Consider the following 56867-nt stretch of genomic DNA (forward strand, 5'->3'; position numbering starts at 1 on the left):
CTCTTCGCCCACTGGGCATGGACACCGCGCTTCTGGTGATCAGGATGACAAGAGCCGTGTAACGGGAGACTGTTACGCACGGTTCCGTGGGAGCCCGGGGGTGAAATCCCCCCGGGCGACCCGACCTAGTGCTGGGTCGGACCATGGCGGCGCGGGTGCTGGAATGCCCGAGGTGGCCAGTGGCATGACCTCATGACCATGGATCTGTTCGCCGGCATCTCCGTCCGCGACTACACCGCGGCGGCGGCGTGGTACGAGCGACTCCTCGGCGCCCCGCCTTCGTTCCTGCCCAACGACACCGAGGCGGTGTGGGAGCTTGCCGACCACCGTTACGTGTTCATCGAGGTGCGGCCCGAGCATGCCGGGCACGCCATGCACACCGTCTTCGTCGGCGACTTCGACGCCCGCATCTCCCAGATCGCCGAGCGCGGCCTGGAGCCGGCCGAGCGCGAGACCTACGCCAACGGCGTCCGCCAGGCCACCTTCCGCGACCCGGACGGCAACGAGATCGGAGTCGGCGCGGCGCCGGCCTGATCGAGACGGACGGCAGCCTCCGACCCGGACCGGGTTTGGGATCTCATGCCGATTGCAGCCCAACAGATTCAACAAGAACCGAGGCGTTCGTCGGAAGCGACGGCGCCTTTCGTCATTTCCGGCAGGGCCGGACCCGCATGGCTGAGGTGTGCCCCGCCTGCCTGCGGGTAGTCGCCGCAGTCGGTGCGGCGAAGGCGGGGAGGTCTGGTGGATTCGTACCCTGCCGTGGAGGGCCACGGCTTGATCGGCGACCTGCAGACCGCCGCGCTCGTGAGCAGAGACGGGACGTTGGACTGGTTCTGCGCCCCCCGCTTCGACTCGCCGAGCATCTTCGGTGGCCTGCTCGATCGGCACGAGGGTGGGTACTTCCAAGTTTCGCCCGTTGGGGTCGACTACCGGAGCAAACAGCTGTACGTGCCTGGAACGCCGATCCTGATCACCCGCTTTCTCAGCGCGGACGGCGTGGCTGAACTCGTGGATTTCATGCCTGTCGCGGGAGATCGCGCCACCGACCGGCACCGCCTGGTCCGCGTGATCCGGATCGTTCGCGGCACGATGCGGTTCCGCGTCGAGTGCCAACCCCGGTTCAACTACGGGCGCGATCCGCACGAACTCGACGAGTATCCGGACGGCGTCGTCTACCGCACTCCCAGCCTCACCCTCACCCTGAACCCCATCCGCGATGTCGAGATCGGGGTCGACCCGCACTTCCGGAGCACCAGCGAGGGCGTGTCCATGATCGGCACGTTCCGAGAGGGCGAAATCGGTGGCGTCGTGCTGGAAACAGCGTCGCCTGACCCGCCACGCGTGCTCAGTTCGGGTGAGGTGTGCGAGATGCTCGAGCAGACCCGCGACTTCTGGCGGCGCTGGCTCGACCGCTCCCACTATCGAGGTCGGTGGCGGGAAATGGTCGCGCGGTCCGCGATCACGCTCAAGCTGATGACGTACGCCCCGACCGGCGCGCTGATCGCCGCCCCCACCGCCGGGCTGCCCGAGCAGATCGGCGGCGAGCGCAACTGGGACTACCGCTACACCTGGGTCCGGGACGCGTCCATCTCCGTGCACGCGCTGCTCGGACTGGGCTTCACCGACGAGGCCGGCCGCTATCTGGGTTGGCTCAACGACCGCATCCGCGACTCGGCGGCTGCCGGGATGCCGCTCCAGATCATGTACCGGGTCGACGGCTCACCCGATCTCACCGAGGAGGTGCTCGACCACCTCGAGGGATACCGCGGATCGAGCCCGGTGCGCGTGGGCAACGGCGCGGCCGACCAACTGCAACTCGACGTCTACGGTGAGGTGATGACCGCGCTGCACCTCGCCGACTGCCACGGGTTTCGGGGCTCATACCAGGGGTGGCTGAACGTGCGGCGACAGGCTGACTGGGTCTGCGACCACTGGGACCAACCCGAGGACGGGATCTGGGAGACCCGCGCCGGCCGGCAGGACTTCACCTATGGGCGACTGATGTGCTGGGTGGCACTCGACCGCGTCATCCGACTCGCCCACCGCCGTGGCCTGCCGGCCGACACCACCCGCTGGGCGAGCGCCCGCAACGACATCTACGAACAGATCATGGCGCGCGGCTTCCACTCCGGACGCGGTGCCTTCGTGCAGCACTACGCGACCGACGTCCTGGACGCGGCGCTGCTCACCATGCCCGGCGTCGGATTCGTGTCGCCGACCGACCCGATGTGGCAGTCGACCCTGCGGGCCATGGACGCCGAGCTCGTCTCCGACAGCCTCGTCTACCGGTACGAGCCGGCCGCCTCACCCGACGGCCTGCGCGGCAGCGAGGGCACCTTCAGCATGTGCACGTTCTGGTACGTCCAGGCGCTCGCGCAGTCCGGTCGGCTCGACGAAGCCCGACTGATCTTCGAGAAGATGCTCACGTACAGCAGCGACCTCGGCCTCTACTCGGAGGAGATCGCACCCACCGGCGAGCAGGTCGGCAACTTCCCGCAGGCGTTCAGCCACCTCTCGCTGATCAGCACCGCCGTCAACCTCGACCAACTCCTCGACGGCCGCCCCTGACGAGGAACGCGCTGGATCGGGAGCTGATCGCGGTCCAGGGCGTTCCTCGTACCCGCCCGACGGGCGTCAGCGCGGACGGCGGCTCTTGGGCAGGTCGAACTGGTCGGCCGCCCGGCAGTCCTTCGGCCCGCCGACGGCGTCCTTTCCGATCCGGTCGAGGGCCTGACGGGCCCGGTACCGGCCCAGGTTCCAGGCGTACCAGGGGTCGGGCTCGGCCAGGTCGTCGTCGATCCAGCTCAGCGTGCACCGACGTACCGGGTCCGGCAGCCGGGTCAGGGCCGGCGTGGCGTCGGCGGAGAGCGCTCGCAGATACCAGGCGTCGATCTTGCCGGTCTGCTTGTACCGGGCGATGTTGCGCCCGGCGGCGTAGTCCTCCGGGTTGAGCACGGCCAGGCTGAGCAGCATCACCACGGCCAGTCCCACGGTCGCGCCGGGGATCCACCGGCCCTGCCACCGGATCCCGGCGGCCAGGATCATCAGGAAGACCGCCCCGAGCAGCAGCTCGAACGCCATCACGAAGATCCGCTCGCCGGTGAAGCTGTAGACCTTCTGGTACGTGTACATGCGCGACAGCGCCGAGACCACGATCACCACGCTGAGCGCGCTGAGCAGGCCGAGCAGGACGCGCAGCGCGGTGCGCTCGACGTGGCGTTCCCGGCTGGCCCAGCGGCTCACCGCACCGAGCACCGCCAGGGTCAGCAGGGTGACGAAGAGCAGCTGCCAGAAGCCGCTGCGGGCGTACTCGGAGTAGCTGAGGCCGGCGACCTTCTGGACGTGCTGCTGGCCGCCGAAGAGCACGGTGAACTGCACGACGACGAAGCCGCCGAAGAGCAGCGTCAGCGCGCCGATGGCCGGGGCCCACTCCAGCAGGCCGAGGTTGCGGCTGCTCGGCTTGTCCACGGTGGAGAGGTCCGGCGGGGCGGCCAGCGTGTAGACGGCGGCGACGGCGATCAGCGCGCCCACCACGGCCAGGAAGATCCAGCGGAACACCGTGCCAAGGTCGGTCTTGGGGACGATCGCGCCGAGAACCTCGGAGAACGCCGCGTCGGCCGAGGAGAGCAGGGAGCCGAAGACCAGCAGCACCACCACGGTCGCGACGACCGAACCGGTGACCCGGCGGACCATGCCCGTGTCGGGGGAGGCCGTGATGTGCCGGCGTACCCAGGGCAGGCCGCGGAGCGCCGCGAACGGCGCGGCGACCAGGCTGAACAGGATCGAGCGGACCAGCCGGCCGCCCACGATGGCCAGCGTCGCGCAGCCGAGCGCGCCGAGGACGCAGAACGTCACCAGCCACCAGGCGTTGCGGAAGGCGAGGACGGACAGCAGCGCCAGGGCCGCCACCGCCCAGCCGCCGCGGACCAGGCGCTCGGTGCGGGGCAGTTCGGCCGTGCCCCGCCGGACCGCGACGACCACACCGGCGGTCAGCACGAGCCAGCCGAGGAACCAGCCGATGCCGGTCCGGCTCAGCGGGACGAAGAACGCGATCCCGAGCGCGCCGGCGAGCACGGCCAGCGGGGTGGCCCGGCCGGTGGCCTGCCGCGGCCCCGGCCATCTGGCGCCGAGGAACGAGGTCCGGGGCACCGGGGGGCGGGGCGTCCAGCCCGTGCCCGGCTGCGGCGGGAAGGTCGCCCAGGGCGGGGCCGGCTGCGCGGCGTACGGCGGCATCGCGACCCCGGGGGCGGCGGTCGGCTGCGGCGCGGTCCCGCCCGGGACGGGACGCTGCTGCGGCACGGTCGGCGCCGCCGCGGGTTGCGCCGCCCCGGCGGGCGCGGTCGCGGGCGAGGCCGGGGTGGCGGAGGTCTCCTCGGCGGTCGGTGGGGCGTCGCCCGATCCTGTCGTCGACGTGGCGGCGCTCGGCTGCGCGAACATAGCGGCGGTGGGCGTGGAGCCCTCGGCGACGCGCGGGGCCGGGGCGGCCGGTCCCTCGCCCGCGGGGGCCGGGACCAGCGGCACGAAGAAGGCGTACCCGCGGGTGCCGGCCGGGACGGTGACCGGGATGGCCCAGGCGGGCTGGCCCTCCTGACCGGGCCACACCAGCCCGGGCGGTGACCCGTCGGCGGTGGGCATGACGAGCAGGTACGGCGTGGCGTCGGCGGGTGCGTCGCCACCCGTCGGTCCGGCCGCGGCGGCGGTCCGGGGGGAATCTGGCGCCGGGGACGGCTCGGACACGGGACGCTCCTTGATCACGGGGTGTCGTCACTGTAGGGCCAGACCGGTGCCGCGCGCCGCCCCGCGATCGGAGCGTCGGATCACCCGTTCGGTCGACCCGGCCCGCGCGGTGTGGGAAGGAGGGCCCGGTGGGCGCTGTGGCGCCCGGCACGTCCGGGCAACCGTCGAACCATTGCCGCTCCCCGCCCGTACCTCTGCCCGGGAGGTCGATCAGATGGCCGTACGCCGAATGCTCGCCGCCGTCGCGGTCGCCGCCGCGACTCTGCTGCTCACCGCCGCGCCCGCCGCCGCGCACGGCGCACCGACCAACCCGCTCAGCCGGGCGGCGGCCTGCGGCCCGGAGGGTGGGCAGGCGGCGAAGCCGGCCTGCCGCGCGGCGATCGCGGCCGGCGCCGCGGTGCGGGAGTGGGACAACATCCGGGTCGCCCGGATCGACGGCCGGGACCGGGAGCGGATCCCCGACGGTGAGCTGTGCAGCGGCGGGCTGTCCGCGTACCGGGGGCTGGACCTGCCGCGCACCGACTGGCCGGCGACGACGCTGACCTCCGGTGGTCGGTACACCTTCCGGTACCGGACCACGATCCCGCACAAGGGCACGTTCCGGCTCTACGCCACCACCGCCTCCTACGACCCGAGCCGGCGGCTGACCTGGGCCGACCTCGACCGGCGGCCGTTCCTGACGGTCACCGACCCGCCGCTGCGGGACGGCGCGTACCAGATGCCAGGGCGGCTGCCGTCCGGCCGCAGCGGCCGGCACCTGATCTACATCATCTGGCAGAACTCCAACACCCAGGACACCTACTACTCCTGCTCCGACGTGCTGTTCCGGTCGCCCCCCGGCGCCGCGTCCGGTGCCCGTGGCGGCCCGTCGGCCAGCCCGGCCGCCGCCGGCCGGTCAGCTCCGCGTACCGCCTCACCGGCCCCACCGGCCGCCGCGCCGGGCGACCCGGCGCGCGTTCCCGCGGCGCAGGCCGGGGTGCCAGTGGCCTCGGTGACCGCGCTCGGCGGCCTCCGCTGGCCGCTGGTGGCCGGCGCCGCCGCAGTGGTCACCGTGCTGCTGGCCACCACCGTCGCGATGCGGCTGCGCCGGGCCGGCAGCGTGCCGGTGGGCCGGGCCTGCGAGGTACGCAACCACCGCGCCGGCCGCCGCCGGATCTGGTGAGCCGGCGCGGTCCGGGAGCAGCCAGAAGTCCCGCCCGGTCCGACCACGTGGGTCAGCCCAGGTGGTGGTCGATCTCGGCCAACTCCTCGGCGGTGAAGTCGAGGTTGTCCAGCGCGGCCACGTTCCCCTCCAACTGGGCCACGCTGCTCGCGCCGATGATCAGGCTGGTCATCCGCGGGTCGCGCAGCGCCCAGGCCAGCGCCAGCTGGGCCAGCGACTGGCCGCGCCGCTCGGCGATCGCGCCGAGCGCCCGGATGGTGGCCATCTTCTCCGCGCTGAGGTCGCTCTCGTTGAGGAAGACGCTGGTGCGTACCCGGGAGTCCTCGGGAATGCCGCCCAGGTAGCGGTCGGTGAGCAGGCCCTGGGCGAGCGGGCTGTACGCGATGCAGCCCGCGCCCACCTTCTCCAACGTGTCGAGCAGGCCGTCGTCCTCAATCCACCGGTTGAGCATCGAGTACGACGGCTGGTTGATCACCAGCGGCGTACCCAGGTCGCGCAGGATCGCTGCGGCCCGGGCGGTCTGCTCGGAGTTGTAGTTGGAAACGCCGACATAGAGGGCCTTGCCGGCGCGGACGACGGCGTCGAGCGCGCCCATCGTCTCCTCCAGCGGGGTGTCCGGATCGAAGCGGTGGGAGTAGAAGACGTCGACGTAGTCCAGCCCCATGCGGCGCAGCGACTGGTCGAGCGAGGAGATCAGGTACTTGCGGGAGCCCCACTCGCCGTACGGGCCGGGCCACATCAGATGGCCGGCCTTGCTGGAGACGACCAGCTCGTCCCGGTACGGCTTCAGGTCGGTGGCGAGCAGCCGGCCGAAGTTCTCCTCCGCCGAGCCGGGCGGCGGGCCATAGTTGTTGGCCAGGTCGAAGTGGGTGATTCCCAGGTCGAAGGCGCGCCGGACGATGTCCCGCTGCCGCGCGAACGGCCGGTCCGGCCCGAAGTTGTGCCACAGCCCGAGCGAGATGGCGGGCAGCCGGAGCCCGCTGCGTCCGCTGCGCCGGTAGGTCATGGTGTCGTAGCGCTCATCGGCGGCAAGGTAGGTCACGTCCAAGACCCTAGTGCCGCCCGACCGGCTCCACGCTCGAAGGCCCTGGCGCGGCGGGGCGGGCCGGGCGCCGGAACCGGCATGCCGACCCGCCCTGCGGGGTAGCTTCGAGGCCATGCGCTTCGTCCAGCTCGACACCCCCAAGCCCATCTCCAAGATTGGCCTCGGCACCTGGCAGTTCGGGTCGAAGGAGTGGGGCTACGGCCCCGACTACGAGCGCCGGGCGGCGGACATCGTCCGGCGGGCGCTCGACCTCGGGGTCACCCTCTTCGACACCGCCGAGCTGTACGGCTTCGGCCGCAGCGAGCGGATCCTCGGCGCGGCGCTCGGCGACGACGCGGCCAAGGTCGTGGTGGCCAGCAAGATCTTCCCGGTGCTGCCGATCGCCCCGGTGGTGCAGCAGCGCGCGGTCGCCTCCGCCGCCCGCCTCGGAGTCAGCAGCATCGACCTCTACCAGGTGCACCAGCCCAACCCGGTGGTCGCCGACACCACCACCATGCGTGGCATGCGCGCCCTCCAGGACGTCGGCCTGGTCGGCGAGGTCGGGGTCAGCAACTACAACCTGCGCCGCTGGCGGTTCGCCGAGGCCGCGCTGGGCCGCCGGGTGCTGACCAACCAGGTCCGCTACAGCATGGTCGACCGCGGCCCCGAGGAGGACCTGATCCCGTACGCGGAGCAGGCCGGCCGGATCGTCATCGCGTACAGCCCCCTCGCGCAGGGCTTCCTCTCCGGCCGGTACGACGCGCAGAACCCGCCCAGCGGGGCGGTGCGCCGGGCCAACCCGTACTTCCTGCCGGAGAACCTGGACCGCGGCACCGCGCTGATCGCCACCCTGCGCGAGGTGGCCGACGCCCACGACGCCACCCCCACCCAGATCGCCCTGGCCTACCTGCTGCGCCACCCGAACGTGGTGGCCATCCCCGGCGCGTCCAGCGTGGAGCAGATGGAACGCAACGCGGCCGCCGCCGAGATCGACCTGACCGACGGCGAGTACGCCGCCCTGGCCACCGAGGCCCGACAGTTCCGCCCGATCACCGGCCTGGCCGCGCTGCCGAAGCTGGTCCGCGCCCGTACCGGAAGGTGACCACCATGGACGACATCACCGCCCTCATCCTCGACGACCACGCCGCCTTCCGGCGCGGCTTCGCCCGGCTCGACGACGCCCGGGACGACGCCGAGCTGCTGGCCATCTGGGACGCGCTCGCTTTGCACCTGGACATCCACGCCGAGGCGGAGGAGGCGATCCTCTACCCGCACCTGGTGAAGCACGGCGACGACGGCGAGGACGAGACCGAGGACGCCGTCGGCGACCACAACAAGATCCGGGACGCGATCGCCGAGTCGAAGCTGCACCCGGTCGGCTCGGACGAGTGGTGGGCCGCCGTGTGGCAGGCCCGCCGGGAGAACAGCGAGCACCTGGCCGAGGAGGAGGACGAGGCGCTGCCCGACTTCCGCCGGCACGCCGGCGCCGAGCTGCGGGCGGAGCTGGGGTCGCGCTGGCTGAAGTTCTACGGCGAGCACAAGAACGGCCGCGACCTGCGGTTTCAGGACAAGGACCCGCAGAAGTACGTCGACGAGCACCGCTGACGGCTCCTACCCGCGCGCACTGCCGGCGGCCGGTCCCGGGCCGAGGGTGAGGGCGGTGGGGTCCCCCGGTGCGGCGGAAACCGGGGGATCCCCGCCGGACCGCGCTAGCGTTGCTCGGGTGACTGCGCCCAACCAGGTTTCCCCGTTCCCGCCCGCCGACCTGCCCGGCACGCTCGGCGAGCTGCGGGCGGCCGGCCACCACTACCGCACGGTCAAGCAGGAGATCCGCGACAACCTCCTCGCCCGGATGCGCTCCGGAGAGGACCGCTTCCCCGGCATCGTCGGGTACGAGGACACGGTGCTGCCGGAGGTCGAGCGGGCCCTGCTTGCCGGCCACGACATGGTGCTGCTCGGCGAGCGCGGCCAGGGCAAGACCCGGCTGATCCGCTCGCTCGGCGCCCTGCTCGACGAGTGGACCCCCGTCATCCCCGGCTCGGTGCTCAACGAGCACCCGCTGCACCCGCTCACTCCGGCCTCCCGCGCGCTGGTCGCCGAGGCCGGCGACGAGCTGCCGATCGGCTGGCTGCACCGGGCGATGCGGTACGGCGAGAAGCTGGCCACCCCGGACACCAGCGTCGGCGACCTGATCGGCGACGTCGATCCGATCCGGATCGCCCAGGGGCGTACCCTCGGCGACCCGGAGACCATCCACTTCGGCCTGGTGCCCCGCACCAACCGGGGCATCTTCGCCGTCAACGAGCTGCCCGACCTGGCCGAACGCATCCAGGTGGCGCTGCTCAACGTGCTGGAGGAGCGGGACATCCAGGTCCGCGGCTACCAGCTGCGGCTGCCGCTGGACCTGCTCCTGGTGGCCAGCGCCAACCCGGAGGACTACACCAACCGGGGCCGGATCATCAGCCCGCTCAAGGACCGCTTCGGCGCGGAGATCCGGACCCACTACCCGGTCGACCTCGACCTGGAGCTGGCACTGATCCGGCAGGAGGCCGACCTGGTCGCCGACGTGCCGGAACACGTGTTGGAGGTGCTGGCCCGCTTCGCCCGCGCGGTGCGTGAGTCGCCGTCGGTGGATCCGCGTTCCGGCGTCTCCGCCCGGTTCGCGATCGCCGCCGCCGAGACGGTCGCCGCCGCCGCGCTGCGCCGTGCCGGCCTGCTCGCCGGTGTCGCCGCGTCGGCGGCCGCCGGCTCCGCGTCCGGTGCCGGCGACCCGGCGGTACGCCCCGAGACCCCGGTGGCCCGGGTCGGTGACGCGGTGTCGGTGACCTCCACCCTGCGCGGCAAGGTCGAGTTCGAGAGCGGTGAGGAGGGGCGGGAGATCGAGGTCCTCGCTCACCTGCTGCGGACGGCGACCGCCGAGACGTTCCGGGACCGGCTGGCCGGGCTGGACCTCTCCGGGTTCACGGGGCTGGTCGCCGAGGGCGCGGTGATCGAGACCGGGGAGCTGGTCTCCTCTGCCGCGCTGCTGCGCCAGGTCGGGCCGGTGCCCGGGCTGGCCAAGGTCCTCGACCGGCTCGGGCTGGGTGACGCGCCCACCCCGGAGGAGGCCGCCGCCGGGATCGAGTTCGTTCTGGAGGGGCTGCACCTGACGCGCCGGCTCGGCAAGGACGTCACCGAGTCGGGGCGCACCGTCTACGGCGGTCGGGGCTGACCATGGCCGGCAACCGGTTCCGGTACGGCCAGTGGCGGGGCGGGCCCGACCCGCTCGCCCCGCCGTACGACGTGCGTGCCGCGGTGGACGCGGTCGGCGCGGAGGTGCTCAACGGCGGCAGTCTCCGGGAGGCGCTGCGTGATCTGCTGCGCCACGGCCCGCAGGGGCGGGGCGGCCTGGAGGACGTGGCCGCCCGGGCCCGGCGGCTGCGCCGGGAGGCGCTGCGCCGGGGTGACCTGGACGGGGCGGTCACCCGTGCCCGGGCGCTGCTCGACCAGGCCCTGGCCGCCGAGCGGGACGAGCTGCGCGGCCGGGACGGCGACGACGCCCGCTTCGCCGAGGCGGTGCTGGACAACCTGCCCCGCTCGACCGCCCGCGCGGTCGAGGAGCTCGCCGGGTACGAGTGGGCCAGCGACGAGGCCCGGCAGACGTACCAGCGGATCCTCGACGGGCTCCGCGGCGAGGTGCTGGAACAGCGCTTCGCCGGGCTGCGGGCCGCGGCGCGGGCCGCCGCCGACCCGGCCGCCCAGCGGCAGCTCGCCGAGATGATGCGGGACCTCAACGACCTGCTGGCCCGGCACGCCCGCGCCGAGGACACCACCGACGCGTTCGCCGAGTTCATGCGCCGGCACGGCGGGTTCTTCCCGGAGCAGCCGAAGGACGTCGACGAGCTGGTCGACGTGCTGGCCCGCCGGTCGGCGGCCGGCGAGCGGCTGATGCGGTCGCTGTCCGACCGGCAGCGGGAGGAGCTGGCCGGGCTGATGCGCCAGTCGCTCGGCGAGCAGTTGGCCGTCGAGCTGTCCCAGCTCGACGACCACCTGCGGGCGCTGCGCCCGGACCTGAACTGGCGGCGCGGGGAGCGGGTCCGCGGCGACCAGCCGCTCGGCTACGGCGAGGCGACCGGGGCGCTCGGCGAGATCGCCGAGCTGGACGAGCTGCTGGACCAGCTCGACCAGGAGCAGGCGGGCGCCACCCTGGACGACGTGGACGTCGACGCGGTGGCCCGGACGCTGGGGCGGGACGCCGCCGACGACGTACGCCGGCTGCGGGAGCTGGAGCGGGAGCTGCGCCGGCAGGGCTGGGTGAGCCGGGACGCGGACGGGCTGACGCTGAGCCCGAAGGCGCTGCGCCGGCTCGCCGGCACGGCGCTGCGCCGGGTCTTCGCCGACCTGACCGCCGGGCCGCGCGGTCAGCACGACCTGCGCTCGGCGGGTGCCGCGGGCGAGGTCAGCGGGGCGTCCCGGCAGTGGGAGTACGGCGACGAGCAGCCCCTCGACGTGGTGCGCACCCTCACCCGCGCGGTACGCCGGACCGGGCCCACGGTCCCGGTGCAGCTCGACGTGTCCGACTTCGAGGTGGTGGAGACCGAGCGGCGGGCGTCAGCGGCGGTGGCGCTCTGCGTCGACCTGTCGTACTCGATGATCTCGCAGGGGCGCTGGGGGCCGATGAAGCAGACGGCGCTCGCGCTGTCGCACCTGGTGGCGACCCGGTTCCCGCAGGACGCCCTGCAGATCGTCGGTTTCGGCCGGGAGGCGTTGCCGCTGACCCAGCAGGAGTTGGCGGCGGTGGAACCGGACATGGAGCAGGGCACCAACCTGCAGCACGCCCTCCGGCTGGCCGGCCGGCACCTGCGCCGGCACCCGGGCGCGGAGCCGGTGGTCCTGGTGGTCACCGACGGCGAGCCGACCGCCCACCTCGACCCGGACGACGGGGAGGCGCTGTTCCACTGGCCGCCGCTGCCGGAGACCATCGAGGCGACCATCCGCGAGGTGGACAAGCTCACCCGCTACGGCGCCACGCTCAACCTGTTCATGCTCGGCGACGACCCCGGCCTGCGCCGCTTCGTCGACGCCGTGGCCCGCCGCTCCAAGGGCCGCATGTTCACCCCCGACCTCGACGACCTAGGCGAGTACGTGGTCAGCGACTACCTCCGCGCCCGCCACGGCCGCCGCTGACCCCACTCTCCCCACTCTCCCCACTCTCCCGCCCCGTCGATCATGGAGTTGTGGTCGTGGACGAATCCCCTCATCCGGGTGAAACGGGCGCCATAACGCCATGATCGACGGGCGGCGGCGGGGTTGACTGCGGGGGTGGAGAGCGGGGGATTGCGGCGGGTCTATGACGAGCTGCTCGCGGAGGTGGACGCGGGCGGGTTCGGGGCGCCGCCGGAGGGGGAGCTGAGCGCGGAGCAGATCCTTGCGCACCTTGCCGCCAACGACGAGCTGATGAGCGAGGCGACCGAGGCGGTGCTGGCCGGGTCGCCGTTCGCCTACTACGACCTGGAGACCATCCACCGGCCGCAGCTGGACGCGCTGGTCTCCGCGTGCGGCGGGCTGGACGGGCTGGCCACCCTGCTCCGAGCCACCAGCCAGAAGCTCTGCGTGCTCGCCGACCGCCTCAACCCGGCGGCCGCTGCCACCCCGGTCGACACCCACTTGCGCGAGGGCTTCGACCTGACCGTCAGCGAGCCGATGCCCTGGGGCCGCACCCTCGACCTGCACAGTCGCGTCCACCTCCCGATGCACCTCGCCCAACTCCGCGTGCTGCGGGACGGCGCGACCCGCGCACCCGCGGCCGGGTCGTGAGCCGCCCGGCCTGGTGAAGCCCGCCCGCTGGCCCCACCGGTCGGCGTTCGACACCGCCGGACCGGGCCTGCTGCGGCACCGGCTCCGGGTGGCCGCGCCGCTGATCGCCCAGTGCGCGCTGATGGCCGGCCTCGCGTGGTGGATCTCCCAGTCGCTCTTCGGCCACGCGACCCCGATCTTCGCCGCCACCGTCGCGCTGATCTGCCTGACCGCCGGCATGGGCGGCCGGGGGCGGCAGGCCGTCGACCTGTTCGTCGGGGTGTTGGCCGGGGTCCTGGTCGGGGAGGGCGTGAGAGCGCTGCGCACCGGCAACACGTTCTGGCTCATCGTGCCGGCGATCGCGCTGGCCATGGCGATGGCCGCGCTCATCGACCCCCGGCCGTTGACATACATCCAGGCCGGCACAGCCGTGCTGATCGTGGTGACGGTGGGGGCGTCGAGCTCCCCGGTGGACTACCTGGTGGACGCCGCCGTCGGCGGTCTGGTCGGGCTCCTCGGCAGCCAGGTGCTGTTCACCCCGGACCCGCTGAAGCTGGTCGAGACACCCGTCCGGGAAATCCTGAGCGACACGGCGGACGCGCTGCGTACCGGGGCCGAGGCGCTGCGCCGGGGCTCGGTGGCGCAGGCGCGCGACGCCTGCGAACACGCCCGGGACGCGCACGCCCGGCTCGGGGAGCTGTCCGGGGCCCGCGCCGCGGCCCGGCGGGTCACCGGTCGCACCGTACGAGGCCGGCGGCGGGTGGCCCGGCTGCGGCGGGCCGACCGTCCGCTCGACGACGTCGACGTGCTGGTCGCCGCCGTCCTGCTGCTCTGCGACGACGTGCAGACCCGACTCGTCCGGGCTGGGTCGCCAGCGTCCGACCCCCTGCCGGCCCGGCTGACCGGGCTGGCCGACGGGGTGGCCGAACTGGCCGCCCGGCCGCTACCGGCCATGGCGCCTGCGATGACCGCCCCTCCCGACCGCCTCCGCCGATCCGCCGACCTCACGCCGCCCACCCAGGATGTCCCGGCCACCGACGTCCACCTCCACGACGCCCGCACCGCTCTCCACCGCCTCCAATCGCCCCCTGACCACTAACCCCCTTCCCCGCACCCGCACCCACACCGCGTCGATCTTGCAGTTGGCGCCCGATAAAAGCCGCGAACAGGGCATCGGAGGGGCCCCAACTGCAAGATCGCGGGAGCGGGGAGCGGGTCAGGGAGTGTGGCGGAAGGTGCGGCGGTACGCCGACGGGGCGACGCCGACGCGGTGGTGGAAGTGCTGGCGCAGGGCGGAGGTGGTGCCGAAGCCGGCGTGGCGGGCGACCTGGTCGACGGTCAGGTCGGTGGTCTCCAGCAGCAGCCGGGCGTGTTCGGTGCGCTGCCGCAGCAGCCACTGCGCCGGGCTGAGCCCGGTCTCGGAGCGGAAGTGCCGGGTGAAGGTGCGTACGCTCATCCGGGCGTGCTCCGCCAGGTCGCGCAGCGCGACCGGCTCGTGCAGCCGTTGCCGGGCCCACTCCCGGGTTGCCGCGGTGCCGGTCTCCGCCGTCCGGGGGACCGGGCGCTCGATGTACTGGGCCTGGCCGCCGTCCCGCCACGGCGGCACCACGCAGCGCCGGGCCGACCGGTTGGCGACCTCGCTGCCGTGGTCGGTGCGGATGACGTGCAGGCAGAGGTCGATGCCGGCGGCCACCCCGGCGGAGGTGAGCACCCCGTCGTCGATGAAGAGCACCTCCGGGTCCAGGTCGACGTCGGGGTGCAGCTGGCGGAACAGGTTGGCGTACGCCCAGTGGGTGGTGGCCCGGCGGCCGTCGAGGAGCCCGGCGGCGGCCAGCACGAACGCCCCGGTGCAGATTGACATGATCCGGGCGCCCCGCTGGTGGGCCGCCCGGAGCGCCGCCGCGACGGCCGGGTCGAGCGTGCCGTCGGTCATTGGGGGGCCGCCGTGGATGCCGGGGACGATCACCGTGTCGGCGGTCTCGACCAGTTCCAGCCCGTGGTCGGGGAGCACCTGGAAGCCGGCGGTGCTGCGCACCGGACGTCTGCCCTGGGTGCAGGTGTCGACGGTGTAGAGCTGCGCCAGGTCGTCGGTGCGGGCGGTGCCGAAGACCTGGGACGGGGTGCCGAGGTCGAGGCCGACGACTTGGTCGATGGCGAGCACCGCGACCCGGTGCGGGGCGAAGGTCATGGCCCGATTATTGCGCATGATGGCTTTCCGGCCACTCGTCGTGCCGGCCGCCGTCGCCGAGACTCGTACCGTGACCCGATACCGCCGTCTCCACCCGGCCTGGTCCGTCGCCGCCGTCGCCTTCGTGGCGCTGGTCGGCGCAGCCGGCTTCCGCGCCACGCCCGGGGTGCTGCTGCACCCGCTGCACGCCGAGTTCCGCTGGCCGCTGGCGACCATCTCCGCCGCCGTCTCGGTCAACCTCATGCTGTACGGGCTGACCGCGCCCTTCGCCGCCGCGTTGATGGACCGCTTCGGCATCCGCCGGGTGGTGGCCGGCGCGCTGGTGCTGGTGGCCCTCGGCAGCGGGCTGACCGTCTTCATGACCGCGAGCTGGCAGCTGATCCTCTGTTGGGGCGTGCTCGTCGGGCTGGGCACCGGGTCGATGGCGCTGGCGTTCGTGGCGACCGTCACCGGGCGCTGGTTCGTCCACCGGCGGGGTCTGGTGACCGGGGTGCTGACCGCGGGCGGGGCCGCCGGCCAGCTGGTCTTCCTGCCGCTGGTCGCCGTGCTGGTCCGCGACCACGGCTGGCGGGTGGCGGCCCTCGTCGTCGCCGGGGCCGCGCTGGCGGTCGTACCGCTGGTGGTCTGGTTGCTGCGGGAGCACCCGGCGGACCTCGGCCTGCCCGCCTACGGCGCGACCGAGGTGGTGCCCCCGACGCCGCCGGTCGGCGGCGCGGCGTCCCGGGCGGTCGGCGCGCTGGCCCAGGCGGCGCGGACCCGGCCGTTCTGGCTGCTCGCCGGCGGCTTCGCGATCTGCGGCGCGACCACCAACGGCCTGGTCGGCACCCACTTCGTGCCGGCCGCGCACGACCACGGCATGCCGGAGACCACCGCGGCCGGGCTGCTCGCCCTGGTCGGGCTCTTCGACATCGTCGGCACGGTGGCCTCCGGCTGGCTCACCGACCGGATGGACAGCCGGCTGCTGCTCGGCGTCTACTACGCGCTGCGCGGTGGGTCGCTGCTGGTGCTGCCCGCCCTCTTCGCCGGTACGGCCGAGCCGAGCATGCTGGTCTTCATCGTCTTCTACGGCCTGGACTGGGTGGCCACCGTGCCGCCGACGGTGGCGCTGTGCCGGGAGTACTTCGGCGCCTCCGGCGCGGTGGTCTTCGGCTGGGTCTTCGCCGCCCACCAGGTCGGCGCGGCGATCGCCGCCACCGGCGCCGGGCTGGTTCGCGACCGGCTCGGCGACTACGCCCTGGCCTGGTACGTCGCCGGGGCGCTGTCGATCGGCGCGGCGGGCCTGTCCCTGCTGCTGCGCCGTCGCCGGGAACCGGTGCCGGTCGCGCTGCCCGTGCCGGCGGGCGGCCGCGCGTGGAGCTTCCGGGGCTGAGGCCACCTCGCCGACCCGGCGGTATCCGTGGCCGCCGGATACCGCCAGGTCGGGACGTCGCGGAAGGCGGCTCAGCCCACCGCCCACTGCTGCTCGGGCGCGCCCGAGCAGGGGGCCTGTTCGAGCTGGTCACCGGCCTCGGTGCCGGCGTCGACGACCTGGGCGCACTTGCCGCTGTGCACGGCGACCAGCAGCACCGGGCCGGCGCCGGTCGGGGTCAGCCGCCACTGCTGGTTGGGTTGGCCGTTGCAGGACCACTGCTGCACGTCCACGCCGTCGTCGGTGCGCTGCCCGTCGACGTCCAGGCACTTGCCGCTGGCCGTGTTGGTCAGGGTGAACACGTCGGCGGCGACGGCGGTGGCCACCCACTGCTGCTCGGGTCCGCCGGTGCAGTCGGCGAGTTGCGCGTCCGCGCCCTCGGGGTCCTCGCCGGTCACCCCGACGCAGAGCCCGGAGGCGGCGGCCCGGAACACCTTCGGCCCGGCCGCCGGTGCCGGCGGAGTGGTCGGCGCGGCGGTGGGCGACGGCGCGGCCGGGGTGGTCGGCGCGGCGTTGGTGGTGGGCGCCGCCACGCTCGGCCCGTCGGCCGGCGGGGTGGGCGCGGCCGCCGCGGGCAGCACCGGCTCGTCGTCGCCGCCACCGAGCACCCCGGTGGCGAAGAACACCCCGAGCAGTACGCCCACCAGCGCCACGCCCAGCGCGAGCCGCATCAGCGGGTCCCGCGGCAGGCCGGGGCGGGCCGTGCGAGGGGCGCCGTACACGGTGCCCGGCGGATCGGTGTGTGGGTCGGACATGGAGGCATCCTGACCCACCGCGACAGCCGATGGCCAGTCGCCCCGGCGTCGGGGTGGCTCAGTCGACGACCCGGACGTCCTTCCAGAAGGCCACCCGGTCGCGGACCATCGCCGCCTCCGGCTTGGGCTCCGGGTAGTACCAGACGGCGTCGGCGCTGGTCTTCCCGTCGTTTTCCAGGCTGTAGTACGACGCGGTGCCCTTCCACGGGCAGACGGTGTGCGTGGCGGAGTCACGGATCAGGTCGTCGCGCAGCGCCGCGCGGGGAAAGTAGTGGTTGCCCTCGACCACCACGGTGTCGTCACTCTCGGCGACGATCAGGTCGTTCCAGACGGCTTTCGGCATGCCCCCACGCTATGCCGCCCACCCGGCGGCGGCCCGGGCGGCCTCGGCGTCCGGCATGGACAACGCGAAATGGCCACCGTGGACATCCCACGGATCTGGTGGGTGAGGCGTAATGTGATCGCATGCGCGCGGAGCGTGTGGATCATCCGATTGACCATGATCATGCGGTGGACACGCTGCGGCGGTCGTACGCCGCGGTGCCACCCGGCGAGCCCGTACGGCTGGCCAAGCGCACCTCGAACCTGTTCCGGCCCCGATCCGCGCCCCGGACCCCGGGGCTGGACGTCAGCGGCCTGAACGGTGTGCTCGCCGTCGACCCGGCCGCCCGTACGGCCGACGTGCAGGGCATGTGCACCTACGAGGACCTGGTCGACGCGACCCTGCCGCACGGGCTGATGCCGCTGGTCGTGCCGCAGTTGCGCACGATCACCCTGGGCGGCGCGGTGACCGGGCTGGGCATCGAGTCCACCTCCTTCCGGAACGGGCTGCCGCACGAGTCGGTGCGGGAGATGGACCTCCTCACCGGGGCGGGCGAAATCCTCACCGTCCGGCCCGACGGCGAGCACGCCGACCTGTTCCGGGCCTTCCCGAACTCCCTGGGCAGCCTCGGCTACGCCACCCGGCTGCGCATCGAGCTGCAACCGGTACGGCGGTACGTGGCGCTGCGCAACATCCGGTTCAACCGGCTGGAGGAGCTGACCGACGCGATCGGCGACGTGGTCGCCAAGGGCGAGTGGGCGGGCGAGCCGGTCGACGCGATGGACGGGGTGATGTTCAGCCCCGGCGAGGCGTACCTGGTGCTCGGGACGTTCACCGACGACGTGGAGCGGCCCAGCGACTACACCGGCCAGGACATCTACTACCGCTCGCTGCGCCGGCGCACCCGGGACGCCCTCACCACGTACGACTATCTCTGGCGCTGGGACACCGACTGGTTCTGGTGCTCGGCGGCGTTCGGGGTGCAGCACCCGGTGGTCCGCCGGTTCTGGCCGGCCCGGTACCGGCGCAGCGACTTCTACCACCGGCTGGTCCGGCTGGAGCACCGGCACCAGGTGGCGGCCCGGATCGACCGGTGGCGCGGCCAGCCGGCCCGGGAGCGGGTGGTGCAGGACGTGGAGATCCCGCTCGACGGCACCGCCGACTTTCTGCGCTGGTTCGCCAGCGAGGTGCGGATGACGCCGGTCTGGCTCTGCCCGCTGCGGTTGCGGGAGCCGGCCGGTCCGGGATCCGCCCGGGCCTGGCCGCTGTATCCCCTCCAACCGGGCGAAACCTATGTGAACATCGGCTTCTGGGGAAGCGTGCCGATCGCTCAGGGCGCCGCCGACGGCGACGTCAACCGGGCGATCGAGCGTGCGGTGTCGGAGGCGGGCGGGCACAAGTCGCTCTACTCCGACGCGTACTACGACCGCGCGGCGTTCGACCGGCTCTACGGCGGCGAGAGCTGGCGCGCGGTGAAGGACCGTTACGACCCGGACCACCGGCTCACCGGACTCTACGAGAAGGCGGTAGCACGGCAATGAGCCTGATCGACCATGAACAGGGGGCGGCGAGCGCCCCGTCCGGGCCGCCGGCGGGAGGCCGACGCACGGGCCCGACCGTGGCGGACGTGGTCCGCGCGGTCACCACCGGCGCGCTGCCGGTCCGCGTCACCGGGTACGACGGCAGCGCCGTCGGCCCCGCCGACGCCGGGATGACCCTGTCGATCCGTTCCGAGCGGGGCCTGTCGTATCTGTTGACCGCGCCCGGCGACCTGGGGATGGCCCGGGCGTACGTCAGCGGCGACCTGGGGCTGGACGGCGTCCACCCGGGCGACCCGTACGAGGCGCTGCGGGTGCTCAAGGACGAGATGCCGCTGCGGTTGCCGCCGGTGGCGGAGGCGCTGTCCCTGGTCCGGGGGCTCGGCTGGGAGCGGCTGATGCCGCCGCCGCCCCCGCCGCAGGAGGCGTTGCCGCGCTGGAAGCGGGTGGTGAACGGGTTGCGGCACTCCCGCACCCGGGACAGCACCGCGATCTCGCACCACTACGACGTCTCGAACGCCTTCTACGAGAAGGTGCTCGGCCCGTCGATGGCGTACACCTGTGCGGTCTTCCGCAGTCCGGACGACACGCTGGAGCAGGCGCAGAGGGCGAAGTACGACCTGGTCGCCGGCAAGCTGGCGCTGAAGCCGGGGATGCGGCTGCTCGACGTCGGCTGCGGCTGGGGCGGCATGGTCCGGCACGCGGCCCGGGAGTACGGCGTGAAGGCGCTCGGGGTGACCCTGTCGAGGGCGCAGGCGCAGTGGGCGCAGGCGGCGATCGAGCGGGAGGGGCTGGGTGAGCTGGCCCAGGTGCGGCACCTGGACTACCGGGACGCGCCGCGGGAGCAGTTCGACGCGATCTCCTCGATCGGGCTGACCGAGCACATCGGAGTGCGCAACTATCCGGCCTATTTCGGCGCGCTGCGAAACCGGCTGCGGCCGGGGGGTCGGCTGCTCAACCACTGCATCACCCGGGCGGACAACCGGGCCCCGCACCGCTCCGGCGCGTTCATCGACCGGTACGTCTTCCCGGACGGTGAGCTGGCCGGGCCGGGCCGGCTGGTCAGCGAGATCCACGACGCCGGGCTGGAGGTGCACCACGAGGAGAACCTGCGCCAGCACTACGCGCTGACCCTGGCGGGCTGGTGCCGCAACCTGGTGGAGCACTGGGATTTCTGCGTCGACGAGGTGGGGCCGGGCACGGCCCGGGTGTGGGGCCTGTACATGGCGGGCTCGCGGATGGGCTTCGAGCGCAACGGCATCCAGCTGCACCAGGTTCTCGCGACCCGCAACGGCCCGGACGGGGTGAACGGCTACCCGCTGCGTCCGGACTGGACGCCGTGACGACCTGATCGAGAAGGACGGCCGCGCGGCCGTCCTTCTCGTCTTTCCTATTGACAAAGAAGTTTTGTACGTACAAACTGATTTTGCCATGAGAGACGTCCTGTACCTGGAAGAGCGCGAGCAGGCCGAGATCCTGCTCAAGCCGCAGCGCATCGAGGTGCTGCGGCAGCTCGCCGAGCCGCGCACCTGCACCGAGGTCGCCGCCCTGCTCGACCAGACCCCGCAACGGGTCTACTACCACGTCAAGCAGCTCGCGGCGGCCGGCCTGGTCGAGCAGGTCTCGACCCGCAAGGTGCGCGGCATCACCGAGGGCATCTACCAGGCCGCCGCCCGGTCGTACTGGCTCTCGCCGCGGCTGGTCGGCCGGATCGGCGGCCTGCGCCGCGCCCGGGACGAGCTGAGCCTGGGCTACCTGCTCGACCTGATGGAGGAGGTCCAGGCCGACGTCGCGGCGCTCGACCGCACCGCGCCCGAGCTGCCGTCGATCGGCGTCTCCGGCGAGATCCGGGTGCCGGCCGAGCGGCGCCAGGAGTTCCTGCACGACCTGCAGTCGACGCTGCGGGACCTGTTCACGCGCTACGGGGGCGCCGAGGGAGACGCCTTCAAGCTCGCCGTGGCCTGCTACCCGAAAGGCGACAACAATGAGTGACCTGCTGACCGTCCGGGCCCGCCTCGCCGCGCCGGCCGAAGCCGTCCGCCACGCCCTGACCGACCCGGCCGAGCTGCGCGTCTGGCTGGCCGAGCACGCCGAGGTCGAGCTGCCCCGGCGGTACGCGTTCTGGGGCCGCTTCACCCCGGAGGGCGAGAAGCCGCAGCAGCGGCTGCTCCACGCCGACGAGCAGATACTGCGCTTCGCCTGGCCGCTCGACGGCGTGGAGACCACCACCGAGCTCGAGCTGACGCCGGAGGGGAAGGCCACCGTCCTCACCCTGCGGCAGAGCCACTTCGACTTCGCCGAGGCGATGAGCGGCAGCAGCATCCGCGGCGTCCTCCAGACCTACTGGGCCCTGGCGATCGCCAACCTGGCCGCCCACCTGGAGGGCCGGCCGCTGCTGCCCCGGACCGACTTCACCTCCGCCGACCTGCGCGGCGAGCTGACCATCGCCGCGTCTATGGACCGGGTGTGGCAGTCGCTGACCGACTCCGAGCAGGCCAGCGCCTGGTTCGGGTACCCGATCGGCATCGAGCCCTGGGTCGGCGGCCGGTACGCCATGGGCGGCTTCGAGTCCGGGCACGCCGCCAAGGTGGTCGACCTGGAGCCGGGCCGGAAGCTGTCCGTCGACTGGGGACCGGTCGGCGTCACCACCTGGGAGCTGGCCGAGTCCGACGGGAAGACCAAGCTGACCTTCGTGCAGAGCGGCTTCGACGAGGGCAACCCGCCGTACGCGGCGTGGAGCGGGTCGGTCGCCGGGCTGGCCGAGCTGCGCCGCTACCACGAAATGGCGGACTGGCAGCCGATCTGGCTCTCCGTGGAGATGCCGACGGCCGACGCGACCAGCTGACTACGGATCAGAAGGTCAGGGCTCCGAATCCCTTCGGGCACACAAGATCAAGAGGCGTTTGACTTGCCAAAATGGGGGTCAGACGCCTCTTGTTGTTCGCCTCCATGGCCACCGTGGTGCTCGAGTGGCGCTCCTACGACGAGCGTGCCCCACGTCCTGGCTCTTCCGCCTCGGTCCGTGCGAGTACGGCCTCATTCGATCAACGGCGCGTCGTCTTGGTCGACGGCTGTCCTACCGCGAGCCTCGTCCTACGTGGAGCATCGACACGCCGCCACCGCCCATGCCGCCTCACCTGCGACGACAGGATGAAAAGGGCTCACTGTGGGGCGAGTGGCGGCGATAGCTGAGGCGCGATATGGCGGATCGTCGGCCCGCTCGGGTCGTGATAGTCAAGGACAATGTCCGGCTGATCGTCGGCATCCGGGTACCCGTCGCTCGCCTGTTGGTACGAGATGTCCGTTGCGGGCCCGGTTGGGGCATCCGTGGTCACGCGAATATTGATGCGGCAAACCTCGTCGTCGCTCACCGCGCACGCCCCACCTGTGATCACCACGACCGTCAAGTCACTCCGCTCGGGGTCAGCTGACGGCAGGCGGGCGAGCCTCGGGAGGGTCGGTCTGGAGACCAGGCAGCGGCAGGTCCGGCCACGCGCATGCAGCGCGCGGGCCAGGTGCCCAACGAAGGTGACCTGCGAGTCGGGGCAGACTACGGCCACCGACAAGGCTTTGCCGTCCGCCGCCGCCACGATCACGTCAGCAACGGTCGCGAGCACCACACGCTCGCGTGCCATCGCGGACAGCTCAAGCACCATAACGCCCCTTCGGCCCGGGCTGACCAGCACCAGCTCCGATAACGCAGTCACCAGCCCTGGGACTGCCTGATCCAGGCGTTGCCGCCCGACATCCGACCACCGCCCTGGCCGACCTCCATCCCCGCTACCAACGCAGGCGGAACGACCGCGGCTGCCGTTACATCGATCTGCGCCCATGTCGTCAACCGGTGGGTCACGTGCAAGCTCTACGCAGGCTTGAGGCTCGATAGCCGGCAGCCGCGCACCTGCTGCTCAATCCCTCGGCGGTCACGGCCGGCAACTACTGGTAGTAGCGGTGCCCGGCCCAGCCGACCCCCGTCCCAGCGCGCCACCGATCGACGCCGAGACGTCAACAGCATTGCTGCCGGCGACCAGGGCGGGATTATCCCGGACAAGACCTCTGCGAACCTCGGAACAGGGTCAGGCAGGCGTAGCCGGTTGGCACATCAACTCACCCGTGGCCGGATCCTGGCACAGGTAGCGATCACCCTCGTGCATCCATCCCCACAACCCCTCGCGGAACAGAGGCTGCCCACAGTGCCGGCACGTCGCAGCGCTTCGCTGCTCGGGCACCGGCGGTGGCACCTGGTCCACCCCACCGGACGCGGTGTTCGTCATGGTCTCCCCCTGCTGTGCGTTCACCCGGCTCATGTCGCCTCGGGACCCTGACCTGCCGGCCGCGAGCCCGCTTGTCGACGCCATACCCGGACACGAAACGATCCATACGACAAGGCGAGAATCCTTGCCGACCTGTTACTCCTCGCCTTGACAGCCTGTAAGGGCGTCCGTCCCGGGCATGCCCCGCCTGGGCAGTCCTCGCTCCGGCGCCGGCCCCGCGCTCGGAACCGCCGACCCACACCTACGTGCCGTCGGGGAGATAGAGGCGGAATCCCCAGAAGACGCGGTAGCGCGTGTCGCTTTTCGGCAGTGGATTGCCTCTGATCGATCGGGGGTACGTGCGTCCAAGCCACACGACGGGGGTGGCAGGAGAGAGGTCGACCAATGAGGACCGGGACGATCAGACGAGGGGCGATCGCGTTGGCGGCGGCCGCGCTCCTGACCGGCTGTGGGGGAAGTGGCAACGGTGGAGGCGAGCCGGAGTCGACAGGTCCCACCCACAACGGCGTTTCTGGGCTCGCCCCGAACGAGATTCTGCAGCGGTCGACGACGGCGTTGAAGAACGCGAAGTCGTACCGCATCAAGGGCAATATCAACACCGACGATGGCACGAAGATGGGGCTCGACTTGCGTCTGGTCGGCTCCGACCTGGGCGGCCTGTTGTCGGTCGACGGCACGAGCGTGGAGATGCTGTCGGTCGGGGGCCAGCAGTACATCAGGCCGGACGCGAAGTTCTGGCAGCAAAACGCCGACAGCCCAGATGCCGCGGAGAACATCGTCAAGCTGATGGGCGACAAATGGGCCAAGGTGCCGTCCGGGAACAAGGACTTCGCCGACATGTTCGGCGTGGCCAGCGTCGACAAACTGCTCAAGCCCGACGGCTCCCTGACGAAGGGTGAGACCCAGGACATTGACGGCGTCAAGACCATCGGCCTCGTCGACGGCTCCGCGAAGGGCGGGACGATCTACATCGCGACCACCGGTGAGCCGTACCCGATCAGGTTGCAGAGCAAGGACGCCACCGAGGGTCAAATCACCTTCAGCGACTTCGGTGCCACCTTCGATGACGTGCAGGCGCCGCCGGAGGCGCAGGTTGTGGACTTGGAGAAGCTGAAGCGCAAGTGACGGCACCACCGGCGGTGGGCGGCGCGATCGGTGACGGTGCCAAGGGCCCCTGAAACCTCCTCGTCTAATGGAGCCACAGGATGCGTGCACACCACGATCGGGCCCGTGGGTTTCGCGGCGCCTCGGCGTTGCCGGCGCCCACGGGCTGGGCCGGGCGGCAGATGTCCGTACGGTTCACCATGGCGATGGTCGGCCTGACCCTGCTGGTGCTGGGGACCCTCGCCCTGGCGGTCTCCGCGGCCGGGTCGGCTGAGCCGACGACGGCGGTGCTGCTCGCGGCGGGTGCCTTCTACATGGCGCACGTGGTGGCATCCTCCGTCTACTCCCGGCGGCTTCGCCGCGGCGCCGGGCGAGCGCCGACCCTCGTCGATCTCCCGGCCGGCGGCCGGGGCGTACGGTTCGCATACTCGGCCTGGCCGTATTACCTGCTCCTCTCGGTGCTGGTGATGAGCGGGCTGGTGACCGGGCTGGTCGCGGTGGCCGCGGCGACGGCGGGCGTGGTGGGAGTGCTGCTGGCCGTGGCCTTCGCTGCCCTGGCCGCGACGGTCGGGTGGTTCGTAGTGACGATGCTGCGCCTGGCGCCAGGTGAGCTCGTTCTGTCACCGGCCGGGATCCACCAGCGCGGCCTGACCTTCACCCAGTTCGTGCCGTGGCGGGACGTCTACCAGGTCTCGGCGGAGTCGATCCACACTCCGATCCTCATCGTCAAGGCGAACATGTCGGACGACACCCGGGTACGCCGCTACACGGGCCGGTTCGGCACCCTGGAGTCGCGACTCGTGCCCTTCGTGGCGGTCCGCCCCTACTGGCTCGCCACCAACCCGGCCACCGTCTACCACGCGGTGGCGTTCTACCACTCCCACCTGGACCTCCGGCCCGAACTGGGCACCCCGGCGGCCGTCGAACGGATCACCGACGGTCGGGCCGTGGTCCCAGAGTAACGGGGGCGCGGGGCCTTCTCTCATGCCCAACGGCGCACTAGCCCGCCGCCCCGCGTGGCGGAGTGGGGGTGCTGGGATTACGGCGCCAACCGGCGACGTCGCCGGCGGCAACCCCGAGGAGGATCGCCACCATCGTTGCGGCGACCGCCAGCGGCGGTACGGCGATCATCGCGGGGGTGATGGCCACCAGCACGGCGAGCCCGATCCGTCGCGAGTACGAGACCCGGCTGAACACGGTGTACTCCAAGCGGGCCCGGCCAAGCAGGAACAGCACCGGCCCGGCCATGATCGCCGCGGTCCATGACGCGTGCGGGCGCGCCAGCGGCTGGGCGATGACGAGCCGGTCAGCGACGCTGACGGCGATGGCGGCTGCCGCGATGAGGAGATGGGTGTACGCGGTGGAACGGCCCAGGTGTGCGGGACTCGCCGACCGGGCGAGCGCCTCAGACATCAGCTCACCCGCCCGGTAGATGTAGATCCGCCAGAGCAGACCGGTGACGGCGAAGGAGATCACCAGCGCGGCCACACTGTGGGGGCCGAAGTCGCTCGCCCCGAATGTGGTTCCGGCGACGATGATGGTTCCGCCGAGAGCCACGATGACGATCTGTCGAAACCGCTCGGACATGTGCGCCGCAGCGAGCCCCCACTCCGATATCGGGGATCGGCCGGCCCCAGGTGTGGGAAAGTCGAGCCGGGCCGCGACGTAGTCGATGGTGATGGCGAGCGCCCACAGCGCCAGCCGCAGCGGCGCGTTGCTGGCGGCGCCGAGCAGCCACGGGACGGCCGACACGGCGAACCAGAACAGCGTACGCAGGCTCCGTCGGCGCAACTCGTGGCGGCGCAGGACGACCACCAGGTACAGAGTGCGCCCCAGCTGAACGCTGACGTACGTGCCGGCGAAGAACCAGCCGCGGCGGCCGAAGGCGTCCGGCACCGCGGATGCCAGGATGAGGCTGCCCACCATGATCCCGATGACGGTCAGCTGGGTCGAGGCCCGTTCCGGGTCGAGCCGGTCGGTCATCCAGACTGTCATCATCCAGATCCACCAGACGGCTGGCAGCAGCACCATCGTCTCCAGGAGATCGGACCAGTCCAGCTTGTCGATCAGACCTTGGGCGACGCGGTCGAGCGCGAACACGAAGACCAGGTCGAAGAACAGCTCGAGAAATGTCACGTGCTGCGGGCTGGTGGGATCGCGCAACACGCCAGCGTTGCTCGCCGGCATCGGCATGCCCTTCCGAAAGTCGGTCGCTGTTCCGCGCCCGGCTGTCGTACCACGTTGATGGACGCCGGCGAGCAGAAACGGCCGGCCGGCGTCCGTCACTGGCCTCCAGCGGTCAGGTCGTCGGCGCGCTTGACCAGTGCCCTGCGTTCGGCGGTGGAGTTCACCATGGCGGCGGCGGCACGGAACAGCGTCGCCGCCTGGTTCCGGCCGCCGTGGCGGGCGGTCAGGTCGGCCTCGGCCGCCAACGCCGGCGGATAGCCGTCGAGCGCCCCGCCGCTACGCGCTTCGGCGAGTAGGGCCAATCCCTTGGCCGGTCCGTACGCGTAGCCGTGCGCCACCGCCCGGTTCAGCTTGACCACGGGGGTGGGCTGGAGCCGCGTGAGCTGGTCGTACCACCGGGCGATGGCCGGCCAGTCGGTGTCGGCGGCGGTCGGCGCGGTGGCGTGGCAGGCGGCGATCCGGGCCTGGAGGGCGTACGGGCCGTCACCGGCCCGGTCCAGCAGCGACCGGCCCTCCGCGACGGCGGCGTGGTCCCAGCGGGAGCGGTCCTGCTCGTCGAGGGTGAGCAGGTTGCCCTCGGCGTCGCGGCGGGTCGCCCGGCGGGAGTCGTGCAGCAGGAAGAGTGCGAGCAGTCCGGCCACCTCGGGCTGTGCCGGCATCAGCTGGTCGAGCAACCGGGCCAGCCGGATCGCCTCCGCGGCGAAGGCGGGCTCGCCGTCGGCGTCGTACCCCCGGGTGAAAAGCAGGTAGAGCACGGCCAGGACGCCCGGCAGCCGCTCGACCAGCGCGGACCCGGCCGGCACCCGGTACGGGATGCCGGCCGTGGTGATCTTCGTCTTGGCCCGGGTGATCCGCCGGGTCATTGTCGACTCGGTGACCAGGAAGGCGCGGGCGATGTCGGCGGTCGGCACCCCGGCCACGGTGCGCAGCGTCAGCGCGAGCCGCGCCTCCAGCGCCAGCGCCGGGTGGCAGCAGGTGAAGATGAGTCGCAACCGGTCGTCCACCACGTCCCCATCCGCCTCGGGCGGCGCCGGCTCGGGGTCGGTGAGCAGCGCCAGCTCCCGCAGCTTGCGGCGTTCCACGGTGGCCCGGCGCAGCACGTCCACGGCCCGGTTCCGGGCGGCCGTCATCAGCCAGCCGCCCGGATTCGCCGGTACGCCGTCGCGGGGCCAGCGCTCCAGCGCCGCGGCCAGCGCCTCCTGGACGCAGTCCTCGGCGAGGGTCCAGTCACCGGTGACGCGGATCAGGGTCGCCACGATCCGCGGGTACGCCTCGGCACCCGCGACGGCGACCGCATCGGCCGCGTCGGTCACCAGGTCAGTCCAGGTCCACGAGGGGCCGCAGCTCGATCCGGCCGCCGTAGGCCATCGGGTGGGCGCGGGCCACCTCGATCGCCTCGTCCAGGTCGGCGCACTCGAGCAGGTCAAAGCCGACGATCACCTCCTTGGTCTCGGCGAACGGCCCATCGGACAGGAGCAGTTCGCTGTCGCGTACCCGGACGGTGGTGGCCGCCGACGGCGGGGCGAGCGCGCTGCCCATCACCCGCTGGCCCTTGCCGTCCCGCTCGGCCACCCACTCCTCGATGTCGGGGGCGGCGGTCGGGTCGGCGTCCGGCTCGGTGTCGGTGCAGACGAACATCAGGTACTTCATCGGTTCGCTCCTCGCTGTCGTGGTTGCAGCATCCTGACGAACGGTGCGCGCGGATCCGGACACCTGCCTACCAGAAATTTTCGGTGGTGATTTTCCGGGCCCGGCTGGGTACTGCCGGGCGATGTTCTTCATCTTCGGGTTCCGTACCAAGGTCGACCGGTTCGGCGTCGTCACCCGGGTCTGCCGCAACTGCGGCAACCAGGCCGCGCAGGTGATCACCCGCCGGGCCACGAAATTCACCCTCTTCTTCATCCCGCTGATCCCGGTCCGGACCCGCTACACCCAGCAGTGCACCGTCTGCGGAGCCGAGTACGGCATCGCCCGGGCCGAGGCGCAGCGCCTCCCGGTCGGCTGATCATGGCCCGTTTCCTCTGCTGGCTGATCGGCCGGCAGCCGGTCCTCCCGGCACCGGCTCCGGTATACACCGTCTCCCGGCCGCCGTGCACGCCCGGCCGCCGGCGCCGCCGCCGCAGCCGGCCCTCGGCCGGCGCCCGGTCACCCCGCTCGCCCTGGAACCGTTCCGCCGGCCGCTGACCGGCGTGTGATCTTCGACCCGGTACGGACGCCTTCCCGACCTGCGCGAACTACGCTGGGCCCGCCGTCCGAACGGGGAGAATCGTGCGCAATCACCCGGCCGTCGTGCTGGTGGCCGTCCTGCTGTCCACCGTCGCGCTCCCGGTCTCGCTGACCGGCGCGTCCGTCGCGCTGCCCGACATCGGCCGGGACCTGCACGCCAGCCTGGCCGGCGTCCAGTGGGTGGTGAACGGCTACAACGCCACCTTCGCCAGCTTCATGCTCGCCACCGGCGCCCTGGCCGACCTGTTCGGCCGTCGCCGCGTCTTCGCCCTCGGCGTCGCGGTCTTCGCCGCCGGTGGCCTGCTCTGCACGGTCGCCGACGGGATCGTGCTGCTCGACGTGGCCCGGGCCCTCGCCGGCGTCGGCGCGGCCGCCGCCGCGACCAGCGCCTCCGCCCTGCTCGCCGGGGCGTTCCAGGGCCGTGCCCGGGCCCGCGCGTTCGGCCTCTTCGGCACGGCGATCGGCGTCGGCCTCGCCTTCGGCCCGTCCATCGCGGGACTGCTCATCGAGGCCTTCGGCTGGCGGGCGGTCTTCGCCGCCCCGGCGCTGGCCGGCTGCGCGGTCCTCGCCCTGGTGCCGCTGCTGCCGGAGTCCCGCCAGCCGCACCCGGGACGGGTCGACTGGGCGGGCACCTTCTCGTTCACCGCCGCGCTGCTGCTGCTCATCTTCGGTTTCGTGCAGGGCCCCGCGTACGGCTGGGCGGCCCCGGTCATCGTCGGCGCGTTCGCCGCCGCGGCGGCGCTGCTGGTGGTCTTCGTCCGGGTGGAACGCCGCCGCGCCGATCCGATGTTCGACCTGGCCCTGCTGTCGAGCCCCCGCTTCCTCGGCATCTGCCTGGCGGCGGCCACCATCGTCGCGGTGCTGGTGCCGCTGCTGGTCTACCTGCCGTCGTACCTGACCACGGTGGTCGGGCTCAGCCCCGGCGCGGCGGGCGCGACGCTGATCCTGCTGACCGCCCCCACCCTGGTGCTGCCGCTGCTCGGCGGGGTGTTGACCCGGCTGGTCCCGGCCACCACGGTCACCGTCGTCTCGGTGGTGGTGGTCGCCGCCGGCGCGGCCTGGGCCACCGTGCTGGGGCCGGACGCGGACACCGCGACGCTGGCCGGGCCGCTGCTGACCAGCGGGGGCGGGGTGGGGCTCTCCATCGGACTGCTCGACGCGATCGCGATCGGCAGCGTCGCGCCGGAACGCGCGGCGACCGGCGCCGGGATGATCAACACGGCGCGGCTGACCAGCGAGACCATCGCCATCGCGGTGGTGGGGGCGGTGCTGGCCAGCACCACCGCCGGCCGGCTCGCCGACCCGGGCTTCACCGGCGGTCTGCGTAGCGTGCTCTGGTCGCTGGCGGGGCTGGCCCTGGCGGCCGCGGTGGCCACCGCCGTGCTGGTGCGCCGCGGCGCGCTCCGGGCCGTACCGGCGGAGAGCGCCTATCCTGGCGGATCATGACGAGCAGCGCGCGGCGACTGGCCGACATCCGCGGCGGGGTGCCGCCCCGCCGGCACAACGCCCGGACCATCGCCGCGCTGACCGGCAACCCGGGCTGCACCCGCCGGGCGGTGCTGGACAGTGCGGGGGTGGACAAGCCGAAGCTGGCCGAGCTGATCGGCTTCCCGGCCCGGTTCGGCCAGTCCCGCTTCGCCATCACCCGGGGCAACACGTTCGAGGCGCAGGTCAAGGCCGACGGCGGGGTGGAGCTGCTGCGGCTGGTCGCCGAGCGGCTGGGCGTACCGGTGCCGGCTGGGGCGAGCTGGACGGACCTGGGCGGCGCCGACGACCTGCCGGACCGGCACGAGCGGTCCCGGGCGGCGCTGACCGGCACGGGTGACGCCCCGGCGCTCTTCGACCATCCGCTGCTCGGCCTGGATGTCGCCGGCCAGCGGGTGCACCTGGAACCGGACCTGGTCGCCGCCCGGCTCGCCGGCCGGTTCCACGTCGTGGAGATCAAATCGTTCCCCGTGATCGACGGGCAGGCCGACCCGGCGAAGGTCTCCGCCGCCGCCGTCCAGTCCGCCGTCTACGTGCTGGCGCTGCGCGAGCTGCTCGCCGCCGAGGGGCACGACCCGGAACTGGTGTCGCACGACGTGGTGCTGGTCTGCCCGCGCGACTTCGCCAACCAGCCGGTGGCCAGCCTGCTCGACGTCCGCAGGCAACTGCTGGTGCTGCGCCGCCAGCTCGACCGGATGGCCCGGATCGACAGGCTGCTCGCCGACGTGCCGGCGGACTTCACCGCCGACCTGACCGCCGACCCGGCGACGCTGGTCGCGGCCCTGTCCCGGGTAGAGGCACGCTACGCGCCGGAGTGCCTGGCCGCCTGCGAGCTGGCGTACTTCTGCCGGCACGAGGCGCGCGGGCACACCACGGCGCTGGGCCGCCCGGTGCGGGAGGCGCTGGGCGGGATCGCCGAGGTGTCGGAGGTGCTGGCGTTGGCCGCCGGCGAGCGCACCCCGGACCCGGAGCAGGGCGAGGCCGCCGCGCTGCTGCGCGCCGCCGCCCGCCTGCGCGCCGACGCCCTCACCGGAAACCCCGCATGAGTACGCTGCGCGCGCTGGCGAAGGCGCAGGCCGCCGCCGCCGGGGTGGCCCAGCCGGTGGCCACCGTCCGGCACCTGCACCTGGCGGAACGCCCGCTGGTGCTGGTGCCGCTGGCGATGGCGGGCGAGGCGAACGCCCCCCTCGCCGCCCTGGTCGGCGCCGCACCGGACGAGGCGCGGTTGCTGATCGTGCCGCAGCCCCGCAACCGCCAGCAGCGGTTCGCGTTCGCCGCCGAGCTGGCCGGCATCGTGCTGCCGTACCTGGACTCCGTCCGGGGTGTCTCCGAGGCGGTACCCACCGACCGGGGCCGGGACGTCCGGCACCGGTACGTCGACGCGCCGCAGCTGCTGGTGCCGAACCCGGCCGGGGTCACCTTCCTGCGGCTGCTCGGCCGCTCCACCCGGTTCCGGCGCCCCGACGGTGACTATCCGGTGCACCCGTCGGTGCCGCTGCTCGGGCGCTGGCTGACCTTCTTCGCCGAGCGGGCCGAGCATCCGGGCTCGGCGGCGCTGCTGGCGATGACCGAGGCGTTGACCCTGCACTGGGCGACCGGGCAGAGCGCGGTGGAGGACCTGCACCTGCCGGCGCTGCTCGGCTGGATCGACCCGCCGGCGGGGCTGACCGGCGCGGCGGCGGCCGCCCGGGCCGAGGATCCGACGGTCTGTCCGCCGGCCGGCCCGGCCACCGACCCCGACTTCGACAACCGTCTGCTGGCCCCGGCCGTCGCCGCGTACGCCGAGGAGGACCCGGTCGCCCGCGCGGCGGCGTACGCGGAGTTGGAGCGGCTGCTGCGCGACCAGCTCGCGCCCACCTGGGAGCTGATGTGGCGCGGCGTGGGGCTGCTGCGCGCCCTGCCGCCCGGCGCGCGGGTGGCCGGCCGCTGGGACGGCGACAAGGACGCCTTCACCGGGTACGCCGAGCACGTCGACGCCGGTGGTGGGCCGCAGCGGCGCCGCGACGGCGCGGTGGCCGCGGCCGTGCGGCTGCACCGGCTGGAACGGGCCCTCACCTCGTACGCGGTGCAGCGCGCCTACGACGACCCGCTCGTGATGGCCGAGTACCGGCTGACCGGGGAGGCGTTCGTCGGCGGCGTCACCCTGGCTGACCCGAAGCGGGTGGACGATACTGGGAAGCGGCCGGTGCTGCGTCCCCGGATCCAGGTGGTCACCACCGAGCCGGTGCTGGTGCCGGTCGGGGCGGCGCTGTACTCGCCGGCCCGACCGGCGCAGAAGGCCCGGGTGGTCTTCGTGACCCCGGGCGCGGACGGCAAGACCGAGGTGGTGCTGGAGCTCTCCGGCGGGATGGGCCGGGGGTTGACCGCGCCGCCGGGCACCGTGCCGGAGGTGGGGGAGCGGCTCTGCCTCACCACCCTGTCCGACGCCTTCCTGCCGGCGGGGAACTTCCCCGCGCCGGAGGAGACGCCCTGGACGCATGGTGGGCCGCCCGCCGCCGCGCCGCCGACGGACGGGCCGGCGGCCCACGTCGAGGGCGGTTCCGCGGTCCCCGCCAGCGGAGGCGACGACGGCGACCCGGCGGAGGAGTGGGCCTGAGGTCGGGGCAGGCATCCGGGCCATCCACCGTGGACCGTGTCGTATTGGCCCGATGAGCGGTGGTCACGACCGGGTGCGGCGCAGCCACGACACGGTGGCCGGTAGCCTGCCGGTCAGGAGAGGGCGGCCAGCGCCGCGCGCGCCTCGTCCGCCGTCGGCCGCTCCGGGTCGCTGTCCAGCAGGGTCTCCAGGGCCTTCCGGTACGCCAGGTCGCGCGCCTCGCCGGCCGCGACCTCGACGTCCGGCGTCACCCCGCAGCCCTCCCAGTTGGTGCCGGTCACCGGGTTCACCGGCCGGGCCACCGGCACGGTCAGCTCCAGGTGCGGGTGCGCCGGGAAGCCATCGCACGGGTGCGCGCCGCCGCGGGTGCGCTCACCCACCACCGTGGCCCGGCCGAGCTGCTGGAGGTCGTACGCCAGTTCCTCGCCGCCGGAGAAGGTCTCCGCGCTGGTCAGCACGTACACCGGCTGGTCGGCGTCGTAGCGTGGCCCGGCCACGTACGCCGCACTCCAGAACTGGCGGGTGTTGCCGCTCCGGTCGTGCATGGTGTGCAGGTGTGCCGGCTCGGCGAAGAACCAACCGCAGACCAGGGCCACCATGTCGGGGCTGCCGCCCCGGTTGCGCCGCAGGTCGAGCAGGAGCGCGTCGGTGCCGACGAGCAGCCGCAGCGCCGCGGTCACCGCGTCGCCGGCGAGCTGCGGTGGGAAGAGGTACGGGTGGATCTCCAGCAGCCCGACGTTGCCGGCGAGGCGTTCCACCCGGGCCACCCCACCCATGGTGGTCCTGACCAGCGGGGCCAGCCTCGCCTCGATCGGGTCGTCACCCTCGACCAACGGCGTCGCGTGGTGCCGCAGCCGTAGGTGCAGGTCGCCGTTGACCGACTGGAGATCCTCGGTGACCAGCCCGGCGAGGGCCGCCGGGTCGGGGGCGTCGACGTACCGGCCGTCACGGAGCCGGTCGCCGAGGTGCGTGGCGATCCGTTCGGCGACGTCGGAAAGGACGTAACGCTCGGCGACCAGCTTCGCGGCCCGCTCGACGACCTCGGTGATCTCGTCCTGTCGCATCGGATGCCCCCGTCCGGAGTTCCACTGTGGGGTTGCAGTAGAGCAGCCGATTGACAAAGCGTCAAGAGAGGTGGACGCTTTCTGGGTGACCGACCAGATCCCCGGTGAGCCCCTCCGGGTCAGCACCCCGCCCCACTTCAAGGCGCTCGCTCACCCGTTCCGCCACCGGCTGCTCTTCGCCCTCGGCTCCGGACCGGCCACCATCAGCCAGCTCGCCGCCGGCCTCGGCGCGGCCAAGGGGACCGTGGCCCACCACCTCAAGGTGCTGACCGAGGCCGGCATGGTCCGGGTCGGGCACTCCCGGCAGGTCCGCGGCGGCACCGAGCAGTACCACGAGCGCACCTTCCGGCGGATGGTCGGCGAGTCCGGGGACCGGGACGCCACCACCGCCCTGCTCACGGCGGTCGCCGAGCAGGTCGCCGCCGATCCCGACCCGCTGCTGCACCTGCGGCACCTGCGCCTCACCTTCGCGCAGGCCGCCCGGCTGCGGGCCACCCTGGACGACCTGATCGCCAGTGCCGACGAGGCCGGCCCGGACGAGTCGCGGTACGGCGTGCTGGTGGCCCTCTACCGGCAGGGCGACAGCGCGTCACCGTCCTGATCGGGCGGGTGACGGGCACCGATCGGCTCTGGCGGCGGCATCGGGCGGGTGACTACGCTTGCGCCGTTCGCCGTCCGTGACCGGTCCTCATCTTCGAGGGTGCACTGAGAGAGAGCCGGAGCGAATCGTTGTGCTGCCGCAGGACGTGAGCCGCGCCGTCGTGGCCCGTCCCACGCTGTCCGGCCGCGTCGGTCTCGTCGCGGCCGCGGTCGTCGTACTCGGGGAAGCCGGCTGGCTGGTGGCCGGGCTGCCCGGCGCGGCCCTGGTCAGCGACCTGGGCGCGGTGGCGGTGGCGGCCTGGGCGGCGGTCGCCTGCGTCGGCGTGGCCCGCCGGCACCCGACGGCGCTGCGCCGGTTCTGGACGCTGCTCGCGGTCACCATGGCGCTCGCCGCGTTCGGCCGGGTGCTGTGGACGGTGGAACGCCTCGGCGGGCAGCAGTTGCCACACAACGCGCTGGTCGGTGGCATCTTCACCGCCGGCATCGTCACCGGCACCGCCGCGCTGCTCTGCTCGCTGGCTGCCCCGCGCAGCCTGGTCGGGCAGGCCCGGACCCTGCTCGACGGGGTGATCGTCGGGCTGGCCCTGATCCCGATCGGCTGGGTGGTGGTGTTCCGCGACGTCGCCGCCGCCGACCTCGCCGACCCGCTGCGCACCTTCGGCCTGGTCTACCCGATGTTCGACCTGATGCAGCTGACCATCCTGGTCGCGGTCGCCGGGCCGTCCCGGCCGATGTGGCGACCGTTGACCGTGATCGGGGCCAGCCTGGCCATCCGGGCCGCCGCCGACACGGCCTACGTCTCGCTCGTCGCGCACGGCAGCTACGTCCCCGGCCACCCGATCGACGTCTGCTGGCCGCTGAGCTACCTGCTGATCGGCGTGGCCACGGCGTACCCGCCGCCGGCGGGCGGCGACGGCGCCGACGAGACGGCCGAGTCGCCGTTGCCGCCGTGGTGGCGGGTCGCCCTGCCGTACCTGCCGGTCGGCGGGGCGATCGTCGCGGTGGTGCTCGCCCGCCGGCCCACCGGGCAGACCCCGCGCCTGATCTTCCTCGGCGTGATGGCGCTGCTCGGCGTGCTGGCGCTGCGCCAGGGGCTGGCCGCCAACGAGAACCTGCGGCTGGTGGCCCGGCTGCGCCGGCTCGCCTACTCCGACCAGCTCACCGGCCTGCCCAATCGGCTGACCTTCAACCGGCGGCTGCGCCGCGCCCTGCGCGACGAGGCGCCGGTCGCCGTGCTGCTGCTCGACCTCGACGGGTTCAAGCAGGTCAACGACCGCTTCGGGCACGTCACCGGGGACCGGCTGCTGACCAGCATCGCCGAGCGGATGCGGGACGCCACCGGCGCCGACGGGATGATCGCCCGGCTGGGCGGCGACGAGTTCGCGGTGCTGGTCGACGGCGATCGGCCGGTGCCGCCGGAGCGGCTCGCCGAGCGGCTGCTCACCGCCCTGGAGCCGCTGCCCGGCGAGGAGGACCTCGGCCTCAACCCGTCGGCGAGCATCGGTATCGCCGAGTACGGGCCGCAGCACACCTCCCACACCGACCTGCTCCGCGACGCCGACATCGCCATGTACGCGGCCAAGGCGGCCGGCAAGTCCGCGTACCTGTTGTGCACGCCGGCGCTGCGCGAGTCGGCGGTGAGCCGCGCGGAGCTGATCGCCGACCTGCGCCGCGCCGTCGACGAGGGGCAGCTCTTCCTGGAGTACCAGCCCATCGTGGACCTGGCCACCGGCGCGGTACACAGCGTCGAGGCGCTGGTCCGCTGGCGGCACCCCCGGCTCGGGGTGCTGGCCCCGGCCAGCTTCCTGCCGCTGGCCGAGGAGACCGGGCTGATCCTGCCGGTCGACCGCTGGGTGCTCCACGAGGCGTGCCGGGCCGCCGCCGCCTGGCGGGAACGCGCGCCCCAGGTGACCGTCGCGGTGAACATCGCCGCCGCGCACCTGCGCCGGCCCGACCTGATCGCCATGGTCGCCGCCGCCGCCGCCACCGCCGGCGCCGGCCTGCCGCCGCGCGCGCTCACCCTGGAACTCACCGAGTCGGCGCTGATCGAGGGGAGCGACGCGGTGCTGGACCGGCTGCGCCAGCTCCGCGAGCTGGGCATCCGGATCGCCATCGACGACTTCGGCACCGGCTACTCCTCGCTGAGCTACCTGCACCGGATCCCGGCCACCGAGCTGAAGGTCGACCAGTCCTTCGTGGCTCGGCTGGGCGCCGAGGACCCCCGGGCGTACGCCACGGTGGACATGGTCAACCGGCTCGCCGCCGCGTTCGACCTGGCCGTGGTGGCCGAGGGGGTGGAGACCGACGCGCAGCACGCGGCGGTCACCGCGATCGGCTGCGTCCACGGTCAGGGCTTTCGGTACGGCCGCCCCGCCGCCCTGCCGGAGCTGCTGGCCACGCTGACCCCGGTCGACGCCGCCCGCTGACCGGTCACCCGGCCCCTCGTGAGGAGGCCGAAGGTCCCGACCAGGACAGGGGCTTCGGCCCTGCTCACGGCGCGTGCCAACGGTGACGATGGGACCGTCACCGAACAACGCGACCATCCCCACAGGAGCCGGACATGAAGCGACGGACGTTGGATCTGCTGTTCAGCATCGGCGGGCTGGGCCTGGCGGTCCTGCTGCTCGTCGTGGGCATCGTCCTGACGACGAACGCCAACTTCGCCAACACCTACGTGCACGACCAGCTCAGCGCCCAGCACATCAGCTTCAAGCCGGCCGACACCCTCACCGACGAGGAGAAGAAGTCCGACTGCCTGCGCGAGTACGCCGGCCAGCGGCTGAACACCGGCAAGCAGGCCGAGTGCTATGCGAACGAGTTCATCGGCCTGCACCTCACGACGATCGGCGGCGGGAAGACGTACGCCGACCTGGGCGGGCCGGAGGCCGCGCTGAAGAAGCAGGTGGCCGAGGCCGAGCAGACCAAGGCCGCAAACCTCGCCGACCTGCAGAAGCAGCTCGCCGACGTCACCGCGCAGCGGGAGACCGTCTTCAAGGGCGAGACGCTGCGCGGTCTGCTGCTCACCTCGTACGGCTTCAGCGAGTTCGGCCGCAAGGCCGGGCAGGGCGCCCTGGCCATGTACCTCGGCGCGGCGCTGCTCCTGCTGCTGTCGCTCGCCGGCCTGTTGCACGCCTTCCGGACCCCGGTCAGCGAGACGTTCGCCGCCCCGGAGAAGGTCAGGGAGCCGGTCACCAGCTGACCCGACCAGCACCGACCCGACCGCCCCCGGTCTCCCGCACCCCCCTCGGGAGACCGGGGGCGCTCGTGTTCCGGCGTTGCGAAATACTTCCCCGGCAGCGCCGACCCGAGGAGTCGCCCGATGCCCCGACCCGAGTACTTCGACTTCGGGCTGACCGGCTTCGCCCGCCGGTTCCATCAGGACTGGCGCTACGACGGCTCCCCCTGGAAACAGCTCGACCGGATGCTCGGTCCCGAGCACGAGCCTGTTGGTGTGGAGGAGCTGCGGCGGGACGCCGCGCAGAGCCTGGCCGGGCTGACGAACGGCGAGATCGAAGCGCTGTGGGTCGCCGGTACCGACGGCAACTTCCCGTTTGGTCCGGACGGCGCCTGGTCGACCGGGAGCGACTGGATGCGGACGATCGTCCAGCGGTGCGACCAGTGGTACCGCGAGACCGGCCGGACGCCCCTTTCGCGCCCGGCGCCCGGCGCCGGACTCGCCGATGCCGTGACCCGGGAGGTCACCCTGCTCTCCGCGTCCGTACTGGAGCGGCTGGATCCCGACGGCAGGGTGACCGCCGCCCTGCTGCGCTGCGTCCGGGCCTGCTCGCCGGACCTCGCGTTCCGGTGGTCCCTCCGCATCGCGAGACGGAGCCATCTCGCACTGGAAGCGAGCCAGTACGCGCGCCTCGTCCGGCTCGGCGAGCAGTTCAAGTACGGCGAGTACATCGTCTCCGACCTCGATGATCTGGTGGAGTAGAAGTTCCGGATTTTCCTTGACCCTCACGCAACGGCAGGCGGGAGTCTTGGTCGCGGAAGGGAGGGAACCATGGCGTACACGGTGGGTCAGGTGGCGAAGCTGGCCGGGGTGACGGTGCGGACGCTGCACCACTACGACGAGATCGGCCTGCTCTCGCCGAGCGGGCGCAGCCCGGCCGGCTACCGCCGCTATGACGACGCGGACCTGGAGCGCTTGCAGGTCGTCCGCTACTACCGGGAGCTGGGGTTCCCGCTGGAAGAGATCGCCGCGATCCTCGACGACCCCGAGGTGGATCCGGCGGCGCACCTGCGCCGGCAGCACGAGCTGCTGACCGTACGGATCAAGCGCCTGCAGGAGATGGTCACGGCGATCGAGTTCGCGATGGAGGCGAGCAAGGTGAACATCCGACTGACGCCGGAGGAGCGATTCGAGGTCTTCGGCGACTTCGACCCGGACACGCACGCCGAGGAGGCGGAGCAGCGATGGGGTGACAGCGAGGCGTACCGGGAGTCGACCCGGCGCACCGCCCGCTACTCGAAGGAGGACTGGCTGCGCAACAAGGCGGAGAACGAGGAATGGGGGCGGCGCCTCGTCGCGGTGATGGAATCGGGTGCGCCGGCCGACAGCCCGGCGGCGATGGAACTGGCCGAGGAGCACCGGCAGCTGATCAGCCGCTGGTTCTACGAGTGCTCGTACGAGATCCACACCGGGCTGGCCGACATGTACGTGGCGGACCCGCGGTTCACCGCGTACTTCGAGAAGATCCGGCCGGGGATGGCCACGTACCTGAGCGAGGCCATCCACGCCAATGCGATCAGCCGGGCCTGACGTGCCACGATGGCTTGACGGGTAGGGCTCACCACAGGAGGTCCGCAGTGCTCATCGTCGCCGGCAGTCTCTACGTCGACCCGGACGGCCGGGACGCGTACCTGGCCTCCTGTGTGGAAGCGGTGCGACAGGCCCGCTCCGCGCCGGGTTGCATCGACTTCGCGGTCAGCGCCGACCTGATCGAGCCGGGCCGGATCAACGTCTACGAGCGGTGGGAGTCCGACGAGCAGCTGCTCGACTTCCGCGGGTCTGGCCCCTCGGAGGAGCAGGCGGTGGCGATCCTCGGCGCCGAGGTGCACAGGTACCGCATCTCCGGCGTCGAGGCTCCCTGACTCGCGACCAGCCCGCGCGGTGACCCGCATGCCGAGGTCGACGACCCGGCCGGTGTCGCCGTCGTGCCGGCACGAGCACCGGCACAGCGATGGCCTCGTCGGATCCGGTGGGCGGATCCGACGAGGCCGCAGCCCGGCGGCTCAGGGCGTCACAAAATCAGGTTGAGCAGCAGGACGCCGAGGAACCCGACCACCGAGATGATCGTCTCCATCACCGACCAGCTCTTGATGGTCTGCCCGACGGTCAGCCCGAAGTACTCCTTGACCAGCCAGAATCCGGCGTCGTTGACGTGCGAGAAGAACAGCGAGCCGCAGCCGACCGCGAGGGCCAACAGCGCCACCTCCGGGCCGTGGAGGGTGGCGGCCAGCGGTGCGACGATGCCGGCGGCGGTGATGGTGGCGACGGTGGCCGAGCCGGTCGCCACCCGGATGCCGACGGCGACCAGCCAGCCCAGCAGCAGGGGCGAGAGGTTCGCGCCCTTGGCGGCGTCCGCGATCAGGTTTCCCACACCGGCGTCGACCAGCACCTGCTTGAAGCCGCCGCCGGCCGCGACGATCAGGATGATGCCGGCGATCGGCGGCAGCGACCCGCCGAGGAAGCCGGAGACCTGGGCGCGGCTGAAGCCGGTCCGGTAGCCGAGGAAGATCATCGCGAAGATCACGCCGGCCAGCAGGGCGACGATCGGCGTGCCGGCGATGTCCAGCGCCTTGCGTCCCCCGGTGTCCTTGGCGAGGGTCAGTTCGCCGATCGCGCGCAGCAGCATCAGCGCCACCGGCAGCAGGACGGTGACGACGGCGGCCCACAGGGCGGGTGCCCGGCGGGCACGTACCTTCTCGGTGGCGGCCTCGTCGATAGGCTCGCCGGGGCGGCCGGTGCCCGGGTTGATCAGGTCGTCCTCGGCGACGAGGTCGCCGTCGGCGTCGACCGGCCCGCGACCGGTGGCCGCGGGCCCCCGCCCGCCGGCGACGACCAGCGGTCGCCGGGTGGGCAGCAGCGCCTCCGGCGCGGTGGCGTGCACGTAGCGGGCGATGAAGTTGCCGAAGACCGGACCCGCGATGATCACGGTCGGGATGGCCACCAGGAGTCCCAGCGCGAGGGTCTGGCCGAGGTTGGCGCCGAGGGCGTCGATCGCGACCAGCGGGCCGGGGTGGGGCGGCACCAGGCCGTGCAGCACCGACAGGCCGGCCAGCGCCGGGATGCCGATCTTCATCAGCGGTACGTCGGTGCGCCGGGACACCAGCAGCACGATCGGCACCAGCAGCACCACGCCGACCTCGAAGAAGAGCGGCAGGCCGATCAGCGCGGCGACCCCGGCCATCGCCCAGGGCAGCGCGGTGCCGGAGACCCGGTTGACCACCCGATCGACGATGCTGTCCGCGCCGCCGGACTCGGCGAGCAGGCCGCCGATCATCGCGCCGAGGGCGATCAGCAGGCCGACCCCGCCGACGGTGGAGCCGACCCCGGCGCTGAACGAGGTGACGATCTTGTCCGGTGTCACCCCGGCGACCACGCCGAGGACGGCCGCGCCGAGGATCAGGGCGAGGAACGGGTGCACCTTGCCCCAGGCGATGAGCAGCACCACCGCGGCGATGCCCAGCAGGGCCGCGATGATCAGTTGAGTGTTCCCGGCGTTGGTGAGTGGGGCCGCCGGTGCGGCGAGAACTGTGACCACGGTTATCACGACCTTCGGTAGTCGTCCGTGCCGAGCGGGGACGGGCGATCACATGGGACGGGCGGTGTGTGGTGGCTCCGGCGGCAGGCTCGGGGCCAGCCGTCGCAGCGACGCGAACGTCGGAACGAGCGCGTCGTACAGCTCGGAGAAGAGCGGCAGCAGGGCCGCGTACGTGGCGGCCGAGGCCGGGTCGGGGCGTACCGTCTCGTCGATCTCCACCAGGTCGGCGGCGACATCGATGGACGGGATCAGGCCGAGGGCCTGCATGCCGAGCAGCGCGGCGCCGAAGCTGGACCCCTCGTGCCCGGCGGGGAAGCGCACCGGCATGCCGAGCGCGTCGGCGAGGATCTGCCGCCACAGCGGGCTGCGGGCGAAGCCGCCGCTGGCGCGGACCTCCCGGACCTCGTTGCCGGCCGCGCGCACCGAGGCCAGCACCAGGGCGAGCTGCTGGCAGACCCCCTCCAGCGCCGCCCGGACCAGGTGCTCGCGCCGGTGGCCGTGGGTCAGCCCGACGTACGCGCCGCGGGGCAGCGCGCTCCAGTGCGGCGCCCGCTCGCTGAGCAGGTACGGCAGCATGATCAACCCGCCGGACCCGACCGGCGCCTGGGCGGCCAGGTCGAGCAGCTCCTCCTCGGCGTGCTCGCCCAGTTCGGGGGCGAGTGCGTCGCCGGCCCACTGCAGCACGATGCCGCCGTTGTTGATCGCGCCGCCGACCACCCAGCGGTCGGCGGTCAGCGCGTAGCAGAACACGCCGCCGAGCGGGTCGACGGCGGGCCGTTCGACGGCCACCCGCATCGCCCCGGACGTGCCGATCGAGCAGGCCATCACGCCGGGCTTGACGGCGCCGAGGCCGAGGTTGGCCAGCGGGCCGTCCCCGGCGCCGACGACGATGGGGGTGGCGGCGGGCAGGCCGGTCGCCGCGGCCGCCTCGGCGGTGAGGCCGGGCAGCACGGTGGTGGTGGGAACGAGCTGCGGCAGCTGCTCCTCGGTGATCCCGGCGATGCGGAGCGCCTGCGGGTCCCAGGCCAGCTTGTGGATGTCCATCAGGCCGGTGGCGGAGGCGACCGAGTGGTCGATGACCAGCGTCTCGGCCAGCCGCAGCAGGACGTAGTCCTTGATGCCGACCCAGTGGGCGACCCGCTCGAAGAGCTTCGGCTCCTGCTCGGCGTACCAGACGAGCTTGGGCAGCGGCGCCATCGGGTGCACGGGCGTGCCGGTGCGGCGGTGCAGGGCCAGCCCGGACGGCGCGGCGCGCAGCCGCTCGGCCTGGGCGCTGGCCCGGGAGTCGGCCCAGGTGATCGACGGGGTGAGCGGGGTGCCGTCGGCGTCGAGCCCGATCAGGCTGTGCATCGCGGTGCTGAACGACAGTCCGGCGATCGGCTCGGCCAGCTCGGCGACCAAGGCCCGGATCGATTCGATCACCGCGTCGAGGATCAGCTGGGGGTCCTGCTCGGCGTAGCCCGGATGCGGCTCGTCGAGCGGGTAGCCGGCCGAATGGGCGGCGAGCTGCCGCCCGTCGGTGTCGTACGCGACGGCCTTGGTGCTGGTGGTGCCGATGTCCACGCCGACCACGACAGTGGAGGTGGTGTCGCCCACCGGTCCACCTCCTCGCCCCGAGGGCCACGGCGCTCCCCGGCTGCGGCTGACGTTACCGACGCCGCGACTCCCTCGCACGGTGAAAGTGGTCCGCCCCGGAGGACCCGGCCGCGGCCTCGAATCGACGCAGCGGGTTCGGCCTATCGTGCGGGTCAATCCACCGATCGGTCAGATTAGCGACTTTCGCGTGTCTTGTCGGCCTTCCGTCACAGTTGATGTGTATGACACCCCGATTGGTGGGCTCGCGCGGCGGAGGAGTCGGCGTGGCGAAGACTGATTCGACGGGTTCCACTTGGCGTTACCGGTGGGCGCACCGGCAGACCGACCGGCGGCAGCGGACCTTCCGCGACGCCGACATGGCGTGGCGACGACGCGACGACGCGCTGCGCCGGCTGCGTACCCTCGCCGGCTCCTTCCAGGGCTCGGTCGAGGCCGGCGCCGGCCTGCCGATGGAGCTGGCCCCCGGCGAGGTCGTCTTCTGGACGCTGCCGGCGGCGCAACTGGTCGAGGTGCGGCACACCGCGGTGCTGCCGGCCCCCGAGCTGACCGTCGACCCGGACCCGCCGACGCTGCGCCCGCGCCGGCCGGAAGGCATCAAGGTCACCGACGCCGGACTCGCCGTCCTCACCAACCGCCGGCTGGTGCTGCTCGGCGGGCGCGGCCGGCGCGACTGGGCGTACGGGCGGATGACCGGACTGGCCCACGACCCGGCGGCCCCGGTGACGCTGATCCAGGTGCTGGACCGGCGGCGCACCTCCGGTCTGCTGCTGCCGACCGGTGCCGTCGCCGACTTCCGGTTCAAGCTGGCCCTGGCCTTCGCCGACGCGATCGAGCAGCGCGCCGCCGTGATCGCCCAGCTCGACGAGCTGCTCGCCGAACACGCCCAGACCCAGCCGTTCCGGCCGGGCATCGTCACCCCGGCGCAGGCGCGGCCCTTCGCGCGGGTGCCTGGCGGCCGGCGTACCGTCGCGGTGGCGGCGGCCCTCGCCCTGGTGGTGCCGGCGATGCTCTTCGAGTCCGACCCGCCGGTGCGGCCCGGCTCGGACGTCGCCTCCGCCGCCACGCCGGCGGCCACCGCGACCCCCGCACCCCGACCGGTGGGGCCGGCGGTGCAGGTCGAGGCGACCATCGCGCCGAAGCCCCGGAAGAAGGCCACCCCCGCGCCGACGCCCCCGCGGCCCCGCACCGCCGCGCCGCAGCCCGCCGGGGAGAGGCGCTGCGGCGCCCCGGCCAACCCCTTCGGGTACGACTTCTGCGGCGGCTATCGGATCCGCAAGCCGGCCGAGCGGACCTGCGACTTCTTCGAGTGCGCCCCGGGCTTCTGGTCCGGCCGCGGCTACCTGGTGCAGTGCCGCGACGGGAAGGTCAGCCTGACCGGCGGCCAGCGGGCGGCCTGCGCCGACCACCAGGGCGTGCGCCGCACCGTCTTCACCTGATCCGATGGTGGAGCCCGCCCGGCCGGTGTCCGTCAGCCGGGCAGCTCGACGCGGAGCCGGCGGGCCAGCTCGCGGTGCGCCGCCGTCAGGGCCGCCACGCTCAGGGCGAGCATCTCGTCGGCCGGCATCGGCGCCGAGAGGGTCACCTCGTACACCTCGCGGTCGGGGTGGTCCGCCCGGGCCACCTCCGGCCGGGCGGTCAGCGCGGCCACCACCAGGTCGTCGTCGAAGACGTCCGGGCCGGTGTCGACCACCGCCTTGATCTCCTCGCCGAGGCTCAGCGTCCACGACAGTCCGTCGGCGGTCGCCACGGTGACGTTCGCGAGTAACTCCTCGCGGGTGAGCGCCATGTCGGGGTCGCCCGGGGTGAAGACGAGGTCGGCGAAGTGCGGGGGCGCCTGTTCCAGCACCGCCCGCACCGCCGGCCGGTCGGCCAGTCGGGTGCCGTCGTAGGCGTCCCATCCGCCGTGCGAATCGGTCGGTGCGACCCCCGGCACCGCGTAGCGGCGGCGTCGCAACCAGGACATGGGCCCACTGTCCGGCAGCAGACCGCCCGCCGCAACCCCGCCCTGCCGGTCAGGCTGGGCCGGCGTCGTCAGGATGGGGCGCCGAAGTCGGGGACGGTGAGCGTGCCGTCGGCGGCCAGCGGGAAGCCCGGGTTCCAGGCGATCTCCCACAGGTGACCGTCCGGGTCGGTGAAGCAGCCGGCGTACCCGCCGTAAAAGGTGTCCCGGGCCGGGCGGGTCACCGTCGCCCCGGCGTCGGCCGCCTCGCGCAGGACCGCGTCGACCTCCTCGCGGCTGCGCACGTTCTGCGCCAGGCTCAGCCCGCCGAAGCCGTCGGCGCCCCGGTCGGTCAGGCCGGCGTCGTCGGCCAGCTTGTCGCGCCCCCAGAGCACCACCGCCAGCCCGCCGGCCTGGAAGAAGACGGTCTGCTCGATCTCCTGGCCGCGCCAGCCGAGTCGCCCGTAGAAGGCGCGGGCCCGGGCCAGGTCGGCCACGCCGAGGGTGACCAGGCTGATGCGTTGCTCCATGTGGGGACCGTATCGACTCGTCCCCGGCCGGGAGCGAGTGCCACGCCGCCCCGCTCCGCCATCCTCCGTTCGACCGCGATGGATCCACCGAACCGGTCCACCGCGACCGCGTGTCCTGCGGCGGCCCGGGCGGTTGTACCTGGATGGACGCGGAAACCCTTCGCGATGAGAGGCGACCCGGTGACGGCGACGGACGGCACGGCCTCAGGCTGGCGGACCCGGTGGGTCAGGCGGGAGAACGAGCGGCGGCGCACGGCGTACGAGTCCGCGATGGAGGCGTGGCGCCAACGCCACGACGAACTGCGGCAGGTCTGCGCCTGGGCCGAGGAGGCCGAGGAGCGGGCGGCACCGCCGGTCGGGCTGCCCGTGACTCTGGAGCAGGGTGAGGCCGTGGCCACCGTGCAGGCCGCGGTGGACCTCATCGAGGTGACGGCCCGGCACGCCACCGGTCTGCCCGCGCCCGAGCTGACCGTCGTGCCCGCGGAGGACACCGGCCGGTCGCCACGGCTGCCGAAGGGCGTGGCCGCGGTCGACTCCGGGACGGCGGTGGTGACCGACCGGCGGTTGATCCTCGTCGGCCGCGACGGGACCCGGGAGTGGGCGTACGCGCAGGTCGCCAGGGTGGCGCACGATCCCCGGGAGCCGTACACCCTGCTGCACGCGCACGATGGGGGCGGGATCGGGGGAGTACGGGTGCCCCGGTCCGCCGCGTCCGCCTTCCGGCTGCGACTCACCCTGGCGTACGCCGAGGCGACGGGAGCGCGGGACTCGCTGCTGGACCGGCTCGACGAGGCGGTGGTGGCGCACTGGCGCAACCGGCCCGCGACGCCGGCTCCCGCCACGCCGGACGAAGCCCCGGTGGTCGCCCGGCTCGCCCGCCCGGCGCTGGTCGCCGCCGTCGCGGTGCTGGTGGCCGTGGCGGCGGTCGCGGGCACGGTCCGCTGGTCGGGGGCGGACCGCCCGGTGGTCGGGATGCAGGTGGACGACGGTGTGGCCCCGCTCGACCCGAGCGCACCCTCGGCGTCCGCCTCCGTCGGCGCGCCGGTCAGCTCCACCGCCACCCCCGGCGCCGGGCCCGGCGGCCGTACCGCGCCTGCCAGCTCCCTGCCCGGTACGGCGCCGGTGGCGCCCAGCTCCGGACCGCCCACGGCGGGTGCGCCGAGCCCCACCGGGGGCGGCTCGCCAGCCACGCCCCCGAGTGGGCCGACGCCCAGCGGCACCGGCGGCCCCGATCCCAGCCCGTCCGCCGGCTCACCGAGCCCGACCCCGGGCGACCTCTGCGGCGCGCCGGAGAACCCGTACGGCTACAACTACTGCGGCGGCTCCTACGTCTACGACCCCGCCGCGGACGTCTGCGACTGGTTCGCCTGCGCCGCCAACTTGTGGAACGGCAAGGGCTACCTGGTGCAATGCGAGGACGGCCTGATCAGCAGGACCGGCCTGCCGAGGGGTCCCTGCGCCGACCACGGTGGCACCCGGCGCCCGGTCTACGTCTGACGGACGGACCGTCGATCCCGTCCGATTCAGGGCGCGGGCCGCCGAACCGGAAGCAGTCCACCGAAGACGAGCGCGGCGCCGACCGGCAGCAGGTCCAGGTCGACCGCGATCGCGACGAAGCCGACCAGGACGAGCACCGGCCCCCACGCCGGCAGCAGCCGGACGACGGCGGCCCGGACCAGCAGCGTCAGCAGACCCAGCTGGAACAGCGCCGGCCCGCCGATCAGCACCAGGTCCGGCGGCGACACCGCGTCGGCGAAGCGCGGGAACAGGTCGCCGAGGATCACCCAGCCGAACGCGGCCGCGCCCACCAGCCCGGCCACGGTCGCCACATCGGTGAGCACCCGCTGCCGCGGCGAGGTGGCGAGCAGCAGGCGGCGCAGCTCGACCATGAGCACGGCGAACAGGACCATGCCGAGCAGGAACAGGCCGTGCCCGGCCAGCCAGGGCCACCCGGATTTGTCGCGGTACCCGTCCAGGCCGTCGAGCAGGCGGAGGATGCCGTAGCCGAACAGCAGCAACGACGCGGTCAGGGCCGTCGGCCGCAACCAGGCGTGCGGGGCGGGCGCGGTCGCGCGGGAATCGGTGGTGATCATTGCGTCAGCCTGGCAGCGGGACGGGGCGGGGACATCCGGGGTCACCCCCAGCGGCCCCGGACGGGCGACCCCGGTTCGGCTCGGGGGGCGCCCGCCCGGCCCGTTAACCGCTCGCCGGTACGGCGGGCGGGGCGCTACCGTCCCGGCGTGTCCCGCACCGTGACCCTCGTCCTGGTCGACCAGGCCGGCGCCCCGCTGGGCGCCCTCCCCCTGTACGACGTGCCCGAGCCCTGGTGGCAGGAGGTCGGCTCGGTGGTCACCGAGGCCCGCCAGCGGCACGGCCTCGACGTGGCGGTGCTGCGACTGCTCGCCGCGGACCGTCCCGAGCCGCCGGGCGGCCACCTCACCTATCTCGGCCAGGTGGCCGAGCGGCCGACCGTGCCGCTGGACCCGGCGTCGGTGGACCTGTCGCCGCACCCGCTGCGCGCCCCGTGGGCCGAGCCCGGCGGCCCGGCCCGCAGCCTCGCCTGGGCAACCGCGCAGCTGCAACGCCTCCGCCGGCCGGCGACCGTCATCGGGCAGCAGCGCACCTGGAACCTCTCGGCGATCTGGCGCCTCGACGGGGAGCACGGCAGTGCCTGGCTCAAGCAGGTGCCCGACTTCTTCCGGCACGAGGGCGCGGTGCTGCGCTGGCTCGGTTACGCCGTGCCCGGTGCCGCCCCGACCCTGCTCGCCGACGACGGGTCGGGCCGGATGCTGCTCGACCACGTGCCAGGGGAGGACCGCTACGCGGCCGACGTCGAGGAACGGGCCGGCGTCGCCGCCGACCACCACGCCATCCAGGTCCGCGCCGCCGACGACGTGGCGGCGCTGGTCACGGCCGGCGTACCGGATTGGCGGGGGTCGGCCCTGGCCCAGTGGATCCGCGCGGCCCTCGCCCCGCACGACGTCTCCACCGTGGACGGCCTGCTCGCCGGCCTCGACGACCGCCTTGACGAGGTACGCCGTTGCGGGCTGTCCGACACCCTCGTCCACGGCGACCTGCACCCCGGTAACGTGCGTGGCGACGGCGAGCGTCGGGTGATCATCGACTGGGGTGATGCCTTCGTCGGCCACCCCGCCTTCGACATCCTGCGGCTCACCGAGACCCTCGACCCGGCGACGGCCGGCCCGCTGCTGGCGGCGTGGGCGGCCCGGTGGCGGGCCGACGTGCCCGGCTGCGACCCGGAGCGGGCGGTCGCGCTGCTGCGCCCGGTCGCCCCGCTGCGGCTGGCCGCGGTGTACGCGATGTTCCTCGCCGGGATCGAGCCGAGCGAGCATCCGTACCACGCGGGCGACGTGCCGGCCTGCCTGTCGCAGGCCGCGATTGCCGCCGAGGCGGAGCAGGGCAGCCTGACAGGCTGACCCACGGTGCTTGTATCAGCTCATTGACACAATCGGGGCGACCGATCATGCTCACTTGTGTCAGATGCTTGAGACAAGAGGAGGGGCCATGGCCGTCACGGTGATCCTCGGGCTCGTGGTTGTGCTGCTGCTCGCCGCCGCGCTGACCGGTCCATCGGCGCCGCCCGACCCGGCTACCGACCACATCCGGCGGACCACCCGGCGCTGGCGCTGGACCGGCCTGACCCTCGGCGTGGCGGTCGCCGCCGTCGCCGCCGGCGAGGACCCGCTCGGGCGTGGCGTGCTGCTCGCCGCGCCGCTGTTCGGCCTCTGCGTGCTGGCCGGCGTGGTGGCGGGGGAGAGCCGCGCCGTCCGCCCCGCCGGCACCACCCGCCGCGCGGCGCTGGAGACCCGACAAATCCGCCACTACCTGCCGCGCCGCCCCGCTACGGCGGTGGCCGCCGCCGGTGCCGCGCTGGCCGCCCTGCTGGTCGCCACCACCGCCGCCGGATCCGTCGACGACCTCGGCCGCGCCGGCCGCTCCCTGGCGTACGACTGCGGCGAGATCACCGGCTCCCACGGCCCGTGGGCCGGCTCGTTCTACAGCCTCCCGCTCGCCCTGGTGGTCGGCGTCGGCGTGCTGATCGCCGCGCTGGCGCTGTACCGGGTCGTCGGGCGCCCCCGTCCGCAGGCCGAGGCCGGTGACCTGGTGCCCGACGACGCGGAGCGGCGCCGCTCCGCCACCGCCGTCACCGGCGCGTGCGGCGTCCTGGTCACCATCCCACTGCTCGGCGTGTGCCTGGTCACCGCCGCCGGGCTGCTGGCCAGCCCGTGCCGGCCCCTGTGGTGGACCGTCGCCGCCTGGCTGCTGATCCTGCTCACCCCGATCTGGCTCGCGGTGCTGGGGTGGAGCGCCGCCGCCATTCTGAAACCCGGCGCCCGTGCCTCTCGGACCGACCCGGTGTCCGCGTGAGCGCGCCACCGACCCTGCGGGTCGACACGGACGACCCCACGCCCCCGTACGAGCAACTGCGGCGGCAACTCGTGGACCTGATCCACTCCGGAGTGCTCCACCCCGGGGAGCGGCTGCCGCCGCTGCGGCAGCTCGCCGGCGACCTGGGCCTGGCCGTCGGCACGGTCGCCCGCACGTACCGGGAGCTGGAGACCGCCGGCCTGGTCCGGTCGCGACGCGGCGGCGGCACCAGGGTGGCGGACCGGGTCGCCACGGCGCCGGCCGACGAACGCCGCCGCGCCCTCGACCGGCACGCGGCCGCCTACCTGCGGCAGGCCCGGCTGCTCGGCGCGGACCGGGAATCGGCACTCGACGCCCTCCGGCGGGTGTGGGCCGCCGAGGGCTGAGGTCCCTCAGGCCCGCCGCACCGGGATCCACAGCTCGGCGTCGGCCTGCTTCCCGTCCGCCGACACCCGGACCTTCGAGATCTCCGGGCCGGGCCGGCTCTCGTACGGGTTCGACGGGAACCACTGGGTGAACACGTCCCGCCACAGGTACTGCACCGCCTGGGGGAACTCACCGGAGACCTCGAAGACCGCCCAGGCGCCCGCCGCCACCGGCAGGCTCGCCAGATCCTCCGGCACGTCGGCGCCGGTCACCACCCCGTGCCAGTAGTCGAGCTCCGTGCCCTCCTCCCTGCTGCCGGCGAGGTCGTCGCTGACGTTGACGATGCCGCGCGGCTCCTGGTCCGACAGCGCCTCCATCCGGCGTACGGCCTCCGGGTCGATGCTCCGGATGAACGCGACGATCGCAGGGTTCATCCCCTCGTGGACCAGGGGGACGCGGGCCTTCCGTCCGACCAGGCGGAACTCGCCCATCTCCACGATCCGGTATCGCATGCTGGTGCTCCCTTCGACGACGAGTCGGAAGGACATCCGGGGCTGGGCGTGAAGCGCCGCCCCCGTACGCCGGGCTTCGCTCGGACCGATGCCGTGCACGGCGCGGAACGCCCGGGCGAACGCCTCGTTCGAGCCGTATCCCCAGCGCACCGCGATGTCGAGCAGCGACTCCTCGCCGGCGAGGACCTCCGCGCCGGCGACGGTGAGCCGTCGCCGCCGGACGTATTCCGACAGCGGGGTGCCGGCCAGCGCGGAGAACAGCCGTCGGAAGTGGTACTCCGACGTGACCGCGATCCGCGCCAGCTCGGCCACGTCGACCGGCTGGTCGAGGTGCCGCTCGATGTGCTCCATGGCCTGGTTGAGCCGTTCCAGCACCCGGCTCTCCTTCCGTTTTCCGCCACCGACGTTAGGCGCCGCCGCAGCGCCCGACCCGACATCATCGAGCCCGGCCCGGTCGGGCGGGAGCTGTGGTGCCTGCGGGGCGTACGCCTGCAACGCCTGCGGGCCGCCGCCGAGGACCGCCCGGCGATCCGGCCGGACGTTCCCGTGGACCTGGCGTACGACGAGACCGTCGTCGCCGTCCAACCGCCAACCGGGCTGCTCGGCGTGCCGCGTCACGCCGGCCTGGCCCCGGCCGTGCTGTCCGCGATCGCGGTCGCGCAGCCGGAGCCCGCGCCACCGTTGCCGGAGGGCAGCCGGGTGACCGACGCCGGCACGGCGGTGGTCACCGACCGCCGGATCGTCCTGGTGAGTCGGAAGCGGACCCATCAATGGACGTACGCGCAGCTGAGCGGCCTCACGCACCACCCGACGGTGCCGGTCACCCTGTTGCACGGGCCCAACGGGGCACTGGTGGTCGGCCTCCGGGTGCCGCGGGGCGCCGCGGCCCGCTTCCGGCTGCGACTCACCCTGGCGTACGCCGATGCCACCGGGCAGCGCCACGGCGTCCTCGCCCGGCTCGACGAGGCGGTGGCCGCCAACCGACGGACCCTGCCGGTGGCACCGGTGCTGGTCAGCGCCGCGCACGCACCCGGGTACGCCCGCCTCACCCAGCCCGCCGTCGCCGCGGCCGGAGCGGCACTCGTCGTCCTGGCCGCGTTCGCCGCCACGATGACCCCGGACCCGACCGGCCAGCCGGCCACCGCCCTGTCCACCGGCGGCGTCGTCGTACCCGCCACCACCACGCCGGGCACCGACACCGGTATCGGGCCGGTGGCCAGCAACACACCCGCGGTCGATCCGATCGTGCCGGGCGGGCCCGCCCCGGCCCCCGCCCCGGGGGGTATGGCCGCCGGCGGCCGCATGCCTCCGCCGGTCGACCGTCGCGCGCTGCTGGCCTCGGATTGCGCCACCGGCGGGGTGCCGCAGACCTCCCGACCGACCGGGCCCGCCTCCACCCCGGGCGGCACGCCCTCGCCGACCCCCGCTCCGCCCGGCTCACCGACGCCGACGCCGACGCCGACGCCGGCTCCGGCACCGGCTCCGGCAGTGGAGCGGTGCGGGGTCCCGCAGAACCCGTTCGGCTACACCTACTGCGACGGCCCGCTGATCCACGAGCCGGCCGCCGACGTGTGCAGCTACTTCGTCTGCGTGGACGGATTCTGGGCGGGCCGCGGCTACCTGATCCAGTGCGGGGACGGGACGGTGGGCATGGTCGGCGGCCGGTACGGCTCCTGCCCCGACCGTCCGGGCCGGAAGCAGCCGGTCTACGGGGTTGTCACGTCACATGATCTGCGCTGATGGTTCCGCCTCAGGGCCAGCGGTCAGCCGAGTCGACGCAGGGTGACCGGTTTCCGTCACCAACGCTAGGGGTCGCTTAGGGGCCGGACCCGATCCTGACCAGGAGGGATTGACCAGAACGTGACCATGGCCACCCATGGCCCGGTGCGCCGACCATCGTTGGGCTGATGAGCGACTGCGTGGCGCAGTGGCAGACCATAGTGGAGGGTCCAAGGATGAAGGAACGCGCCGAGTGGGACGACCTGCGCGAGCGCCGGGTGGCCGAGTCGGGCGCCGCGGAGGCGTACGAGGCCGCCCGGATCGCGTTCGAACTGGGTCAGGCGGCGCGGGAGTTGCGGGAGCGTAGGGGCCGGCTCCGTCTCCGCCGGCGCCCGGACCCTGCCTGACCACCTCCCGCCCGGACGTCCACGGAACCTTCGCGGGCCAGCGGACGTCGAAGGGGTGCGGAGGTGATCGGGGATGGGCGGACGGTCCTGGCTGGTATTGGTCGCCGCAGTGGCGGTGCTCGGTGGCTGCGGTGCGACCGGCAGCGGCCCCGGCGGGGATGACCTGGACAGGTTGCGCCAGCAGGCGCGCGACGCCCTGACCCGGTATGACAAGGCGGTCCTCGACGCCGGTGGGGCGCAGGGCTTCGTGCCGGTCGGGGAGCTGACCGGCCAGCTTGGCGACTGGGAACCGGCGAACGGGGACAACAACAAGCAGGCGTTGCTGGCCGGCCGGGTCGTCGCCGCCACGGCGCTGCCCGCCACCCGGCTACCGAGGGGAAAGGTGGTCTGGGAGAACGGCCGGACCCAGGTGGTTCCCCTGATCTCGCCCGAGGAGGCGTTCGCGCAGATCGCGGCGGCGGGCGCTGGCGACTGCTCCGGGTGCGTACCGCTGGAGGTCACCGCCGCGCGCCTGACCACGGTCCGGATCCTTACCACGCGCGGCCCGGCGGCGGCCCCGGCCTGGGAGTACACCCTCAACGGTACGGCGGTGCGACTGACCCGGATCGCGGTCGCCCCCTCGGCTGCCATCGTGGTGACGCCACCGCGATGGGGTCCTGAGTACCCGCACGGTGGGCTGGCGATCGAGTCGGCGACCGGGACCACGACGAGCGGGCGACTGGCCGTCGCCTTCACCGGCGCTCCGGACCCCGGAAGTCGGCCGTGCGGCGTCGACTACAGCGCGGAGGCCGTCGAGTCGATCAACGCCGTCGTCGTGATCGTCATCGAGCACCGCCACGCAGACGGCGAGACGTGCGGGGATATCGGAGCGCCCCGCACCGCGACTGTCGACCTGGCGCGACCGCTGGGGGAGCGGGCGGTCCTCGAGGTGCAGCAGGGGATGCCGGTCGCGCTGACGGTCACCGGCTGACCCTCTCCGCCCCGGCGCTGCTGGTCGCCCGCCGCGCCGACGACCCGGACGGGGCGGCGGACCTGGTCTGGTCGACGTGCTGATCACCGCCACCCGCCGCCGTGCGTCCTCCGCTGCGGTCGGCCGGGTTGGCGCACGGTGACCGGCGGGCCGAACCGGACCGGGACGCCGGGGGAGTAGAGCACGCTCGCGGGCGGTCCGGCCGGCGGCGGCAGCCCGGCGGCGGTGACCAGCTCGTCGTCCAGGTGCAGTAGCTCGGCCCGGTGCAGCGGCCAGCGGGGATGCCAGTTCGGCAGGTGCAGCGTGCGCCCGTACGCCCGGGTGTGCAGGCCCCAGCGGGCGGTGACGAAGTGTTCCAGCGGGGTCGGGTCGGCGATCGGCTCACCCACCCGGACCGTCATCCGGCTGGTCGCGCCGGCCGGGCCGGGCCAGCGGCGCCGGCAGCGGTAGGTCCAGCGGTCACCGTCCCGGTCCAGCCGCATCGCCGACCATTTGTACGGCAGCCGCAGGCTCAGCTGCGCGACCAGCACCAGGGCCAGCCGGGACGCGTCGAGCGAGCGGAACACCACCGCCCGCCGGCCGGTGTCGTCGACCGAGTACAGCCGGACGTTGGTCTCCCAGAAGCTGCCGAAGTACGGGACTCCCGGTCCCCGTCCGAGGCCCAGCCCGACCATCCGGATACCGATCAGGCCGACGTAGGTGACCCCGTCGAGCGTGTCGGGTCGGGTGCCGACGGGCAGCAGCGGCGCGACGACCTCCGGCGGCACGGCCCAGTGCACGAAGGTGAGGTTCCGCCAGCGTTGCCGCAGAACGGCCCGGGGGAACGTCCGCTCGGGCGCAGCGTCGACCGGCTCGATGTCCACGTGCCCATCCTGCCCGCACCGGTCGACCGCGGCCGATGTCCGCCGGTTGTCAGGTGCTGCGGATCAGGCCCGGCCCGGCGACGATGTCCACGTCGCCCTCGTCGACGTCGTGGCCCAGCTCGCAGCGGAGCGCCGCCCGGACGCGGTGGCCGCACTCCCGGTGGGTGGCGAGGACGGGGGGACCGGCGTCGTCGGCGGCCCAGGTGTCGCCCCAGTTGCGCAGCGCGGTGATGACGGGCAGCAGTTCACGGCCCTTGCGGGTGAGCTGGTACTCGTGGCGGGTGCGCTGCCCCGGCTCCCGGTAGGGGATCCGTTCGAGCAGGCCGGCGGCGAGCAGCTCCTTGAGTCGGGCCGCCATGGCGGGCTCGCCGAGGCCGACCCGGTGGACGAAGTCGTCGAAACGGCGCGTGCCGAGCAGGGCCTCACGCATGATGAGCATCGCCGACCTGCTGCCGACGATGTCCATCGCCCGGGCGATCGAGCAGTTCGCCATCGACCAGGCGTCCCGGTCGTCCCGTAGATCCGTCATATCGACCAGCGTACGGGCTGACTTGCGTTGACGCTAGTCAGATGCTTCACTGGTCCCTAGCTGGCTTGCTTCTGCAAAAGCTAGCTGGTCGACACTACTGCACAGACAGGACCGGCATGGACATCTCGGCTGCAACCGCCCTGGTCGCCGGCGCCAACCGTGGCTTCGGCCGGGCCGCCGACGCGTACGAGATCCTCGCCGACGACCTCAGCCGCGACGTGCGCGGCAAGCTCTCCGGCGGCGTGGCCGCGCTCTACCCGCAGCTCCCGTGACCGCCGCCCCTCACCTCTCGCCGCGCGCCACCGGCGCGGGAAGCACCGCCTTTCCCGCCGGCATCACCGCGGATCCGACCCCTCCAGGAGTCCCCGTGACCGACCAGCGAACCCTGGCCCCGACCGGGCCGGCCACCACCCAGCCCGCGTCGGCGCCGCCGTCACCCGCCCGCCGCAGCCAGGTGGCGACCCTCGTCGCGATGTGCCTGGGCGCGGCGATCACCTTCCTGCAGATCACCGCGACCGTCTCCGCCCTGACCACCATCCAGCGGGACCTGCGCGTCGAGCCGACCACCCTGATCTGGATCCCGAGCGCCTACACCCTGGCCGTGGCGAGCCTGGTCCTCTCGGCCGCCACGCTGGGCAACCGTTTCGGCCGCAAGCGGATGTTCGGTGCCGGCGTTGCCACGATGATCGCCGGCGGGGCCGTGGTGGCGCAGGCCGGCACCCCGGCCTGGGTGATCGCCGGGCAGCTCCTGGCGGGCATCGGCGGGGCGCTGATCCTGCCGAACAGCCTGGCCATCCTCGGTGCGACCTTCACCGACCCACACCGGCGCACCGAAGTCATCACCGCCTGGTCGGCCGCCTCCGGCATCGGCCTGGCGGTGGGCCCGCTCATCGCCGGGGCACTGCTGCGGCAGCACCACTGGCACACCGTCTACCTGTCCACGATCGTGCTGGGGGTGGTCACCCTCGTCGTCGCCGCGGTCGGAGTGGCCGAGTCCCGGCAGGGCACCGGCCGGCTCGACCTGCTGGGCCTGCTGCTGGGCACGGTCACCATCGCCGCGTTCGTCTACGCCCTGATCCAGGCCGGACGCGACGGCTGGACCAGCCCGCCGGTGGTCGCCGCGTGGCTCGGCTCCGCCGCCGCGCTGGTCGGGTTCGTCCTGGTCGAGCTGCGCACCGCCGCGCCGATGCTCGACGTACGGCTGTTCCGGTCGGCGTCGTTCAGCGCCGTCATGGTCGTCGCCGCCGTGTCGCTGTTCGGCTTCACCGGCGTGGCGATCCTGCTCGTCCTGTTCCACGAACGCGCCCAGGGCCTCAACCCGCTGGACACGGGCTGGCGGATGCTGGTGCTGTTCGGCGTATACGCGCTCGCCGCGTTCGGCGCCGGGCGGACCATCCGCCGCACCGGCTTCAAGGCGCCGCTCACCGCCGGTCTCCTCCTCGGCGGCCTGGCCAGCCTCGGCCTGGCCGCGCAGGGCCCGGCCACCACGTTCGGCCAGCGCTGGCCGCTGCTCGCGCTCTTCGGCGCCGCCTGCGGTCTGGTGGTTGCCCCCGCGACCGCCGCCGCGCTCGCCAGCGTCGCGCCCGCCCGGGCCGGCATGGCCTCCGGGGCGGTCAACGCGGCCCGCCAGGTGGGATCGGTACTCGGCGCGTCCCTGCTGGGCACCCTGCTCACCACCCGGCTGCTCGCCGAGCTGCCGGAGCGGCTCGCCGCGCACCAGGTCGCGGAGCCGGCCCGCAGCGCGGTGCAGTCGGCGGTGGCCGCCGGCACCAGTGGCACCCAGCCGCTGCCCGACCCGGTCCGGGCGGCGCTCGCCGAGGCGCTGACCGCGG

54 protein-coding genes (1 of these 54 running past the window's edge) are annotated in these 56867 nt (G+C 73.4%); 36 read left to right on the forward strand and 18 right to left on the reverse strand.

Annotation, left to right across the window (positions count from 1 at the left end):
- Nucleotides 1-192: 192 nt before the first annotated feature.
- The gene (locus SLP03_RS19010) at nt 193-534 is read left to right on the forward strand and encodes a VOC family protein (protein ID WP_319461948.1); all 342 of its coding nucleotides are present in this window, start codon (nt 193-195) and stop codon (nt 532-534) included.
- 207 nt (nt 535-741) lie between these two features.
- Nucleotides 742-2568, forward strand: coding sequence for a glycoside hydrolase family 15 protein (locus SLP03_RS19015; protein WP_319461949.1), 1827 nt, complete (start codon nt 742-744; stop codon nt 2566-2568).
- A gap of 66 nt (nt 2569-2634) precedes the next feature.
- Here the strand turns inward: SLP03_RS19015 and SLP03_RS19020 are convergent, their stop codons facing one another.
- A complete protein-coding gene (locus SLP03_RS19020; RefSeq protein ID WP_319461950.1) occupies nt 2635-4737 on the reverse strand; it encodes a DUF4153 domain-containing protein in 2103 nt (700 codons plus the stop codon).
- Between the two features lie 214 nt (nt 4738-4951).
- On the opposite strand from SLP03_RS19020, the gene SLP03_RS19025 reads away from it, so the two are divergent.
- On the forward strand, nt 4952-5899 hold the full coding sequence (locus SLP03_RS19025) for a lytic polysaccharide monooxygenase (protein ID WP_319461951.1): 948 nt from the start codon (nt 4952-4954) through the stop codon (nt 5897-5899).
- 52 nt (nt 5900-5951) lie between these two features.
- On the opposite strand, the gene mgrA is transcribed toward SLP03_RS19025, so the two are convergent.
- Nucleotides 5952-6947, reverse strand: coding sequence for an L-glyceraldehyde 3-phosphate reductase (gene mgrA / locus SLP03_RS19030; RefSeq protein WP_319461952.1), 996 nt, complete (start codon nt 6945-6947; stop codon nt 5952-5954).
- A 109-nt stretch (nt 6948-7056) separates the two neighbouring features.
- On the opposite strand from mgrA, the gene SLP03_RS19035 reads away from it, so the two are divergent.
- From SLP03_RS19035 to SLP03_RS19060, 6 genes are all read left to right on the forward strand, one after another.
- Complete coding sequence (locus SLP03_RS19035) at nt 7057-8025, forward strand: aldo/keto reductase (protein ID WP_319461953.1); 969 nt, start codon at nt 7057-7059, stop codon at nt 8023-8025.
- 5 nt (nt 8026-8030) lie between these two features.
- Complete coding sequence (locus SLP03_RS19040; RefSeq protein WP_319461954.1) at nt 8031-8528, forward strand: hemerythrin domain-containing protein; 498 nt, start codon at nt 8031-8033, stop codon at nt 8526-8528.
- A 118-nt stretch (nt 8529-8646) separates the two neighbouring features.
- Nucleotides 8647-10134, forward strand: coding sequence for a sigma 54-interacting transcriptional regulator (locus tag SLP03_RS19045; RefSeq protein WP_319461955.1), 1488 nt, complete (start codon nt 8647-8649; stop codon nt 10132-10134).
- A 2-nt stretch (nt 10135-10136) separates the two neighbouring features.
- Nucleotides 10137-12089: a vWA domain-containing protein gene (locus SLP03_RS19050; protein ID WP_319461956.1), complete on the forward strand. Its 1953-nt coding sequence runs from the start codon at nt 10137-10139 to the stop codon at nt 12087-12089.
- 135 nt (nt 12090-12224) lie between these two features.
- A complete protein-coding gene (locus SLP03_RS19055) occupies nt 12225-12719 on the forward strand; it encodes a hypothetical protein (protein ID WP_319461957.1) in 495 nt (164 codons plus the stop codon).
- 13 nt (nt 12720-12732) lie between these two features.
- Nucleotides 12733-13797: an FUSC family protein gene (locus SLP03_RS19060; RefSeq protein ID WP_319461958.1), complete on the forward strand. Its 1065-nt coding sequence runs from the start codon at nt 12733-12735 to the stop codon at nt 13795-13797.
- A gap of 117 nt (nt 13798-13914) precedes the next feature.
- Here the strand turns inward: SLP03_RS19060 and SLP03_RS19065 are convergent, their stop codons facing one another.
- A complete protein-coding gene (locus SLP03_RS19065) occupies nt 13915-14886 on the reverse strand; it encodes a GlxA family transcriptional regulator (RefSeq protein ID WP_413644554.1) in 972 nt (323 codons plus the stop codon).
- Nucleotides 14887-14956: 70 nt separating this feature from the next.
- On the opposite strand from SLP03_RS19065, the gene SLP03_RS19070 reads away from it, so the two are divergent.
- Nucleotides 14957-16255, forward strand: a complete 1299-nt coding sequence (locus tag SLP03_RS19070) for an MFS transporter (protein WP_319461960.1) — start codon at nt 14957-14959, stop codon at nt 16253-16255.
- Nucleotides 16256-16326: 71 nt separating this feature from the next.
- Here SLP03_RS19070 and SLP03_RS19075 read toward each other — a convergent pair whose 3' ends face one another.
- Nucleotides 16327-17049 (reverse strand): RICIN domain-containing protein, encoded by a 723-nt coding sequence (locus tag SLP03_RS19075; RefSeq protein ID WP_319461961.1) that lies wholly within the window; start codon nt 17047-17049, stop codon nt 16327-16329.
- Between the two features lie 58 nt (nt 17050-17107).
- On the reverse strand, nt 17108-17392 hold the full coding sequence (locus SLP03_RS19080; protein ID WP_319461962.1) for a DUF427 domain-containing protein: 285 nt from the start codon (nt 17390-17392) through the stop codon (nt 17108-17110).
- Nucleotides 17393-17514: 122 nt separating this feature from the next.
- Between SLP03_RS19080 and SLP03_RS19085 the strand changes: the two genes are divergently transcribed.
- From SLP03_RS19085 to SLP03_RS19100, 4 genes are all read left to right on the forward strand, one after another.
- Nucleotides 17515-18912, forward strand: coding sequence for an FAD-binding oxidoreductase (locus tag SLP03_RS19085; RefSeq protein ID WP_319461963.1), 1398 nt, complete (start codon nt 17515-17517; stop codon nt 18910-18912).
- A complete protein-coding gene (locus tag SLP03_RS19090) occupies nt 18909-20252 on the forward strand; it encodes a class I SAM-dependent methyltransferase (protein WP_319461964.1) in 1344 nt (447 codons plus the stop codon). The genes SLP03_RS19085 and SLP03_RS19090 overlap by 4 nt, the downstream gene beginning before the upstream one ends.
- Nucleotides 20253-20340: 88 nt before the next feature.
- On the forward strand, nt 20341-20901 hold the full coding sequence (locus tag SLP03_RS19095) for a helix-turn-helix domain-containing protein (protein WP_319461965.1): 561 nt from the start codon (nt 20341-20343) through the stop codon (nt 20899-20901).
- On the forward strand, nt 20894-21754 hold the full coding sequence (locus SLP03_RS19100) for an SRPBCC domain-containing protein (protein ID WP_319461966.1): 861 nt from the start codon (nt 20894-20896) through the stop codon (nt 21752-21754). Before SLP03_RS19095 ends, SLP03_RS19100 begins: the two co-directional genes overlap by 8 nt.
- Before the next feature lie 316 nt (nt 21755-22070).
- On the opposite strand, the gene SLP03_RS19105 is transcribed toward SLP03_RS19100, so the two are convergent.
- The gene (locus SLP03_RS19105; RefSeq protein WP_319461967.1) at nt 22071-22565 is read right to left on the reverse strand and encodes a hypothetical protein; all 495 of its coding nucleotides are present in this window, start codon (nt 22563-22565) and stop codon (nt 22071-22073) included.
- 1002 nt (nt 22566-23567) lie between these two features.
- Here SLP03_RS19105 and SLP03_RS19110 point away from each other — a divergent pair.
- Both SLP03_RS19110 and SLP03_RS19115 read left to right on the forward strand, forming a co-directional pair.
- Nucleotides 23568-24308, forward strand: coding sequence for a hypothetical protein (locus tag SLP03_RS19110; RefSeq protein ID WP_319461968.1), 741 nt, complete (start codon nt 23568-23570; stop codon nt 24306-24308).
- Between the two features lie 161 nt (nt 24309-24469).
- The gene (locus SLP03_RS19115) at nt 24470-25249 is read left to right on the forward strand and encodes a hypothetical protein (RefSeq protein WP_319461969.1); all 780 of its coding nucleotides are present in this window, start codon (nt 24470-24472) and stop codon (nt 25247-25249) included.
- Nucleotides 25250-25286: 37 nt separating this feature from the next.
- On the opposite strand, the gene SLP03_RS19120 is transcribed toward SLP03_RS19115, so the two are convergent.
- The 3 genes from SLP03_RS19120 to SLP03_RS19130 form a co-directional block, all read right to left on the reverse strand.
- A complete protein-coding gene (locus tag SLP03_RS19120) occupies nt 25287-26423 on the reverse strand; it encodes a low temperature requirement protein A (protein WP_319461970.1) in 1137 nt (378 codons plus the stop codon).
- 146 nt (nt 26424-26569) lie between these two features.
- Nucleotides 26570-27787, reverse strand: coding sequence for an RNA polymerase sigma factor (locus SLP03_RS19125; RefSeq protein WP_319461971.1), 1218 nt, complete (start codon nt 27785-27787; stop codon nt 26570-26572).
- A gap of 4 nt (nt 27788-27791) precedes the next feature.
- On the reverse strand, nt 27792-28124 hold the full coding sequence (locus SLP03_RS19130) for a YciI family protein (RefSeq protein WP_319461972.1): 333 nt from the start codon (nt 28122-28124) through the stop codon (nt 27792-27794).
- 121 nt (nt 28125-28245) lie between these two features.
- Between SLP03_RS19130 and SLP03_RS19135 the strand changes: the two genes are divergently transcribed.
- From SLP03_RS19135 to SLP03_RS19150, 4 genes are all read left to right on the forward strand, one after another.
- Entirely contained in the window at nt 28246-28479 is a 234-nt protein-coding gene (locus tag SLP03_RS19135; protein WP_319461973.1) for a zinc-ribbon domain-containing protein, read from the forward strand.
- A gap of 263 nt (nt 28480-28742) precedes the next feature.
- Nucleotides 28743-30146, forward strand: a complete 1404-nt coding sequence (locus SLP03_RS19140; RefSeq protein ID WP_319461974.1) for an MFS transporter — start codon at nt 28743-28745, stop codon at nt 30144-30146.
- On the forward strand, nt 30143-31231 hold the full coding sequence (locus SLP03_RS19145; RefSeq protein ID WP_319461975.1) for a hypothetical protein: 1089 nt from the start codon (nt 30143-30145) through the stop codon (nt 31229-31231). The genes SLP03_RS19140 and SLP03_RS19145 overlap by 4 nt, the downstream gene beginning before the upstream one ends.
- Complete coding sequence (locus SLP03_RS19150; protein WP_319461976.1) at nt 31228-32781, forward strand: hypothetical protein; 1554 nt, start codon at nt 31228-31230, stop codon at nt 32779-32781. Before SLP03_RS19145 ends, SLP03_RS19150 begins: the two co-directional genes overlap by 4 nt.
- A 113-nt stretch (nt 32782-32894) precedes the next feature.
- Here the strand turns inward: SLP03_RS19150 and SLP03_RS19155 are convergent, their stop codons facing one another.
- Nucleotides 32895-33845: a S41 family peptidase gene (locus SLP03_RS19155; RefSeq protein ID WP_319461977.1), complete on the reverse strand. Its 951-nt coding sequence runs from the start codon at nt 33843-33845 to the stop codon at nt 32895-32897.
- Between the two features lie 85 nt (nt 33846-33930).
- Between SLP03_RS19155 and SLP03_RS19160 the strand changes: the two genes are divergently transcribed.
- From SLP03_RS19160 to SLP03_RS19185, 6 genes are all read left to right on the forward strand, one after another.
- Nucleotides 33931-34446 carry a helix-turn-helix domain-containing protein gene (locus SLP03_RS19160; RefSeq protein WP_319461978.1) on the forward strand — a complete coding sequence of 172 codons (516 nt, stop codon included), beginning with the start codon at nt 33931-33933 and terminating at the stop codon, nt 34444-34446.
- Between the two features lie 145 nt (nt 34447-34591).
- Entirely contained in the window at nt 34592-36871 is a 2280-nt protein-coding gene (locus tag SLP03_RS19165; protein WP_319461979.1) for a putative bifunctional diguanylate cyclase/phosphodiesterase, read from the forward strand.
- Nucleotides 36872-37005: 134 nt separating this feature from the next.
- Nucleotides 37006-37644: a hypothetical protein gene (locus tag SLP03_RS19170; RefSeq protein ID WP_319461980.1), complete on the forward strand. Its 639-nt coding sequence runs from the start codon at nt 37006-37008 to the stop codon at nt 37642-37644.
- Between the two features lie 120 nt (nt 37645-37764).
- Nucleotides 37765-38382 carry a hypothetical protein gene (locus tag SLP03_RS19175; protein ID WP_319461981.1) on the forward strand — a complete coding sequence of 206 codons (618 nt, stop codon included), beginning with the start codon at nt 37765-37767 and terminating at the stop codon, nt 38380-38382.
- A 69-nt stretch (nt 38383-38451) separates the two neighbouring features.
- A complete protein-coding gene (locus SLP03_RS19180; RefSeq protein WP_319461982.1) occupies nt 38452-39210 on the forward strand; it encodes a MerR family transcriptional regulator in 759 nt (252 codons plus the stop codon).
- A 47-nt stretch (nt 39211-39257) separates the two neighbouring features.
- Nucleotides 39258-39542, forward strand: a complete 285-nt coding sequence (locus SLP03_RS19185; protein WP_319461983.1) for an antibiotic biosynthesis monooxygenase family protein — start codon at nt 39258-39260, stop codon at nt 39540-39542.
- Between the two features lie 149 nt (nt 39543-39691).
- On the opposite strand, the gene SLP03_RS19190 is transcribed toward SLP03_RS19185, so the two are convergent.
- Together SLP03_RS19190 and SLP03_RS19195 are read right to left on the reverse strand one after the other, a co-directional pair.
- Nucleotides 39692-41215, reverse strand: coding sequence for a GntP family permease (locus SLP03_RS19190; RefSeq protein WP_319461984.1), 1524 nt, complete (start codon nt 41213-41215; stop codon nt 39692-39694).
- A gap of 48 nt (nt 41216-41263) precedes the next feature.
- Nucleotides 41264-42811: a gluconokinase gene (locus tag SLP03_RS19195; RefSeq protein WP_319461985.1), complete on the reverse strand. Its 1548-nt coding sequence runs from the start codon at nt 42809-42811 to the stop codon at nt 41264-41266.
- Nucleotides 42812-43074: 263 nt separating this feature from the next.
- On the opposite strand from SLP03_RS19195, the gene SLP03_RS19200 reads away from it, so the two are divergent.
- Nucleotides 43075-44247: a hypothetical protein gene (locus tag SLP03_RS19200; RefSeq protein ID WP_319461986.1), complete on the forward strand. Its 1173-nt coding sequence runs from the start codon at nt 43075-43077 to the stop codon at nt 44245-44247.
- Nucleotides 44248-44279: 32 nt separating this feature from the next.
- Here the strand turns inward: SLP03_RS19200 and SLP03_RS19205 are convergent, their stop codons facing one another.
- The gene (locus tag SLP03_RS19205; RefSeq protein ID WP_319461987.1) at nt 44280-44774 is read right to left on the reverse strand and encodes a hypothetical protein; all 495 of its coding nucleotides are present in this window, start codon (nt 44772-44774) and stop codon (nt 44280-44282) included.
- Nucleotides 44775-44842: 68 nt separating this feature from the next.
- Nucleotides 44843-45280 carry a VOC family protein gene (locus SLP03_RS19210; protein ID WP_319461988.1) on the reverse strand — a complete coding sequence of 146 codons (438 nt, stop codon included), beginning with the start codon at nt 45278-45280 and terminating at the stop codon, nt 44843-44845.
- 180 nt (nt 45281-45460) lie between these two features.
- Here SLP03_RS19210 and SLP03_RS19215 point away from each other — a divergent pair, with 180 nt between their 5' ends.
- Complete coding sequence (locus SLP03_RS19215) at nt 45461-46777, forward strand: hypothetical protein (protein WP_319461989.1); 1317 nt, start codon at nt 45461-45463, stop codon at nt 46775-46777.
- Between the two features lie 26 nt (nt 46778-46803).
- Here the strand turns inward: SLP03_RS19215 and SLP03_RS19220 are convergent, their stop codons facing one another.
- Nucleotides 46804-47373 (reverse strand): hypothetical protein, encoded by a 570-nt coding sequence (locus SLP03_RS19220; RefSeq protein ID WP_319461990.1) that lies wholly within the window; start codon nt 47371-47373, stop codon nt 46804-46806.
- Between the two features lie 147 nt (nt 47374-47520).
- Here SLP03_RS19220 and SLP03_RS19225 point away from each other — a divergent pair, with 147 nt between their 5' ends.
- The 3 genes from SLP03_RS19225 (at nt 47521) to SLP03_RS19235 (ending at nt 50055) form a co-directional block, all read left to right on the forward strand.
- Nucleotides 47521-48717, forward strand: a complete 1197-nt coding sequence (locus SLP03_RS19225) for an aminoglycoside phosphotransferase family protein (protein ID WP_319461991.1) — start codon at nt 47521-47523, stop codon at nt 48715-48717.
- Nucleotides 48718-48805: 88 nt separating this feature from the next.
- Complete coding sequence (locus SLP03_RS19230) at nt 48806-49669, forward strand: hypothetical protein (RefSeq protein ID WP_319461992.1); 864 nt, start codon at nt 48806-48808, stop codon at nt 49667-49669.
- Nucleotides 49666-50055, forward strand: a complete 390-nt coding sequence (locus SLP03_RS19235; RefSeq protein ID WP_319461993.1) for a GntR family transcriptional regulator — start codon at nt 49666-49668, stop codon at nt 50053-50055. Before SLP03_RS19230 ends, SLP03_RS19235 begins: the two co-directional genes overlap by 4 nt.
- A gap of 6 nt (nt 50056-50061) precedes the next feature.
- On the opposite strand, the gene SLP03_RS19240 is transcribed toward SLP03_RS19235, so the two are convergent.
- The gene (locus tag SLP03_RS19240) at nt 50062-50922 is read right to left on the reverse strand and encodes an AraC family transcriptional regulator (protein ID WP_319461994.1); all 861 of its coding nucleotides are present in this window, start codon (nt 50920-50922) and stop codon (nt 50062-50064) included.
- Between SLP03_RS19240 and SLP03_RS19245 the strand changes: the two genes are divergently transcribed.
- The 3 genes from SLP03_RS19245 (at nt 50890) to SLP03_RS19255 (ending at nt 53643) form a co-directional block, all read left to right on the forward strand.
- The gene (locus tag SLP03_RS19245; RefSeq protein ID WP_319461995.1) at nt 50890-52287 is read left to right on the forward strand and encodes a hypothetical protein; all 1398 of its coding nucleotides are present in this window, start codon (nt 50890-50892) and stop codon (nt 52285-52287) included. The genes SLP03_RS19240 and SLP03_RS19245 overlap by 33 nt on opposite strands.
- Before the next feature lie 167 nt (nt 52288-52454).
- Nucleotides 52455-52673: a hypothetical protein gene (locus SLP03_RS19250; protein WP_319461996.1), complete on the forward strand. Its 219-nt coding sequence runs from the start codon at nt 52455-52457 to the stop codon at nt 52671-52673.
- Between the two features lie 73 nt (nt 52674-52746).
- On the forward strand, nt 52747-53643 hold the full coding sequence (locus tag SLP03_RS19255; protein WP_319461997.1) for a hypothetical protein: 897 nt from the start codon (nt 52747-52749) through the stop codon (nt 53641-53643).
- 83 nt (nt 53644-53726) lie between these two features.
- On the opposite strand, the gene SLP03_RS19260 is transcribed toward SLP03_RS19255, so the two are convergent.
- Nucleotides 53727-54506 (reverse strand): DUF2071 domain-containing protein, encoded by a 780-nt coding sequence (locus SLP03_RS19260; RefSeq protein ID WP_319461998.1) that lies wholly within the window; start codon nt 54504-54506, stop codon nt 53727-53729.
- Nucleotides 54507-54555: 49 nt separating this feature from the next.
- Nucleotides 54556-55035 (reverse strand): helix-turn-helix domain-containing protein, encoded by a 480-nt coding sequence (locus tag SLP03_RS19265; protein ID WP_319461999.1) that lies wholly within the window; start codon nt 55033-55035, stop codon nt 54556-54558.
- A 116-nt stretch (nt 55036-55151) separates the two neighbouring features.
- Between SLP03_RS19265 and SLP03_RS19270 the strand changes: the two genes are divergently transcribed.
- A complete protein-coding gene (locus tag SLP03_RS19270) occupies nt 55152-55307 on the forward strand; it encodes a hypothetical protein (protein WP_319462000.1) in 156 nt (51 codons plus the stop codon).
- Between the two features lie 95 nt (nt 55308-55402).
- On the forward strand, nt 55403-56867 hold the 5' portion of the coding sequence (locus tag SLP03_RS19275; RefSeq protein WP_319462001.1) for an MFS transporter. The gene runs 95 nt beyond the window's last position; 1465 of the gene's 1560 nt are visible here — the first part of the coding sequence; it begins with the start codon at nt 55403-55405; the stop codon falls past the right edge of the window.

The sequence above is a fragment of the Micromonospora sp. RTP1Z1 genome (assembly GCF_033804685.1).
Lineage (GTDB): Bacteria > Actinomycetota > Actinomycetes > Mycobacteriales > Micromonosporaceae > Micromonospora.

Coding starts and splice junctions, on each gene's coding strand:
- SLP03_RS19100 (WP_319461966.1), top strand. CDS start 20,894: ATGAGTGACCTGCTGACCGTCCGGGCCCGCCTCGCCGCGCCGGCCGAA.
- SLP03_RS19220 (WP_319461990.1), bottom strand. CDS start 47,373: ATGATCACCACCGATTCCCGCGCGACCGCGCCCGCCCCGCACGCCTGG.
- SLP03_RS19080 (WP_319461962.1), bottom strand. CDS start 17,392: ATGCCGAAAGCCGTCTGGAACGACCTGATCGTCGCCGAGAGTGACGAC.
- SLP03_RS19050 (WP_319461956.1), top strand. CDS start 10,137: ATGGCCGGCAACCGGTTCCGGTACGGCCAGTGGCGGGGCGGGCCCGAC.
- SLP03_RS19155 (WP_319461977.1), bottom strand. CDS start 33,845: ATGCGACAGGACGAGATCACCGAGGTCGTCGAGCGGGCCGCGAAGCTG.
- SLP03_RS19110 (WP_319461968.1), top strand. CDS start 23,568: ATGAGGACCGGGACGATCAGACGAGGGGCGATCGCGTTGGCGGCGGCC.
- SLP03_RS19210 (WP_319461988.1), bottom strand. CDS start 45,280: ATGGAGCAACGCATCAGCCTGGTCACCCTCGGCGTGGCCGACCTGGCC.
- SLP03_RS19065 (WP_413644554.1), bottom strand. CDS start 14,886: ATGACCTTCGCCCCGCACCGGGTCGCGGTGCTCGCCATCGACCAAGTC.
- SLP03_RS19180 (WP_319461982.1), top strand. CDS start 38,452: ATGGCGTACACGGTGGGTCAGGTGGCGAAGCTGGCCGGGGTGACGGTG.
- SLP03_RS19145 (WP_319461975.1), top strand. CDS start 30,143: ATGACGAGCAGCGCGCGGCGACTGGCCGACATCCGCGGCGGGGTGCCG.
- SLP03_RS19205 (WP_319461987.1), bottom strand. CDS start 44,774: ATGTCCTGGTTGCGACGCCGCCGCTACGCGGTGCCGGGGGTCGCACCG.
- SLP03_RS19170 (WP_319461980.1), top strand. CDS start 37,006: ATGAAGCGACGGACGTTGGATCTGCTGTTCAGCATCGGCGGGCTGGGC.
- SLP03_RS19150 (WP_319461976.1), top strand. CDS start 31,228: ATGAGTACGCTGCGCGCGCTGGCGAAGGCGCAGGCCGCCGCCGCCGGG.
- SLP03_RS19270 (WP_319462000.1), top strand. CDS start 55,152: ATGGACATCTCGGCTGCAACCGCCCTGGTCGCCGGCGCCAACCGTGGC.
- SLP03_RS19095 (WP_319461965.1), top strand. CDS start 20,341: ATGAGAGACGTCCTGTACCTGGAAGAGCGCGAGCAGGCCGAGATCCTG.
- SLP03_RS19040 (WP_319461954.1), top strand. CDS start 8,031: ATGGACGACATCACCGCCCTCATCCTCGACGACCACGCCGCCTTCCGG.
- SLP03_RS19085 (WP_319461963.1), top strand. CDS start 17,515: ATGCGCGCGGAGCGTGTGGATCATCCGATTGACCATGATCATGCGGTG.
- SLP03_RS19105 (WP_319461967.1), bottom strand. CDS start 22,565: ATGGTGCTTGAGCTGTCCGCGATGGCACGCGAGCGTGTGGTGCTCGCG.
- SLP03_RS19010 (WP_319461948.1), top strand. CDS start 193: ATGACCATGGATCTGTTCGCCGGCATCTCCGTCCGCGACTACACCGCG.
- SLP03_RS19035 (WP_319461953.1), top strand. CDS start 7,057: ATGCGCTTCGTCCAGCTCGACACCCCCAAGCCCATCTCCAAGATTGGC.
- SLP03_RS19255 (WP_319461997.1), top strand. CDS start 52,747: ATGGGCGGACGGTCCTGGCTGGTATTGGTCGCCGCAGTGGCGGTGCTC.
- SLP03_RS19250 (WP_319461996.1), top strand. CDS start 52,455: ATGAGCGACTGCGTGGCGCAGTGGCAGACCATAGTGGAGGGTCCAAGG.
- SLP03_RS19130 (WP_319461972.1), bottom strand. CDS start 28,124: ATGAAGTACCTGATGTTCGTCTGCACCGACACCGAGCCGGACGCCGAC.
- SLP03_RS19115 (WP_319461969.1), top strand. CDS start 24,470: ATGTCCGTACGGTTCACCATGGCGATGGTCGGCCTGACCCTGCTGGTG.
- SLP03_RS19265 (WP_319461999.1), bottom strand. CDS start 55,035: ATGACGGATCTACGGGACGACCGGGACGCCTGGTCGATGGCGAACTGC.
- SLP03_RS19090 (WP_319461964.1), top strand. CDS start 18,909: ATGAGCCTGATCGACCATGAACAGGGGGCGGCGAGCGCCCCGTCCGGG.
- SLP03_RS19075 (WP_319461961.1), bottom strand. CDS start 17,049: ATGTCCGACCCACACACCGATCCGCCGGGCACCGTGTACGGCGCCCCT.
- SLP03_RS19135 (WP_319461973.1), top strand. CDS start 28,246: ATGTTCTTCATCTTCGGGTTCCGTACCAAGGTCGACCGGTTCGGCGTC.
- SLP03_RS19025 (WP_319461951.1), top strand. CDS start 4,952: ATGGCCGTACGCCGAATGCTCGCCGCCGTCGCGGTCGCCGCCGCGACT.
- SLP03_RS19230 (WP_319461992.1), top strand. CDS start 48,806: ATGGCCGTCACGGTGATCCTCGGGCTCGTGGTTGTGCTGCTGCTCGCC.
- SLP03_RS19175 (WP_319461981.1), top strand. CDS start 37,765: ATGCCCCGACCCGAGTACTTCGACTTCGGGCTGACCGGCTTCGCCCGC.